At 67.0% G+C, this 55,764-nt stretch carries 55 protein-coding genes, 1 tRNA gene and 1 pseudogene (1 of these 57 only partly in view); 27 read left to right on the top strand and 30 right to left on the bottom strand.

Annotated features, from left to right (window positions below; genetic code table 11):
• A pseudogene (locus EAH84_RS15970) lies at positions 1 to 353 on the top strand (TadE/TadG family type IV pilus assembly protein); the annotation flags it as partial.
• 24 nt (positions 354 to 377) lie between these two features.
• Here the strand turns inward: EAH84_RS15970 and EAH84_RS08735 are convergent.
• Both EAH84_RS08735 and pdhA read right to left on the bottom strand, forming a co-directional pair.
• Positions 378 to 1,790 (bottom strand): pyruvate dehydrogenase complex E1 component subunit beta, encoded by a 1,413-nt coding sequence (locus tag EAH84_RS08735; protein WP_140870758.1) that lies wholly within the window; start codon positions 1,788 to 1,790, stop codon positions 378 to 380.
• Positions 1,790 to 2,827 carry a pyruvate dehydrogenase (acetyl-transferring) E1 component subunit alpha gene (gene pdhA, locus EAH84_RS08740; RefSeq protein WP_140870761.1) on the bottom strand — a complete coding sequence of 346 codons (1,038 nt, stop codon included), beginning with the start codon at positions 2,825 to 2,827 and terminating at the stop codon, positions 1,790 to 1,792. Before pdhA ends, EAH84_RS08735 begins: the two co-directional genes overlap by 1 nt.
• Before the next feature lie 154 nt (positions 2,828 to 2,981).
• Here pdhA and EAH84_RS08745 point away from each other — a divergent pair, with 154 nt between their 5' ends.
• The 3 genes from EAH84_RS08745 to EAH84_RS08755 are packed head-to-tail and all read left to right on the top strand — an operon-like array spanning position 2,982 to position 6,513.
• Positions 2,982 to 4,262, top strand: coding sequence for an MFS transporter (locus EAH84_RS08745; protein ID WP_140870764.1), 1,281 nt, complete (start codon positions 2,982 to 2,984; stop codon positions 4,260 to 4,262).
• On the top strand, positions 4,259 to 5,179 hold the full coding sequence (gene cysK / locus EAH84_RS08750; RefSeq protein WP_140870765.1) for a cysteine synthase A: 921 nt from the start codon (positions 4,259 to 4,261) through the stop codon (positions 5,177 to 5,179). Before EAH84_RS08745 ends, cysK begins: the two co-directional genes overlap by 4 nt.
• Positions 5,179 to 6,513 carry a cell wall hydrolase gene (locus EAH84_RS08755; protein ID WP_140870768.1) on the top strand — a complete coding sequence of 445 codons (1,335 nt, stop codon included), beginning with the start codon at positions 5,179 to 5,181 and terminating at the stop codon, positions 6,511 to 6,513. Before cysK ends, EAH84_RS08755 begins: the two co-directional genes overlap by 1 nt.
• 150 nt (positions 6,514 to 6,663) lie before the next feature.
• On the opposite strand, the gene EAH84_RS08760 is transcribed toward EAH84_RS08755, so the two are convergent.
• Genes EAH84_RS08760 through EAH84_RS08780 form a run of 5 tightly spaced genes read right to left on the bottom strand, consistent with a single transcriptional unit; the run spans position 6,664 to position 10,075 of the window.
• Positions 6,664 to 8,466 (bottom strand): acyl-CoA dehydrogenase C-terminal domain-containing protein, encoded by a 1,803-nt coding sequence (locus EAH84_RS08760; RefSeq protein WP_140870771.1) that lies wholly within the window; start codon positions 8,464 to 8,466, stop codon positions 6,664 to 6,666.
• Positions 8,467 to 8,469: 3 nt separating this feature from the next.
• Positions 8,470 to 8,895 carry a MerR family transcriptional regulator gene (locus EAH84_RS08765; RefSeq protein WP_140870774.1) on the bottom strand — a complete coding sequence of 142 codons (426 nt, stop codon included), beginning with the start codon at positions 8,893 to 8,895 and terminating at the stop codon, positions 8,470 to 8,472.
• Between the two features lie 32 nt (positions 8,896 to 8,927).
• Positions 8,928 to 9,425: a hypothetical protein gene (locus tag EAH84_RS08770; RefSeq protein WP_140870777.1), complete on the bottom strand. Its 498-nt coding sequence runs from the start codon at positions 9,423 to 9,425 to the stop codon at positions 8,928 to 8,930.
• Positions 9,422 to 9,781 (bottom strand): phosphoribosyl-AMP cyclohydrolase, encoded by a 360-nt coding sequence (gene hisI, locus EAH84_RS08775; protein WP_140870780.1) that lies wholly within the window; start codon positions 9,779 to 9,781, stop codon positions 9,422 to 9,424. Before hisI ends, EAH84_RS08770 begins: the two co-directional genes overlap by 4 nt.
• 42 nt (positions 9,782 to 9,823) lie before the next feature.
• Entirely contained in the window at positions 9,824 to 10,075 is a 252-nt protein-coding gene (locus EAH84_RS08780) for a Rho termination factor N-terminal domain-containing protein (protein WP_140870783.1), read from the bottom strand.
• 131 nt (positions 10,076 to 10,206) lie between these two features.
• Between EAH84_RS08780 and purF the strand changes: the two genes are divergently transcribed.
• Together purF and EAH84_RS08790 are read left to right on the top strand one after the other, a co-directional pair.
• Positions 10,207 to 11,664 carry an amidophosphoribosyltransferase gene (gene purF / locus EAH84_RS08785; protein ID WP_140870785.1) on the top strand — a complete coding sequence of 486 codons (1,458 nt, stop codon included), beginning with the start codon at positions 10,207 to 10,209 and terminating at the stop codon, positions 11,662 to 11,664.
• 15 nt (positions 11,665 to 11,679) lie between these two features.
• On the top strand, positions 11,680 to 12,390 hold the full coding sequence (locus tag EAH84_RS08790; RefSeq protein ID WP_140870788.1) for an SDR family NAD(P)-dependent oxidoreductase: 711 nt from the start codon (positions 11,680 to 11,682) through the stop codon (positions 12,388 to 12,390).
• Positions 12,391 to 12,475: 85 nt separating this feature from the next.
• On the opposite strand, the gene EAH84_RS08795 is transcribed toward EAH84_RS08790, so the two are convergent.
• The 5 genes from EAH84_RS08795 to EAH84_RS08815 form a co-directional block, all read right to left on the bottom strand.
• Positions 12,476 to 13,663, bottom strand: coding sequence for an SAM-dependent methyltransferase (locus EAH84_RS08795; RefSeq protein WP_241656536.1), 1,188 nt, complete (start codon positions 13,661 to 13,663; stop codon positions 12,476 to 12,478).
• A gap of 100 nt (positions 13,664 to 13,763) precedes the next feature.
• A complete protein-coding gene (locus tag EAH84_RS08800; RefSeq protein WP_140870794.1) occupies positions 13,764 to 15,116 on the bottom strand; it encodes a cryptochrome/photolyase family protein in 1,353 nt (450 codons plus the stop codon).
• A 132-nt stretch (positions 15,117 to 15,248) separates the two neighbouring features.
• Positions 15,249 to 16,274, bottom strand: coding sequence for a 2-oxoacid:ferredoxin oxidoreductase subunit beta (locus tag EAH84_RS08805; protein WP_140870797.1), 1,026 nt, complete (start codon positions 16,272 to 16,274; stop codon positions 15,249 to 15,251).
• 77 nt (positions 16,275 to 16,351) lie between these two features.
• Positions 16,352 to 18,304, bottom strand: coding sequence for a 2-oxoacid:acceptor oxidoreductase subunit alpha (locus tag EAH84_RS08810; RefSeq protein ID WP_140870800.1), 1,953 nt, complete (start codon positions 18,302 to 18,304; stop codon positions 16,352 to 16,354).
• Between the two features lie 109 nt (positions 18,305 to 18,413).
• A complete protein-coding gene (locus EAH84_RS08815; protein ID WP_140870803.1) occupies positions 18,414 to 19,361 on the bottom strand; it encodes a histone deacetylase family protein in 948 nt (315 codons plus the stop codon).
• A gap of 56 nt (positions 19,362 to 19,417) precedes the next feature.
• On the opposite strand from EAH84_RS08815, the gene EAH84_RS08820 reads away from it, so the two are divergent.
• From EAH84_RS08820 to EAH84_RS08850, 7 genes are all read left to right on the top strand, one after another.
• Positions 19,418 to 20,437, top strand: a complete 1,020-nt coding sequence (locus tag EAH84_RS08820; RefSeq protein ID WP_140870806.1) for an alpha/beta hydrolase — start codon at positions 19,418 to 19,420, stop codon at positions 20,435 to 20,437.
• A 17-nt stretch (positions 20,438 to 20,454) separates the two neighbouring features.
• Positions 20,455 to 20,976, top strand: coding sequence for an RNA pyrophosphohydrolase (locus EAH84_RS08825; RefSeq protein ID WP_140870808.1), 522 nt, complete (start codon positions 20,455 to 20,457; stop codon positions 20,974 to 20,976).
• A gap of 9 nt (positions 20,977 to 20,985) precedes the next feature.
• Entirely contained in the window at positions 20,986 to 21,912 is a 927-nt protein-coding gene (locus tag EAH84_RS08830; RefSeq protein WP_140870811.1) for a DUF481 domain-containing protein, read from the top strand.
• A 45-nt stretch (positions 21,913 to 21,957) separates the two neighbouring features.
• Positions 21,958 to 23,166: a hydrolase gene (locus EAH84_RS08835; protein WP_140870814.1), complete on the top strand. Its 1,209-nt coding sequence runs from the start codon at positions 21,958 to 21,960 to the stop codon at positions 23,164 to 23,166.
• A complete protein-coding gene (locus EAH84_RS08840) occupies positions 23,163 to 24,179 on the top strand; it encodes an arginine N-succinyltransferase (protein ID WP_140870816.1) in 1,017 nt (338 codons plus the stop codon). The genes EAH84_RS08835 and EAH84_RS08840 overlap by 4 nt, the downstream gene beginning before the upstream one ends.
• Positions 24,176 to 25,432, top strand: a complete 1,257-nt coding sequence (locus tag EAH84_RS08845) for an N-succinylarginine dihydrolase (protein WP_140870820.1) — start codon at positions 24,176 to 24,178, stop codon at positions 25,430 to 25,432. Before EAH84_RS08840 ends, EAH84_RS08845 begins: the two co-directional genes overlap by 4 nt.
• A 65-nt stretch (positions 25,433 to 25,497) precedes the next feature.
• The gene (locus EAH84_RS08850) at positions 25,498 to 25,716 is read left to right on the top strand and encodes a hypothetical protein (protein WP_140870823.1); all 219 of its coding nucleotides are present in this window, start codon (positions 25,498 to 25,500) and stop codon (positions 25,714 to 25,716) included.
• Between the two features lie 60 nt (positions 25,717 to 25,776).
• Here the strand turns inward: EAH84_RS08850 and EAH84_RS08855 are convergent, their stop codons facing one another.
• Complete coding sequence (locus tag EAH84_RS08855) at positions 25,777 to 26,283, bottom strand: MarR family winged helix-turn-helix transcriptional regulator (protein ID WP_140870826.1); 507 nt, start codon at positions 26,281 to 26,283, stop codon at positions 25,777 to 25,779.
• Positions 26,284 to 26,357: 74 nt separating this feature from the next.
• Here EAH84_RS08855 and EAH84_RS08860 point away from each other — a divergent pair, with 74 nt between their 5' ends.
• The 4 genes from EAH84_RS08860 (at position 26,358) to EAH84_RS08875 (ending at position 29,909) form a co-directional block, all read left to right on the top strand.
• Complete coding sequence (locus tag EAH84_RS08860) at positions 26,358 to 27,461, top strand: branched-chain amino acid aminotransferase (protein ID WP_140870829.1); 1,104 nt, start codon at positions 26,358 to 26,360, stop codon at positions 27,459 to 27,461.
• A gap of 58 nt (positions 27,462 to 27,519) precedes the next feature.
• Positions 27,520 to 27,594, top strand: a tRNA-Gln gene (locus EAH84_RS08865).
• Between the two features lie 162 nt (positions 27,595 to 27,756).
• Positions 27,757 to 28,884, top strand: a complete 1,128-nt coding sequence (locus EAH84_RS08870) for a DUF47 family protein (protein WP_241656538.1) — start codon at positions 27,757 to 27,759, stop codon at positions 28,882 to 28,884.
• Between the two features lie 11 nt (positions 28,885 to 28,895).
• The gene (locus tag EAH84_RS08875; RefSeq protein ID WP_140870831.1) at positions 28,896 to 29,909 is read left to right on the top strand and encodes an inorganic phosphate transporter; all 1,014 of its coding nucleotides are present in this window, start codon (positions 28,896 to 28,898) and stop codon (positions 29,907 to 29,909) included.
• 73 nt (positions 29,910 to 29,982) lie between these two features.
• Here the strand turns inward: EAH84_RS08875 and EAH84_RS08880 are convergent, their stop codons facing one another.
• On the bottom strand, positions 29,983 to 30,948 hold the full coding sequence (locus EAH84_RS08880; RefSeq protein ID WP_140870834.1) for an NAD(P)H-dependent flavin oxidoreductase: 966 nt from the start codon (positions 30,946 to 30,948) through the stop codon (positions 29,983 to 29,985).
• 129 nt (positions 30,949 to 31,077) lie between these two features.
• Between EAH84_RS08880 and EAH84_RS08885 the strand changes: the two genes are divergently transcribed.
• The gene (locus EAH84_RS08885; RefSeq protein WP_140870837.1) at positions 31,078 to 33,660 is read left to right on the top strand and encodes a M1 family metallopeptidase; all 2,583 of its coding nucleotides are present in this window, start codon (positions 31,078 to 31,080) and stop codon (positions 33,658 to 33,660) included.
• Positions 33,661 to 33,702: 42 nt separating this feature from the next.
• Here the strand turns inward: EAH84_RS08885 and EAH84_RS16370 are convergent, their stop codons facing one another.
• Positions 33,703 to 34,227 carry a gamma carbonic anhydrase family protein gene (locus tag EAH84_RS16370; protein WP_140870840.1) on the bottom strand — a complete coding sequence of 175 codons (525 nt, stop codon included), beginning with the start codon at positions 34,225 to 34,227 and terminating at the stop codon, positions 33,703 to 33,705.
• Positions 34,228 to 34,334: 107 nt separating this feature from the next.
• Between EAH84_RS16370 and EAH84_RS08895 the strand changes: the two genes are divergently transcribed.
• Positions 34,335 to 35,327 (top strand): bile acid:sodium symporter family protein, encoded by a 993-nt coding sequence (locus EAH84_RS08895; RefSeq protein WP_140870843.1) that lies wholly within the window; start codon positions 34,335 to 34,337, stop codon positions 35,325 to 35,327.
• A gap of 67 nt (positions 35,328 to 35,394) precedes the next feature.
• On the opposite strand, the gene proC is transcribed toward EAH84_RS08895, so the two are convergent.
• From proC to EAH84_RS08920, 5 genes are all read right to left on the bottom strand, one after another.
• On the bottom strand, positions 35,395 to 36,204 hold the full coding sequence (gene proC / locus EAH84_RS08900) for a pyrroline-5-carboxylate reductase (RefSeq protein WP_140870845.1): 810 nt from the start codon (positions 36,202 to 36,204) through the stop codon (positions 35,395 to 35,397).
• Entirely contained in the window at positions 36,201 to 36,719 is a 519-nt protein-coding gene (locus EAH84_RS08905) for a YbjN domain-containing protein (protein ID WP_170209853.1), read from the bottom strand. The genes proC and EAH84_RS08905 overlap by 4 nt, the downstream gene beginning before the upstream one ends.
• 101 nt (positions 36,720 to 36,820) lie before the next feature.
• Positions 36,821 to 37,084: an accessory factor UbiK family protein gene (locus tag EAH84_RS08910; RefSeq protein ID WP_140870851.1), complete on the bottom strand. Its 264-nt coding sequence runs from the start codon at positions 37,082 to 37,084 to the stop codon at positions 36,821 to 36,823.
• 28 nt (positions 37,085 to 37,112) lie between these two features.
• Positions 37,113 to 37,631 carry a TspO/MBR family protein gene (locus EAH84_RS08915; protein WP_140870854.1) on the bottom strand — a complete coding sequence of 173 codons (519 nt, stop codon included), beginning with the start codon at positions 37,629 to 37,631 and terminating at the stop codon, positions 37,113 to 37,115.
• A 310-nt stretch (positions 37,632 to 37,941) separates the two neighbouring features.
• A complete protein-coding gene (locus EAH84_RS08920; RefSeq protein ID WP_194150377.1) occupies positions 37,942 to 38,691 on the bottom strand; it encodes a TlyA family RNA methyltransferase in 750 nt (249 codons plus the stop codon).
• A gap of 216 nt (positions 38,692 to 38,907) precedes the next feature.
• Between EAH84_RS08920 and EAH84_RS08925 the strand changes: the two genes are divergently transcribed.
• A complete protein-coding gene (locus EAH84_RS08925) occupies positions 38,908 to 39,678 on the top strand; it encodes a class I SAM-dependent methyltransferase (RefSeq protein ID WP_140870856.1) in 771 nt (256 codons plus the stop codon).
• Here EAH84_RS08925 and dxs read toward each other — a convergent pair.
• From dxs to EAH84_RS08940, 3 genes are all read right to left on the bottom strand, one after another.
• A complete protein-coding gene (gene dxs, locus EAH84_RS08930) occupies positions 39,675 to 41,615 on the bottom strand; it encodes a 1-deoxy-D-xylulose-5-phosphate synthase (RefSeq protein WP_140870859.1) in 1,941 nt (646 codons plus the stop codon). The genes EAH84_RS08925 and dxs overlap by 4 nt on opposite strands.
• Positions 41,616 to 41,692: 77 nt before the next feature.
• Positions 41,693 to 42,157 (bottom strand): Fur family transcriptional regulator, encoded by a 465-nt coding sequence (locus EAH84_RS08935; protein WP_140870862.1) that lies wholly within the window; start codon positions 42,155 to 42,157, stop codon positions 41,693 to 41,695.
• 52 nt (positions 42,158 to 42,209) lie between these two features.
• Positions 42,210 to 42,590 (bottom strand): MerC domain-containing protein, encoded by a 381-nt coding sequence (locus EAH84_RS08940; protein ID WP_140870865.1) that lies wholly within the window; start codon positions 42,588 to 42,590, stop codon positions 42,210 to 42,212.
• A 107-nt stretch (positions 42,591 to 42,697) separates the two neighbouring features.
• Between EAH84_RS08940 and EAH84_RS08945 the strand changes: the two genes are divergently transcribed.
• From EAH84_RS08945 to rpsI, 3 genes are all read left to right on the top strand, one after another.
• A complete protein-coding gene (locus tag EAH84_RS08945; protein WP_140870868.1) occupies positions 42,698 to 43,771 on the top strand; it encodes a COX15/CtaA family protein in 1,074 nt (357 codons plus the stop codon).
• Positions 43,772 to 43,856: 85 nt separating this feature from the next.
• Positions 43,857 to 44,336, top strand: a complete 480-nt coding sequence (gene rplM / locus EAH84_RS08950; protein ID WP_140870871.1) for a 50S ribosomal protein L13 — start codon at positions 43,857 to 43,859, stop codon at positions 44,334 to 44,336.
• Complete coding sequence (rpsI, locus tag EAH84_RS08955; RefSeq protein WP_140870874.1) at positions 44,336 to 44,887, top strand: 30S ribosomal protein S9; 552 nt, start codon at positions 44,336 to 44,338, stop codon at positions 44,885 to 44,887. The genes rplM and rpsI overlap by 1 nt, the downstream gene beginning before the upstream one ends.
• 274 nt (positions 44,888 to 45,161) lie before the next feature.
• Here the strand turns inward: rpsI and EAH84_RS08960 are convergent, their stop codons facing one another.
• From EAH84_RS08960 to modA, 4 genes are all read right to left on the bottom strand, one after another.
• Positions 45,162 to 46,661 carry a M28 family peptidase gene (locus EAH84_RS08960; RefSeq protein ID WP_140870877.1) on the bottom strand — a complete coding sequence of 500 codons (1,500 nt, stop codon included), beginning with the start codon at positions 46,659 to 46,661 and terminating at the stop codon, positions 45,162 to 45,164.
• 103 nt (positions 46,662 to 46,764) lie between these two features.
• Entirely contained in the window at positions 46,765 to 47,367 is a 603-nt protein-coding gene (locus tag EAH84_RS08965; protein WP_140870880.1) for an ATP-binding cassette domain-containing protein, read from the bottom strand.
• Complete coding sequence (gene modB, locus EAH84_RS08970; protein ID WP_140870883.1) at positions 47,357 to 48,046, bottom strand: molybdate ABC transporter permease subunit; 690 nt, start codon at positions 48,044 to 48,046, stop codon at positions 47,357 to 47,359. Before modB ends, EAH84_RS08965 begins: the two co-directional genes overlap by 11 nt.
• Positions 48,047 to 48,832 (bottom strand): molybdate ABC transporter substrate-binding protein, encoded by a 786-nt coding sequence (gene modA / locus EAH84_RS08975; RefSeq protein WP_170209854.1) that lies wholly within the window; start codon positions 48,830 to 48,832, stop codon positions 48,047 to 48,049.
• Between the two features lie 62 nt (positions 48,833 to 48,894).
• Between modA and EAH84_RS08980 the strand changes: the two genes are divergently transcribed.
• The gene (locus EAH84_RS08980; protein ID WP_140870886.1) at positions 48,895 to 50,211 is read left to right on the top strand and encodes an alginate export family protein; all 1,317 of its coding nucleotides are present in this window, start codon (positions 48,895 to 48,897) and stop codon (positions 50,209 to 50,211) included.
• A gap of 20 nt (positions 50,212 to 50,231) precedes the next feature.
• On the opposite strand, the gene EAH84_RS08985 is transcribed toward EAH84_RS08980, so the two are convergent.
• A complete protein-coding gene (locus EAH84_RS08985) occupies positions 50,232 to 51,566 on the bottom strand; it encodes an AmpG family muropeptide MFS transporter (RefSeq protein ID WP_140870888.1) in 1,335 nt (444 codons plus the stop codon).
• Between the two features lie 62 nt (positions 51,567 to 51,628).
• On the opposite strand from EAH84_RS08985, the gene EAH84_RS08990 reads away from it, so the two are divergent.
• Positions 51,629 to 52,765 carry an aromatic ring-hydroxylating oxygenase subunit alpha gene (locus EAH84_RS08990; protein ID WP_140870890.1) on the top strand — a complete coding sequence of 379 codons (1,137 nt, stop codon included), beginning with the start codon at positions 51,629 to 51,631 and terminating at the stop codon, positions 52,763 to 52,765.
• A gap of 12 nt (positions 52,766 to 52,777) precedes the next feature.
• Here EAH84_RS08990 and EAH84_RS08995 read toward each other — a convergent pair whose 3' ends face one another.
• On the bottom strand, positions 52,778 to 53,176 hold the full coding sequence (locus tag EAH84_RS08995; protein WP_338326033.1) for a response regulator: 399 nt from the start codon (positions 53,174 to 53,176) through the stop codon (positions 52,778 to 52,780).
• Between the two features lie 132 nt (positions 53,177 to 53,308).
• Here EAH84_RS08995 and EAH84_RS09000 point away from each other — a divergent pair, with 132 nt between their 5' ends.
• Both EAH84_RS09000 and rsmD read left to right on the top strand, forming a co-directional pair.
• A complete protein-coding gene (locus EAH84_RS09000; protein ID WP_140870896.1) occupies positions 53,309 to 54,490 on the top strand; it encodes a pseudouridine synthase in 1,182 nt (393 codons plus the stop codon).
• Complete coding sequence (gene rsmD / locus EAH84_RS09005; protein WP_140870898.1) at positions 54,490 to 55,044, top strand: 16S rRNA (guanine(966)-N(2))-methyltransferase RsmD; 555 nt, start codon at positions 54,490 to 54,492, stop codon at positions 55,042 to 55,044. Before EAH84_RS09000 ends, rsmD begins: the two co-directional genes overlap by 1 nt.
• A 153-nt stretch (positions 55,045 to 55,197) precedes the next feature.
• Here the strand turns inward: rsmD and EAH84_RS09010 are convergent, their stop codons facing one another.
• Positions 55,198 to 55,764, bottom strand: the 3' end of a protein-coding gene (locus EAH84_RS09010; protein WP_140870901.1) for an inorganic phosphate transporter. 1,071 nt of this gene lie beyond the right edge of the window; only the last 567 of its 1,638 coding nucleotides appear in the window; the start codon falls outside the window, past its right edge — the gene reads right to left on this strand; its stop codon occupies positions 55,198 to 55,200.

Here is a 55,764-nt window from a genome sequence, read left to right on the forward strand (position 1 = left end):
GTGGGCGCGTGATTATCTCCGATCTGGAGCCGGTCGCGAATCCCAACACGACCAACAAATACAAGATCGTCTGGCAGCGCTGCTACGGCAGCAAGACCGCCCACGCCTCCACTTATGGCACCGCGGGTCAAACCAACCTCGACGGCATCGGCCCGGCGGGCCAGCTGGCGGTAGCGCAGCCCGACAATGCGACGATGTTCGTCGAAGTGTATTATGAGTACAAACCGCTGATCGGACTCGGCTCGCGCGCGCCCAGCACGACGATCACCGAGATCGCGTCGATGGCGGTGCGCGATCGACGCGATCTGTCGCGAATTTACAACAACGAGAACGTCGCACTCTCGGCATGCTGATCGACCCACTGCACACGCAGCCGATCAGCTTCGATACGTCACCTTCTTTACCGCCGCGACGATCTTGTCGCTGCTGATCAGCGCCTGTTTCTCGAGGTTTGCGGCATAGGGCATCGGCACGTCCTCGTTGGCGACGCGGATCACCGGGGCGTCGAGATCGTCGAACCCCTCTTCCATGCAGATCGCGACGATTTCGGACGCGATCGAACACGTCGGCCAGCCTTCCTCGGCGACGACCATCCGGTTGGTCTTGGCGAGGCTCTTGAGCACCGTCGCCTTGTCGAGCGGGCGTAGCGTGCGCAGGTCGACGACCTCGACATCGATGCCCTCTTCGGCCAGCTTGGCGGCGGCTTCGAGCGCGAGCCCGACGCCGATCGAATAGCTGACGATGGTGACGTCGCTGCCCTCGCGCATCACCCGTGCCTTGCCGATCGGGAGCACCCAGTCGTCGAGTTTCGGAACCTCGAACGTCCGCCCGTAGAGCAGTTCGTTTTCGAGGAACACGACCGGATCCTGGCTGCGGATCGCGGCCTTGAGCAGGCCCTTGGCATCGGCGGCGTCATAGGGCGCGATCACGATCAGCCCGGGGACGCTGGCATACCACGGCGCATAATTCTGCGAATGCTGCGCGCCGACCCGGCTCGCGGCGCCATTGGGACCGCGGAAGACGATCGGGCAGCGCATCTGGCCACCCGACATGTAGTTGGTCTTCGCGGCGGAGTTCACGATGTGGTCGATCGCCTGCATCGCGAAGTTGAAGGTCATGAATTCGACGATCGGCCTCAGCCCCCCCATCGCCGCGCCAGTGCCGACGCCGGCAAAGCCATATTCGGTGATCGGGGTGTCGATGACGCGCTTGTCGCCGAATTCGTCGAGCAGGCCCTGCGTGACCTTGTACGCGCCCTGATATTGCGCGACCTCCTCGCCCATCACGAACACGCGCTCGTCGGCGCGCATTTCCTCGGCCATCGCATCGCGCAGCGCTTCGCGCAGCGTGATCTTGACCATCTCGGTGCCCGCGGGGACGTCCGGATCGGTGACCTCGGCGTCATGCTTGGCGGCCTCGAATATCTGGCGCGCGCCGGTTTCGACCTTGTGGGGGACCGGCTCCGCGGCTTTTTCGACCAGCGTGTCGTCCTTGCCGGCCTGTGCGGCGGGTTCCGGTTGTCGCTCGATCGAGGCGGTGGCGTCGTCGCCCTCGCCCGCGAGCGTCATGATCACGGTGCCGACCTTCACATTGTCGGTGCCCTCGGCAACGAGGATCTTGCCGACGATACCTTCGTCGACCGCCTCGAATTCCATCGTCGCCTTGTCGGTCTCGATCTCGGCCATGATGTCGCCGGACTTGACCTCGTCGCCTTCCTTGATGAGCCATTTGGCGAGCGTGCCCTCCTCCATCGTCGGGGAGAGCGCGGGCATCTTGATCTCGATTCCCATCAGTAGGACTCCACCAGCACGTCGGTATAAAGCTCGGTCTCATCGGGCTCGGGGGTCTGTTCGGCGAAATCGGCGGCTTCGTTCACGGTCTTGCGGATCTCCTGATCGAACGATTTGAGTTCGTCGTCCGTCATCCCCGCCTCCTGCAGCATCTTCTTGACGTGCTCGATGGGATCGGACTTGTCGCGTACCGCCTGGACCTCGTCGCGGCTGCGGTATTTGGCGGGGTCGGACATCGAATGGCCGCGATAGCGATAGGTCTTCATCTCGAGGATGATCGGCCCCTTCCCCGCGCGGACCCAGGCGAGCGCTTCTTCGGCGGCCCCGCGGCAGGCGAGCACGTCCATGCCGTCGACCTGGATACCAGGGATGCGGAAGCTTTCTCCGCGGCGGTAGAGCTGGTCCTCGGCGCTGCTGCGGTTGACGCTGGTGCCCATCGCGTACTGGTTGTTTTCGATGACGTAGATGATTGGGAGCTTCCACAGCTCAGCCATGTTGAAGCTCTCGTAGACCTGCCCTTGGTTCGACGCACCGTCGCCGAAATAGGCGAGGCAGACGCCGCCGTCCTCGGCATATTTGTGGCTGAACGCGAGTCCCGTGCCCAGCGACACCTGCGCGCCGACGATGCCGTGGCCGCCGTAGAATTTATGCTCGACGCTGAACATGTGCATCGAGCCACCCTTGCCCTTCGAGATGCCCGCCTGACGCCCAGTCAATTCGGCCATCACGTCCTGCGGCGGAATTCCGCACAGCAGCATGTGGCCGTGATCACGGTAGCCGGTGATCACGCTATCCTTGTCCGACAGCGCCGATTGCAACCCGACCGCGACCGCTTCCTGACCGATATAGAGGTGGCAGAAGCCGCCGATCAGCCCGAGGCCGTAGAGCTGCCCCGCCTTTTCCTCGAACCGGCGGATGAGCAGCATGTCCTTGTAGAATCGGACGAGTTCATCCTGCGTCGCCGCGTACGCGCTGGGCTCGGCGGGGCGTTCGCGGTTGGGCTTGGGGGGTTCGACGGTACGGGGGGCTTTGGCCACAAATAACCTCGGGGTCCTGGGGAGAGGAGATACGCCTATAGGCTCGGACCTTCGCGAACATCAATTCCCCACGCCGCGTCCGCGTTCCGGCTTGGGCAGCGCCAAGTACAGCCATGTTGCCCTTTCGCCGGACACCAGCCAAAGCGCACCCACGATGGCAAAGCCCATACATCCATTCCGCATCCCCGATTTCCGCGCCTATTGGCTGTCGCGCTTCACCGGCACGATCGCGGTGAGCGCGATGTCGATCGTCATCGGGTGGCAGGTCTATACCATCGCGCGGCTGACGATGGGCATCAAGGAAGCCGCATTCCTGCTCGGGATGATCGGTTTTTCGCAGTTCGTGCCGCTGTTCCTGCTGACCCCGATCACCGGGTTGGTCGCGGACAGCGTCGACCGGCGGTGGATCGTGCGGCTGACGACGATGCTGCTGCTCGTGACCGCGGCGACGCTGGGCTATCTGACCTGGGCAGACCGGCTGTCGCTGATCGCGCTGTTCGGCGCAGCGGTGGCGTTCGGCGTGTCGCGGGCGTTCGCTGGGCCAGCCTATTCGGCGCTCGCCCCCAATCTGGTCCCGCGCGACAGCCTGCCGACCGCGATCGCGGTAAGTTCGATCGCGTGGCAGGTGGGAACGATCGCGGGGCCGAGCGTGGGCGGCATTCTCTACGCGATCCATCCCGATGTCGCCTATGCGACCGCGACCGTCCTGTTCGGGATCGCACTGGCGATGATCTTCCTGATCGGACCGGTGCCGCAGCCGCCGGTGCAGAAGGATCACCGCCCGCTCGCGCGGATCGTCGAAGGCTTTTCCTATGTTCGCCGCAACCGGCTGGTGCTGGCGACGATCACGCTCGATCTGTTCGCGGTCTTGCTGGCGGGCGCGACCGCGCTGCTCCCGGTCTATGCGCGCGACATTTTGCATGTCGGCAGCCAGGGGCTCGGCATCCTGGCCGCGGGGATGGGGATCGGTGCGGCGACGACCGCGATCTGGTTCTCGGTTCGCCCGATGACGACCAATGTCGGGGTCAAGATGCTGTGGGCGGTCGTAATCTTCGGCCTTGCGATCCTGACCTTTGGGGTGTCGCGCTATTTCTGGCTGAGCCTGGTCGCGCTGATCGTCGCAGGCGGCGCGGACATGGTTTCGGTCTATGTCCGCCAGTCGCTAATTCAGCTTCACACCCCCGATGCGATGCGCGGGCGGGTAAGCGCGGTGTCGCAGCTCACCATTTCGGCATCGAACGAACTCGGCGAATTCGAGAGCGGGCTGCTCGCCAGCCTGCTCGGCCCGGTCGGCGCGGTGGTGGTCGGCGGGGTCGGCGCGATCACGGTCACGCTGATCTGGGCCAGGCTGTTTCCGGAACTCAAGGCTGCCAAGAGCTTTGACCAGCCAGAGAACCTAGCAATCCCCCCCCAACACGGAGTCGCTGTGCCATGAAGGCCAACACCATCCTGGAAACGATCGGCAACACGCCGCACATCCGCGTCGCCAAGCTGTTCCCCGATGCCGAGGTGTGGATCAAGTCCGAACGCGCCAACCCCGGCGGGTCGATTAAGGACCGGATCGCGCTCGCGATGATCGAAGCGGCCGAAGCTTCGGGCGAGTTGAAGCCTGGCGGCACGATCATCGAACCGACCAGCGGCAACACCGGGGTCGGGCTGGCGATGGTCGCAGCGGTCAAGGGCTACAAGCTGGTGTTGGTGATGCCCGAAAGCATGAGCCTGGAGCGGCGTCGCCTGATGCTGGCCTATGGCGCGAGCTTCGACCTGACGCCCAAGGAAAAGGGCATGAAGGGCGCGATCGAGCGCGCGATCGAGTTAATCGACCAGACGCCGAATTCATGGATGCCGCAGCAGTTCGAGAATCCCGCCAATATCGACGTCCACGTGAAGACGACCGCGCAGGAAATCCTGCACGACTTCGCGGACGATCCGATCGACGTGCTGATCACCGGGGTCGGCACCGGGGGCCATATCACCGGCGTTGCCGAAGCGCTGAAGAAGGTCTGGCCCAAGCTTCAGGTCTTCGCGGTCGAGCCCGCCGCGTCCCCGGTTATCGCGGGCGGCCAGCCGGGGCCGCATCCGATCCAGGGGATCGGCGCGGGGTTCATCCCCAAGAATCTGCATACCCAGTCGATCGACGGGGTGATCGAGGTCGACGCCGCGGTCGCCAAGGACATGGCGCGCCGCGCCGCGGCGGAGGAAGGGATGCTGGTCGGGATCAGTTCGGGCGCAACGCTCGCGGCGATCCTGCAGAAGCTGCCCGACCTGCCCGACGGCGCACGGGTTCTCGGGTTTAATTACGACACCGGCGAACGCTATCTGTCAGTCCCGGATTTCCTTCCGGAGGCGTGATGGCAGACTCTCCGTCGCGCGGCATCGGGCTGCGCGCGACCCTGTGCGCGATTGCGACCGGCGCGATCGCGTTGCCGCTGTGGGTGGTTGCCGACCCTCCGGCGATCCCGCCGCCGCCCAAGCTTGTCGTCGTGCCGCAGCGCGTCGTGCCGAAGGCGGAAGTCCCCGTCGTCGAACCGATGGCGCTCGTCGATCTGCCGCCCGAGGACGCGCGGGCGTTCAACGACACCATCCCGTTTTCGACCGCGCCCAATCCCGCTGCCCGGCCCTTCCATTTCAAGGGCGATGCCGCCAACCTGGCGCGCGCGACCGACTGCCTGACGGCCGCGGTGCTGTACGAGGCGGGCGACGACGCGGTGGGCGAACAGGCGGTGGCGCAGGTCGTGCTCAACCGGTTGCGGCATCCCGCGTTTCCCAAGACGTTGTGCGGGGTGGTGTTTGAAGGATCGGAACGCAGCACGGGGTGTCAGTTCACCTTCACCTGCGACGGCGCGCTGGCGCGCAAGCCATCCGAAACCGGATGGAAACGCGCGGCTGGGATTGCGGCGGCGGCGCTCGACGGCTCGGTCTACAAGTCGGTAGGCCAGTCGACGCATTATCATACCGACTGGGTGGTTCCCTATTGGCAGTCGAGCCTCGACAAAGTCGCCGCGGTCCATACCCATTTGTTCTTCCGTTGGACCGGCTGGTGGGGCACGCCTGCGGCGTTCAACCGGACCCCGTCGAGTGACGAGCCCGTCGAACGCCAGCTGGCGGCGTGGTCCGACGCGCATAAAATGGGGCTGGCGCTGGACCAGGCGGCGGGTGCGCTCGACGATGCCGCGACGCTGCTCGAACCGACCCCGCCCGCGGCGATGTCGAGCGACGCCAGCAGTTTCCTCGTCACGCTACCGCATGGCGCGGTGCCCGAAACCTTTCCCGCGCTCGCCGCGCGCGCGTGCGGCGAGCGGCTCTACTGCAAATATTCGGCCTGGGCGGATGCGGGCAAGACCCCGAACGCGCTGCCGCTGTCGGCGAGCGAGATCGCGACGATGACCTTCAGCTATCTGCGCGACCGATCCGCAGCCTACGAAAAGGCGCTGTGGAACTGCCAGCAGGTCAAGCGGCCGGACAAGACGCAGTGCATGAAAGTCCAGGTGTATCTAACCGCGCAGCCGGTCGAGACGACGCTGCCCCGGCCCGACACCAGCAAGTTGCCCAGGCCGACGTTGGAGCTGGAAGGCGTGCGGCGGATGGGGAAATTGCTGGTGCCTAAGTCCGAACTCATCCGGCCGGACGCGAGCACGCCGACGGCGCAACGCCCGGCCAAGCCCGCGCCACCGCCCGCCAAGTAACGGCGGTTAGCACCTCGAGTTTGCAGGAGGCGCGATGCTTCGCCAGAGCCCCGGTCGTGCTGAGCTTGTCGAAGCGCGTGAGATTCAAGCCCTTCGACAAGCTCAGGGCGAACGGGTCAGGGTCTTGATCGATGTAACGTCAATCGCGCGCTACGCCGCCGCGAACATCTCCGGCGGCAGCGCCATGAGTGAATCGGCACCGCCCTCGATCTCGCGGCGCAGCGCGCCCGCGCGCGGCATCACCCGTTCGGCGAAGAAGCGCGCGGTGACGAGCTTGGCGTCGAGGAAAGCGGTATCGCCCTCCCCTGCGGCCTTCAGCGATGCCGCGGCGGTCGCCATCCGCAGCCACATCACCCCGACCGCGACGATCCCCATTAGGTGCATATACGCATAAGCGCCCGCGCCGACATTATCGGGGTTCTTCATCCCGTTCGCCATGAACCACATCGTCGCGGCCTGGAGCTCGCCATTCGCCTTTTCGAGCGCGGTGGCGAGGCCTGCAACCGCCTCGTTGCCCTGCGCCGCGGCGACGTCGTCGGCGACGACCTTGAAGAACGCCTGGACCGCGCGGCCGCCATTCTGCGCGAGCTTGCGCCCGACCAAGTCCATCGCCTGGACGCCGTTCGTGCCCTCGTAGATCATCGCGATCCGGGCATCGCGGACATATTGCTCCATCCCCCATTCCTGGATGTAGCCATGGCCACCATAGACCTGTTGCGCGGTGGTCGCGATCTCATAGCCCTTGTCGGTGCCGACGCCCTTGATGACGGGGGTGAGGAGGCCGATCAGGTCGGCGGCCAGCTGACGATCGTCGTCCGATGCCGCGACATGTTCGAGATCGACCTGAAGCGCACCCCACAGGCACAGCGCGCGCAGCCCTTCGGTCCACGCCTTGCCCTCCATCAGCATCCGGCGGATGTCGGGATGGACGAACAGCGTGTCGGCCTTTTCCTGCGGGTCCTTCGGCCCGGTCAGCGCGCGGCCCTGGCGCCGATCGTGCGCATAATGGACCGCGTTCTGGTACGCGACCTCGGCGATCCCGAGCCCCTGGAGCCCGACCCCGAGCCGCGCGGCATTCATCATGATGAACATCGCCGCGAGCCCCTTCATCTCGTCGCCGACCAGCCAGCCCGTAGCGCCGTCATAGTTCATGACGCAGGTCGAATTGGCGTGGATCCCCATTTTATGCTCGATCGACCCGCAGCTGACCGCGTTGCGCGCGCTCAGGGTACCGTCGGCGTTGACCATGAATTTGGGCACGACGAACAGCGAAATGCCTTTCGACGAATCGGGCGCGCCGGGGGTCTTGGCGAGGACCAGGTGGATGATGTTGTCGGTGAGGTCGTGCTCGCCGCTCGAAATGAAGATTTTCGTTCCGGTGATCGCATAGCTGCCATCGGCCTGCGGCTCCGCCTTGGTGCGGATCAGGCCGAGGTCGGTCCCGCATTGCGGCTCGGTGAGGTTCATCGTGCCGCCCCATTCGCCCGACACCATCTTGGGGACGTACATCGCCTGCTGTTCGGGGCTGCCCTTAGCGATCAGTGCCGCGATCGCGCCGTGCGTGAGCCCCGGATACATGGCGAACGCCATGTTGGCGGAGATCATATATTCCTGGAACGCGGTCGAGACGACGTGGGGCATCCCCTGCCCGCCATATTCGGGCTGGTTGCCGAGCGTCGCCCAGCCGCTGTCGACGAACTGTCGATACGCCTCCTTGAACCCGTCGGGGGTCGTCACGCTGCCGTCGTCGTGGCGGGTGCACCCCTGCTGGTCGCCCGACTGGTTGAGCGGGAATAGCACTTCGGCGACGAACTTGCCGCCTTCCTCCAGCACCGCATCGACGACGTCGGGGCTCGCGGCTTCGAAGCCCGGGAGGTTAGCGTAGCGATCGAGCCCGACGACGTGGTCAAGCACGAAGCGCGTGTCGCGAACGGGGGGCGTGTACTCAGGCATCGATTATCCTTCATGGTCCTGGGCGCGCCCGGCTTCGAGCACGCCGACGAATTCGGTGAGTTCGAGAATCGCGGCGTCGAGATCGTGTTTCTGGCGTTCGAGCAGCGCGATCCGCGCGCGGCTGTGGTCGATCGCGACCTGGCGCTGGGTCCGCCGCCCGTCGCCGACGTCGTAGAGGTCGATCATCTCGCGAATCTCGCCCAGACTGAAGCCAACCCGCTTGCCGCGCAGGATCCACGCCAGCCGCGCGCGATCGCGATGCGAATAGTGGCGCTGGGTGCCGCGGCGTTCGGGCGCGATCAGCCCCTCGTCCTCGTAGAAGCGCAGCGTGCGCGCGGTGACGTCGAATTCCGTGCAGAGATCGGAGATCGAGAAACGGTCGCAGTCCGGTCGCGGGGCGACGACGGCATAGGCAGGTGCATTCGCCATGCCCCGCCTGTTAGGTCAGCTTTACGTTAACGTCAACCAGGGCAGAGTGGGGTGCGATCGGGCGCGCGCAGCGTCACCGCCTCCGACCGCGACGCGCTGAGATGCTCGACCGTCAGCGCGGCGAGCGAGGCGCGCCCGGTGCACAATCCGTGGCAGGCGTGAGGCATGGTGGCGGGGAACACCATCCGGTCGCCGACCAGTTGCGCGCGAAACCGGCAATCGCCGAAACGGATATCGACACGGTCGCCCTGGCGTTCGGCGGTGCCGCTGGCGGCGCAGCCCTGCGCCGGGCCGTAATCGACGAGCGCGCCGATGCGGTAAGATGACGGCCCGGCGGGAACAACGCAGACCCGATCGGTGTCGCGCGCCCAGGCCCCGACGAGATTGACGCGGGTCGGATCGACGATCAGCCCCGTGCGGGTGGCGGCGGCTTCGAGCGCTGCGCCGGCGCTATTGCTCGCCGTGCGGTCCGGGGCCGGACCGCATGCCGCCACTGCCAGCAATATCGTCAACGCGGACGCCCGCGTCATGGCAATCGGACGAGCGACCCGCCCTCGACGCGGCGGTAGAAGCAACTCGGCTCACCGGTATGGCACGCGGGGCCGGCGGGATCGGCGATCACCCACAGCGCATCCTGATCGCAGTCGATCCGCAACTCGACGACGCGCAGGACGTTGCCCGACGTCTCGCCCTTCTTCCACAGCCGCTGGCGGCTGCGCGAGAAGAAATGCGCCTCGCCGCTCGCCTGGGTCGCGGCCAACGCCTCGGCGTTCATGTGCGCCACCATCAGCAGCGCGCCCGCGCCATCGGTCACCACCGCAGTGATCAGCCCGGCGGCGTCGTATTTCGGGTCCAGCACCAATTCGGTTTCGCGGAGATCGGTCATCCGCGATCCCTAACCCGCGCAGCGCCGGTGCGGAAGCTCCCGCTAGCCTTGGTCGCGGATCGCCTTGACCAGTTCGGTCTTGTCCATCGTGGAACGGCCCTCGATCCCGATCTCCTGTGCCTCGTCCATCAAATCGTCCTTGGTGCGGTCCTCGAGATTGGTGCCGCGGTGATCGAGCGTCCCCGCGGCCTTCGCATTGGCGATCCGGGCAGCTTTCTCCTTCGAATTGCCCTGCTTGCGGAGGTCTTCGTAGAGCGTGTCGTCCTTGATCTGGTTGCCGTGGTCCTGCGCCATCCTATGTCTCCGTGTCGATCGAGCGAAAACCCGCGACGCGACGGAACGCTCCCGATCGTCATGACAAAGGGCGACAATGCGCGCACCTGCCCCTATAGGCAGCGGCGCTACCTGAGCGAGCGACCGCAACGATGCTGACCACGAACCCCTATGACGACGACAAACTCCGTGAAGAGTGCGGGGTGTTCGGCGTGTCCGGCAGCGACAGTGCCGCGGCGCTCGTCGCGCTGGGGCTCCACGCGCTCCAGCATCGCGGGCAGGAAGCCGCGGGAATCACCAGCTTCGACGGCGCGCATTTCCACACCCATCGCGCGATGGGGCATGTCGCGGGCAATTTCGATCGTGACGAGATCATCCGCGCGCTGCCCGGCGATGTCGCGTGCGGCCACGTCCGCTATTCGACGACCGGCGAGACCGCGCTGCGCAACGTCCAGCCGCTCTATGCCGACCTGTCGACCGGCGGCTTCGCGATCGCGCACAACGGCAATATCTCGAACGCGATGAAGCTGCGCCGCGACCTCGTCCGGCGCGGATCGATCTTCCAGTCGACCAGCGATACCGAAACGATCATCCACCTGGTCGCAACGAGCAGCTATCGCACGCTGATGGACCGGTTCATCGACGCGCTGAAGCAGGTCGAGGGCGCCTATTCGCTCGTCGTCATGACCCCCGAAGGGATGATCGCGTGCCGCGACCCGCTGGGCATCCGGCCGCTGGTGATGGGCAAGCTGGACGGCGCGGTGATCTTCGCCTCCGAGACGGTGGCGCTCGACGTCGTCGGCGCGACCTTCGAACGTTCGGTCGAGCCGGGCGAGTTGATCATCGTCCAGGGTACGGAAATCCGCTCGATCAAGCCGTTCGCGCCGCTCGCGCCGCGCCCCTGCATCTTCGAATGGGTGTATTTCTCGCGCCCCGATTCGATCGCGGGGGACCAGTCGGTCTATACCGTCCGCAAGGCGATCGGCGCGCAGCTCGCGATCGAATCGCCGGTCGACGCTGATCTCGTCATTCCGGTGCCCGATTCGGGCGTCCCCGCCGCGATCGGCTATGCGCAGGAATCGGGGATCCCGTTCGAACTCGGCATCATCCGCTCGCACTATGTCGGGCGGACCTTCATCCAGCCTGGCGACAAGGTCCGTCACCTGGGCGTCAAACTGAAGCACAACGCCAACCGCGCGCTGATCAAGGGCAAGCGGGTGATCCTGGTCGACGATTCGATCGTCCGCGGCACCACCAGTCTCAAGATCGTGCAGATGATGCGCGATGCCGGGGCGGCCGAGGTGCATATGCGGATCGCGAGCCCGCCAACGCGGCATTCGTGCTTCTATGGCGTCGATACCCCCGAGAGCTCGAAGCTGCTCGCATATAAGCTCGACGTTGCGGGGATGACCGATTTCATCCACGCCGACAGCCTGTCGTTCGTGTCAATCGACGGTCTCTACAAGGCGCTCGGCGAGGCGCACCGCGCCGACATCCGCCCCAAATATTGCGACGCCTGCTTTACGGGCGATTATCCGACCACGTTGACCGACCATGACGATACCGTCACCGTCGACCAGTTCGCGTTGCTCGCCGAACGCGTCATCTAGACCCACGGAGTTACCATGACCGACCAGCCTCTCGCCGGGCAGCTTGCGCTCGTCACCGGTGCCAGCCGCGGGATCGGCGCCGCGACCGCCACCGCGCTCGCCGCCGCGGGCGCGCATGTCGTGCTGACCGCGCGCACCGCCAAGGCGCTGGAGGGAATTGAACAGGCGATCTTCGACGCGGGCGGCTCAGCGACGATCGCGCCGCTCGACCTGACCCAGACCGACAGTATCGCCAAGTTGGCGACCGCGATTTCGGGCCGCTGGCAGGCTCTCGACGTGATGGTGCTGAATGCGGGGATGCTGGGCAGTCTGTCGGCGGTACCCGCGATCGATCCTAAGGAATTCGCGCAACTGCTGACACTCAACGTCAGCGCGCAGGTCGCATTGATCGCGGCATTCGACCCGATGCTGCGCAAGGCGGCGGCGGGCAAGGTCATCGGGGTGACCTCCAGCGTCGGGCTCAAGCCACGCGCGTATTGGGGGGCGTACGGCGCATCGAAGGCGGCGTTCGAGACATTGCTCGGCGCCTATGGCGACGAGACGTGCGACATCTCCAAGATCCGGACCGCGATCGTCGATCCGGGGGCGACGCGGACCGCGATGCGCGCGCGAGCCTATCCGGGGGAGGATCCCGATTCAGTGAAGCCGCCCGAAACGGTGGCGGCGCGGATCGTGGCGCTGGCGATGGACGGATTCGCGGCGGGGCATCGCGAGCGGGTGGATTGAGACGACCGCACCCAGCTTCCGTTCGCCCTGAGCTTGTCGAAGGGCGTGGCCACCAAGTGCTTCGACAGGCTCAGCACGAACTTTATTAGGGGGACTTCACCAACGTCACCTGCGCTACATCGATGCCGCCACCACGGAAGCCGCCTTCGCAATACATCAGGTAATAGCGCCACAGCGCCTTGAACCGGGCGTCGAGCCGCGCGGGTAGCCGCCCGTCGCGGTCGGCGGCGTCGAAGCGGTCGCGCCACTGGCGGAGCGTTTCGGCATAATCCTGGCCGAGCGGGACGCGGTCGGTCCAGGCGAGACCGCGCGCCTCGGCAAGCGCGCGAAAACGGCTTTCGCTGAGCAGCATGCCGCCGGGGAAGATATAGCGCTGGATGAAATCAACACTCGCGGCATAGGCATCGAACACGTCGTCGGCGATCGCGATATACTGGATCGCGGCATGACCGCCGGGTTTGAGTACGCGCGCGATCGTGTCGAGATAGGCGGGCCAGAACCGCTGCCCGACCGCCTCGACCATCTCGATGCTCGCCACTGCATCATAGGTGCCGATGACGTCGCGATAATCGATCAGCGAGACGGTGACGCCATCGAGGCCATCCCCAGCAATCCGCGCGAGCACCGCGTCGCGCTGTTCGGTCGACAGCGTCAAGCCGTGGACGCGGCGTCCCTGCTGCGCGGCGCATTCGGCGAACGATCCCCAGCCGCAGCCGATTTCGAGGATCGTGTCGCCCGGCGCGGTCGCGGTGCGATCGAGGATCGCGGCGAGCTTGCGCGCCTGCGCCGCCTCGATCGTATCGCCGGGCGCGAACATGGCGCTCGAATAGGTCAGCCCGGCGTCGAGCCACGCGCGGTAGAAATCATTGCCGAGGTCGTAATGGTCGGCGATGTTCCGCCGTGCACCAGTGCGGCTGTTGCGGCGGAGCGCGTGCCAGCCGCGCAATGCCAGCCGTTGCCATCCCCCTGCCCGCGCCGACCGTCCCAGCGACACGCGGTTGCGCATGAACAGATCGAACAGCGGGACGGCATCGGGGCTCGACCAGTCGCCCGCGGCCCAACCCTCATACCAGCCAACCGACCCCGCAGTGGCGAGCCGGACGAGCGCGCGCCAGCGATGGATCGTGACCACCGGCAGCGGGCCCGGCTGGCGCCCGCCGAGCAGGCGATGGGTTCCGTCGGGCAGATGCGCGTCGATCCCACCCTCGGCGAGCCCGGCGTCGATCCGGTCGAGAAAATGGTGGAACACGGGCGCGAGCGCGCGCGCGATCATGGTGCCGCGGTTGTTTTCCTGATCGATCGAGCCCCCGGCATTCATCGCGCCGTCCATGGCGCAGCAGGGCGGTGTAGGAAAGCCCGGAAGGGTGGACCGGTCAGACGTTCTTCACCGCGGCCAGTGCGCGTTCGCGCGCTTCGCGGTGGCCGATGATCTTGGCCGGATAGGCGTTGGGCTTGCAGCCTGCTTCCTCGGGATCGTGGATCGCGGCGTCGGGCACGTCGCGCAGTTCGGGGACGAATGCGCGGATATAGCCCGCCGCATCGAACCTTTCCGACTGGCTGAGCGGCGCCATGATCCGGCTGAACATGTTCGAATCGACCCCGGTCCCCGCGACCCATTGCCAGTTGACGCTATTGTTGCCGTAATCGGCATCGACGAGGCAATCCCAGAACCACTTCTCGCCCTCGCGCCAGTCGATCAGCAAGTGCTTCACGAGGAAGCTTGCGACGATCATCCGGACGCGGTTGTGGATCCAGCCGGTGGTCCAGAGCTGGCGCATCCCCGCATCGACGATCGGGTAGCCGGTGCGGCCCTGCTGCCACGCCGTCAGGTCCGATTTCGACGACCGCCAGCGTAGTTGGTCGAACCTGGGGCGGCCGTTCGCATCGGCATAGTCGGGCAGTTCGACGATCACGCCCGCGGTGAAATCACGCCACGCGAGTTCCTTGCGGAAAGTCTGCACGCCCTGCCCGCGCCCGTCGATCGTGCGCCAGATGTCGCGCGGGCTGATCTCGCCGAAATGGAGATGCGGCGAGAGCCGCGCGGTACCCTCGATCGAGGGGAGATTGCGGTCCCCGTCGTAATCGTCGGCGATCCGCGCGAAGCGATCGACCGCGCGGTGGGCGGCGTCCTCGCCCGCGTCCCAGATGTCGAAACCAGTCGACCAATCGGGTTGGGTCGGAAGCAGCTTCCAGTCGGCGAGGGTATCCGAGGCCGGCCATTGCTCGGGCGCGGGAATCGTGTGCGGCACGGGGAGCGGATCGCCGGGCGGCATCTGCTCGGCCAGCGCCTTCCAGAACGACGAATAGACCTTGTACTGGGTGCCCGCGCCGGTGGTGATGTCCTCGACCGGCGCAAGGTAATTGCCGTCGTGGAGGCAGAGCGCGTCGCCGAGTGCCTCCTCCGCCTTGCGCCACCAGGGTTCGTAGTGGCGGATCGCGTGGATGCGGGTCGCGCCGGTGTCCTTCATCAGCGCCTTCAGCACCGTGACGCCGTCACCCTGCCGCAGGATCAGGCGGCTGCCCTTGTCCTTGAGCGACGCGGCGAACGCGTCGAGCGCTTGGTGGAGATACCAACGCTGCGCGGCGCCGATCCGCCAGGTGCCGGGCGCGTCGTCGTCGAGGATATAGACCGGGATGACGGAGGCTTCATGCGCGGCGGCGACGAGCGCGGGCTGGTCGCGGAGGCGGAGATCCTGACGGACCCAGAGAATGACGGGGGTGGGCATCAATTCCTCCCCGGCACGGGGAGGGGGACCGCTCGCCAGAGCGGTGGAGGGGGACTTCCGCAATCGGTATCGTGCGTGGGCCCCCCCCTCCACCAGCCTGCGGCTGGTCCCCCTCCCCGTGCCGGGGAGGCTTTAAATAACATGCGGCTGTTTCTCGACCTGCCAGGTCTGACCCTGACTCAGGAGCTTCTGGAGGTCGGGCTTCTTGCCCGCGCTGGCCTGTGCATTCTGCGCGATGACCGCGCTGTCGAAGGTCGGGGCGGGATCGTCGTAGATCACCCCCAGCGCCATCGGAAACTCGCCGAACGGCATGTCGACCAGCATGTGCGCCAGGCTGCGGTTGGTCTGATCGTGGGTCATCACCGCCGACGTGTCGCCATCGACGATGTCGACGACGGTGAGCGCGAGCGCGGCGGCATCGAACGCCAGCCCCTTGGTGCCGCCCGCGAACACCAGCGGCGCGCCGTGTTCGACCCATAGCTGCGAGGTCGCGGCGTTGGGCTTGGCGGCGAAGGGCGCGAACACGTCGTCGTTATAGACGATGCAGTTCTGGAAGATCTCGCAGAACGCGGTGCCCTGGTGCGCATAGGCGGCCTTGAGCACGCTGACGAGATTCTTGTGGATGTCGATCCCGCGCGCGACGAACCGTGCGCCGCTGCCGAGCGCGAAGGCGCAGGGGTTGGCGGGGGTGTCGATCGAGCCGAGCGGGGTCGAGGGTGAGCGGGTGCCGACCCGGCTGGTCGGAGAATATTGGCCCTTGGTCAGCCCGTAGATCTCGTTGTTGAACAGCAGCACCTGGCAATTCAGGTTGCGGCGCAGCAGGTGCATCGTGTGGTTGCCGCCGATGCTGAGCGCGTCACCGTCGCCGGTAATGATCCACACGTCGAGCTCGGGATTGGCGAGCTTGATCCCGGTCGCCACTGCAGGGGCGCGGCCGTGGATGGTATGGAAGCCATAGGTTTCCATATAATAGGGGAAGCGCGACGAGCAGCCGATGCCGCTGACGAACACGGTGTTTTCAGGCCGCGCGCCGATTTCGGGCATGGTCCGCTGGACCGCCTTGAGGATCGCATAGTCGCCGCAGCCGGGGCACCAGCGCACCTCCTGATCGGTTTCCCAATCCTTGGGTTTTGTTGCGATTGGGGTCATGTCGTTCATGATGAATTCCGGGGCAAAGGTAACGAAGGTAACGCGACGTCAGTGCGGAAAATGCGACGAACTGTTCATGAGACCGTTCATGGCGTGACCGCCTCGATGCTGGGCAGTTGGTCGCTATTCACCGCCACCTCGCCCCCAGGATGACCCGCGAGCGCGGCATCGATCGCGGCTTCGATCTCGGCGATCTGGAACGGCTGGCCCGACACCTTGTTGAGCGGCTTCGCATCGACCAGGAACTGGTCGCGCAGGACCGTCTTGAGCTGGCCGGTGTTCATTTCGGGCACCAGGATATGCGCGAAGCCCCGCAGTAGGACAGCCATATTCTTGGGCATCGGCCAAATGTGGCGGATGTGGATGTGGCTGACGTCGAGCCCACGCTGGCGCGCGCGGCGGACCGCCTGGTGGATCGGGCCGAAGGTCGAACCCCAGCCGACGATCGCAAGCGTGCCGCTGGTTTCGCCGAGTTCGACCTGCTGGTCGGGGATCGCGATATTGTCGACCTTCGCCTTGCGGATGTCGGTCATCGCCTGATGGTTTTCGGGGCCGTATTCGATGTTGCCGGTGCCCTGCTGCTTTTCGATCCCGCCGATGCGGTGGAGCAGCCCGGGGGTGCCGGGGATCGCCCAGGGACGCGCGAGCTTGGCATCGCGCGCGTAGGGCTGGAACCCGCCCTCAGGCACGTGATCCAGGAATTGCACCGGGAAGGGTTCGTAGTCGGCGACGTCGGGCACCTTCCACGGTTCGGCGGCATTGGCGATATAACCGTCGGTCAGCAGCATGACCGGGGTCATGTACTGCGTCGCGATCCGCACCGCCTCGATCGCGCAATCGAAGCAATCCGCGGCCGATCGTGCGGCGATGACGGGCATCGGCGCGTCACCATTTCTACCGTATACTGCTTGATATAGGTCGGATTGTTCCGTCTTGGTAGGAAGTCCGGTCGATGGCCCGCCGCGCTGCGAATTGACGATCACGAGCGGCAATTCGGTCATAATCGCGAGGCCCATCGCCTCGCCCTTCAGCGCGATGCCGGGTCCCGACGATGAGGTGACGCCGAGCTGGCCCGCGTAGCTCGCACCGATCGCCGATGCGATCGCGGCGATCTCGTCTTCCGCCTGGAAGGTGGTGACGCCGAATTCCTTAAGCCGCGACAGGCTGTGGAGGATCGCCGAGGCGGGGGTGATCGGATAGCCGCCGAAGAACATCTTCACGTTGGCGAGTTGCGCACCCGCGACAAGGCCGAGGCTGATCGAATCCGCGCCGGTGACGGTGCGCCAAAGCCCTTCCTCCGCCGGGGCGACCGCGATGTGATGCTGCTGCAGCCGCTTGTCCCCAAGCCCACCCCCGGAAATCTCGGCGGTCTCGCCATAGGCGTGGCCCGCGTTAAGCGCGGCGATATTGGCTTCGGCGAGCGTCGGTGCCTTCGCGAATTTCTTGGTCAGCCAGTCGACGATCGGCGCACGATCACGATCGAACATCCAGAGCGCGAGCCCCAGCGTCCACATGTTCTTGCAGCGCAGCGCTTCCTTGTTGCCGAGCCCGAACGGCTTGACCGCTTCGAGCGTCAGCTGGCTGATATTGAACGCCATCAGCTGCCATTTGGCGAGGCTGCCGTCGGTCAGCGGGTTGGCGTCGTACTTCGCCTTGGCGAGGTTGCGGTCGCCGAATTCGCCCTCGTCGGCGATGATCAGCCCGCCGATCTTGAGCGACTGGACGTTGGTCTTGAGCGCGGCGGGGTTCATCGCGACGAGTACGTCGGGGGCGTCCCCGGCGGTTTCGATCGCGGTCGAGCCGAAGTTGATCTGGAACGCCGAGACGCCGAACAGCGTACCCTGCGGCGCGCGGATTTCGGCGGGGAAATCGGGGAAGGTCGCCAGGTCGTTGCCCGCGAGTGCGGTCGAGAGCGTGAACTGACCCCCGGTCAACTGCATCCCGTCACCCGAATCGCCCGCAAAGCGGACGACGATCGATTCGGCTAGGGGATGCGCGGATGCTTCCGCGGGCGTGACGTCGTGGGCGGCTGTCGCCATTTTCGTTCCTCGGGCAGTCATGCGGTCGCGCCCTCTCTATGGGTGGCGCGCGGTTCGACCAACGTAGAATGATATGGGCGCTGCGCAAACTGCCTTTGTCGTCGTGCCGTTATGGCGCCCCCGTCATCGCCGCGCCGAGCGTCAGGATCGCGGCGACGTGGCGCTGCGCGATCGCGAGCGCATCGTTGCCATAGCCGCCGCCGACGGTGCTCGCGACCGGAATACCCCGCGACGTCATGAGCCGCGCGATCAGCCGGTCGCGGCGGATCAGTCCGTCGAGCGTCAGCGACAACCGCCCGAGCCGGTCGCCCGCGAACGGATCGACCCCCGCCTGATACAGGACGAGATCGGGCTTCACCGCGTCGAGCAGCGGCGCGAGCGTGCGTTCGAGCGTGGCGCAATAGGCGTCGTCGCCGGTGCCGTCGGCGAGGGGGACGTCGAGCGTCGAGCGTGCTTTGCGCGCGGGGAAATTCTTGTCGGCGTGGATCGAATAGGTCGCGATGTCGATACGCCCCGCGAGCAGACTGGCGGTGCCGTCGCCCTGGTGGACGTCGCAATCGACGATCAGGACGGTCGCGACCGTCGCTTCCTCGATCAGCCGGACCGCGGCGATCGCGAGATCGTTGAACACACAATAGCCCGCGCCGGTGTCATGGAGCGCATGGTGGCTGCCGCCCGCGGTGTTCGCGGCGAAACCGTGTTTCAAGGCGAGGTGCGCGGCGAGCCAGGTGCCGCCGGGGACGATCGCGGCGCGGCGCGCGACCGCGGGGGTAATCGGAAAGCCGATCCGGCGCGTCTTGGCGGGCGGCACGCGCGCCTCGAGGACCTCGGCGACATAGTCGGGATCGTGGACCGCTTCGAGCGCCGCCAGCGGCATCGGGTCGGGCCGGTGCCACGCGATCCGATCGCCCTCGGCGCGCAGCAGATCGCGGATCAGCCCGTTCTTGTTCCACTGGTAGGTGGATCGCGCTGGCGCGGGGTTGCCCCGCAACGGATTACTTTGCGGGGCCCCCGGCGCATCGGCGACATAATCGGGGTGATGGACGACATGGATCACGCGGCATAGGTAGGGATGAAAGCGGCGCACCAGAAGCACCGGGTTGAGGAGATAGCATGACCGACACGACCATCGAGGCACCCGCCGCCGATTCCGCAGCGGCACCGGCGCCCTATGTCCGCCCCGACGTGCGCGGCTTCCTCGATTTCCTCAACAATCTGCCCGGCCCCAAGATGCACGAACTCGACGCGCCGACCGCGCGACAGGTATATATCGCGATGAAGGAGGTCGCGGATCTGCCGCTGGGCGAGTTGGCGACGGTGCAGGACCTGACGATCCCCGGCCCCGCGGGCGACATTCCGGCGCGGCTGTTCGATGCGCGCGCCACCCGCGAGCCGGGGCCTGCGGTGGTGTTCTTCCATGGCGGCGGGTTCGTGATCGGCAATATCGACAGCCACGCGACCTTCTGCGCGGAGATGGCGAGAGTGCTCGACGTGCCGGTGGTGTCGGTCGACTATCGGCTGGCGCCGGAACACGCCTGGCCCGCCGCGCCCGACGATTGCGAGGCGGCGGCGCGCTGGGTCGCCGACAGTCCCGCGGCACTCGGGCGGAGCGTGACCAGCCTGATCCTGTGCGGCGACAGCGCGGGCGGCACGCTGACGATCGTCGCCGCGATGGACCTGCGCGACAACCCCGCCAAGGTGCCGGTGATCGTCCAGGCGCCGATCTATCCCGCCGCGGACACGGCGAAACTGTATCCGTCGTATGAGGAGTTCGCCGAAGGCTTCCTGCTGACGCGCGCGTCGATGGACTGGTTCAACGACGCGTATCGCGCCGACGTCACGCACATGCGCGGATCGCCGATGGCGGGGGGGCTGGAGGGGCTGCCCCCCGCGGTGATCATCACCGCCAGCCTCGACCCGATCCGCGACCAGGGTCGCGCCTATGCGGGGGCGCTGATCGCGCAGGGGATTCCGGTGGTGTTCCGCGAGGCGGTGGGAAATATCCACGGCTTCATCAACCTGCCAAAGGCGGTGCCGTCGAGCGTCGGCGACATCGCGGGGTATCTCGCAGCGGTGAAGATGATGGTCGCGGAGGCCGAGGGCGCACGGGTCATGCGCCAGGCGGCGGGGTGACGACAGCGGGAAGCGCCATGACCGACCCCACCACCCTGCCCTATCGCCCGTGCGCGGGGATCATGCTCGTCAATCGCGACGGCAGGATCTTCGTCGGGCAGCGAATCGATACGACGCTGGAGGCATGGCAAATGCCGCAGGGCGGGATCGATCCGGGCGAAGACGCGCTCGACGCCGCGATCCGCGAGCTGGGCGAGGAGACGGGGATCGTGCCCGCGCATGTCGAACTGATCGCCGCAGCCCCCGACGAGCTGTATTACGACCTGCCGCCCGAGATGATCGGCAAGGTGTGGAAGGGTAAATGGCGCGGGCAGCGGCAGCGCTGGTTCCTGTTTCGCTTTCTGGGTAGCGACCGCGACATCGACATCGCGACCGCGCATGAGGAATTCCGCGCCTGGCGGTGGAGCGATCCGGCCGACCTTCCCCGCCTGATCGTGCCGTTCAAACGCGCGCTGTACGACAAGGTGCTCGCCGCATTCGCGCCCCATCTGGCCGCAGACCGGGCGGCGCGGCTTCCCGTCGCGAATCGAGCCGACTAGAGCGACCGCATGATCGCGTTCGTTGTTGCCGCCGCCCTCGCCCTGTCACCCGCATTGCTCGATGCCCCTCTGCCCAGCGCGACGCCGGGTGACAGCGACGTGCCGATCCCCGCCGCGATCAAGGCGATGCTGGATGCGGCGATCGAATCGGGCAACGAGGGCGATGTCGCGACGATCGTCAAATATGCGCGGGTCGCCGATCCCGCGACCGCGGACACCGTGCTGCACATCGCCGGCACCTGGCGCGCCGATCGCGCCGCTGCGCGCAACGAGACGATCCGCGCGGCGGGGATGTTCGACCTGTGGAGGGGGCGCGCCGAACTCGGCGGGTATCGCACCTCGGGCAATTCGGACACGCTGGGGCTGACCGCGGTGCTCGATGCGACCCGCGAGGGGCTGAACTGGCGGCACAAATTCCATGCCCAGACGGACTATACCGAGAACGCGGGCGTCACGACCCGCGAACATTATCTCGCCAGCTACGAACCCAATTACAAGATCGACGAGCGGCTCTACATCTATGGCGCGGCACAATATGAATCGGACCGGTTCCTCGGCTATTACGACCGCGCGTCGACCTCGGTCGGGGCGGGGTACAGCGCGATCAAGTCGCCCTCGATCAAGCTTGATGTCGAACTCGGCCCCGCGTTCCGCCACACCTATCTCACCGACGGCACCACGCAGGACAGCCCCGCCGCACGTGGGACGGTGGATTTCCAGTGGAAGCTGCTGGCGGGACTGACGCTGTCGCAGACCGGATCGGCCTATGCGCAGCGCTATAATTCGACGGTCAGCGGGACGACCGCGGTCAACGCCAAGCTGATCGGGCCGTTGTCAGCGCAGCTATCCTATTACGTCCAGTACGAGAGCGAACCCCCGGTCGGGTCGGTATCGACCGATACCACCAGCCGCGCGGCGCTGGTCTATAGCTTCTAGGGTACCCCGGTGGTTTGGCGCGCGATTGTTCGCTAGTGACCGGGGATGACTTCACTATCCGATGACGAACGCGCGGCGGTGGCGGGCATCGACCAGGCTGCGATGCTGGCGCAGGTCGAACGCTGGGCGGCGATCAACAGCGGGACGCGCAACCTTGCCGGGGTCGCGGCGATGGCGGGCGAGCTGGCCGACGCGTTCGCGGTGCTGCCCGGCGACGTCGCGATGGTCGACGCGGTGCCGGTCGAAAGCGTGGGCGCGGACGGCGCGGTGTCGGTGCTCGATCATGGTCGCCACCTGCATCTCACGGTACGTCCCGACGCGCCGGTCCAGATGCTGCTGACCGGGCATATGGACACGGTGTATCCGGTCGATCACGCGTTCCAGACGCTGACGCATCGCGACGACGGGACGATCAACGGCCCCGGCACCGCCGACATGAAGGGCGGGCTGGCGACGATGCTCGCGGCGTTGATGGCGGTCGAGACGACGCCGCTCGCGGCGCGGCTGGGCTATGAAGTCGTGATCAATTCGGACGAGGAAACGGGCAGCTTTTCCTCCGCTACGCTGCTGGCATCTGCGGCGCGGGGCAAGATCGCGGCGCTGACCTACGAACCCGCGCTCGCCGACGGGACGCTCGCGGGCGCACGCGGCGGCACCGGCAATTTCTCGATCGTGGTGCGGGGCCTCAGCGCGCACGCCGGGCGCAACCCCGACGACGGACGCAACGCGGTGCTCGCCGCCGCCGACATTGCGCTGCGGCTCGCCGAGGCGCGCGGGCCGCGCCTCTCGGTGAACCCTGCGCGGATCGACGGCGGCGGGCCGAACAACGTCGTCCCCGATCTCGCGGTGCTGCGGGTCAACTTCCGTCCCGCGACCAGCGACGAGATCGCACGCGCGCAGGCGCATATCGACGCCGCGGTCGCGATGGTCGCGGCCAAGCATGACGTCAGGATCGAGGTCCATGGCGGCTTCAACCGACCGCCCAAGCCGATCGACGCGCAGGCGGAAAAGCTGTTTGGGCTGGTCAAGGCGGCGGGCGGCGACCTGGGGCTCGCCATCGCGTGGCGCGCGACCGGGGGGGTGTGCGACGGCAACAACATCGCCGCGGCGGGCGTCCCCGTCGTCGACACGATGGGGGTGCGCGGCGGCGCGATCCATTCACCGGACGAATTCATGATCGTCGACAGCCTCGCCGAGCGCGCCGCGCTGTCGGCGGTGACGATGCTGCGGCTCGCGACACAAGGACGGTTATGACCTTCATCATTCGACCCGCGCGGCTGGGCGACCTGCAGCATCTCTACGAAATGGCCAAGCTGACCGGGGGCGGCTTCACCAACCTGCCCCCCGACCGCGCATCGCTGACCGCGAAGCTCGAACGCAGCGAAGCGGCGTTCGCGCGCGACGGCGACGCGCTCGAGGACGAACTGTTCGTGCTGGTGCTCGAAAACCTCAAGACCCACGAGGTGCGGGGGACGTGCCAGCTGTTCACCCGGGTGGGGCAAACGAACCCCTTCTACAGCTATCGCATCGGCACGCTGACCCAGCACAGCCGCGAACTCGACCGGACGTTTCGTGCCGAAATGCTGGCGTTGACGACCGATCTTGAGGGTTCGTGCGAAGTCGGTGGACTGTTCCTCCATCCCGGCGAACGCGCAGGCGGACTCGGCCTGCTGCTCGCGCGGAGCCGGTATCTGTTCATCAAGACGCACCGCGCCCGGTTCGCCGACCGCATCCTCGCCGAATTGCGCGGGATCATCGACGAGGCGGGGGGATCGCCGTTCTGGGACGGTCTGGCGGGGCGGTTCTTCGGGATGAATTTCCAGGACGCCGACCAGTTCAACGCGAGCCACGGCCACCAGTTCATCGCCGACCTGATGCCCAAACACCCGATCTACACCGCGATGCTGTCCGAGACCGCGCGCTCGACGATCGGGCTGCCGCACCCGTCGGGGCGGGCGGCGATGCGGATGCTGGAGAACGAAGGCTTCGCCTATGCGAATTACGTCGATATCTTCGACGGCGGGCCGACAATGACCGCGCTGACCGACAAGGTGAAATCGATCGCGGCGGCGAAGGAAAGCCGGATTCTGACCTGCGACCAGGATGGCGGCCAGGAATCGCTGATCGCGACCGGGCGGCTGACGGATTTCCGCTGCGCCTATGGGCTGGTGCGCGAGGTCGGCGACGCGATCGTGTTGTCGCGCGACTGCGCGCAGGCGCTGCGCGTCGGCGAGGACGACCATGTGCTCCACGTCGGCCGACTATGAGCGTCGTCGAGATCAATTTCGACGGGATCGTCGGGCCGAGCCACAATTATGCGGGGCTGTCGCCGGGCAACCTCGCGGCGACCGGCAATGCGGGCGCAGCGTCGCATCCCCGCGCCGCGGCGTTGCAGGGGATCGCGAAGATGCGCGCCAATCTGGCGCTCGGGCTGGTGCAGGGGATATTCGTGCCGCCGCCGCGCCCCGATCATCGCTGGCTTGCGACGCTGGCGACCGATTACGCCGCCGCGCCCGCGCATCTTGCCGCGCAGGCGATGTCGGCATCGGCGATGTGGGCGGCGAACGCCGCGACCGTCTCGCCCGCCGCGGACACGCGCGACGGCACCTGCCACCTGACCGTCGCGAACCTGGTGACGATGCCGCATCGCAGCCACGAATGGCGCGACACGCTCGCGCAATTGCGTGTCGCGTTCGCGGACCCCGCCTTCAGCGTCCATGCGCCCATCCCCGCGCCGTTCGGCGACGAGGGTGCGGCGAACCACATGCGGCTGTGCGCGCGGCATGGCGAACCCGGCATCGAGATCTTCGTCTACGGCGTCAGTGGCGGCCCCTTTCCGGCGCGCCAGCACCGCGAGGCGAGCGCGGCGGTCGCACGCGCGCACGGGCTCGATCCCGATCGCGTCCTGTTCGTCGCGCAGTCGGAAGCGGCGATCGCGGCGGGGGCGTTCCACAATGACGTCGTCGCGGTAGCGAACGAGCGCGTACTGTTTGCGCACGAACAGGCGTTTGCGGACAGCACGGCGTTCTACGCCGACCTGCGCCGGCTGATGCCCGAGGTCGAGATCGTCGAGGTGCCCGCGGGCGCGGTGAGCCTGGCCGATGCGATCGCCTCCTATCTGTTCAACGCGCAGCTCGTGACCCCGCCCGACGGCGCGCCGACGCTGATCGTGCCAAGCGAGGCGCGCGAGACCGCAACGGTATCGGCATGGCTCGACGCGCATGTCGCGGGCAATGGCGCGATCCGCCGGATCGAGACCGTCGACGTGCGCGAATCGATGGCCAATGGCGGTGGCCCGGCATGCTTGCGGCTGCGCGTGGTCGCGGACCCGGCGACGGTCGACCCGCGGTTCCTGGTCGATTCTGCACGACTCGACCGGATCGCAGGCGTGATCGAGGCAACCTGGCCCGATCGGATCGATCCCGCGCGGATCGGCGACGCCGCGCTCGTCGTCGCGGTCGAGGCGGCGCACGCCGCGCTGCTCGACGCGCTCGATCTTGTCGGGTTATTTGACAGTTAACCCTGGTCGGTAACGCGGATCGACGCGTTTCCGGGATTGGCGCGGGGTTTGCTTAACATCCGGGCATGTGGACCCGAATCAAACGCCTGTTCGTCATCAAGACCAAGTTCGAGGCGTTCCTGGTGATCTATGGCCTGGGACTTGGCGCGACCGAGCGCGGGGTCCATTATCTCCAGCAATATCCGGGCTACGGCGGTTGGCTGTTATTCGCGTGCTGCCCGATCGCGGTCTTCATGGCGGGAACGCGAATCCTCGATTCGCTCGAGCGCGAACACGCCGATTAGGGTTGATGACGCCCGATCGAGCGACCCGTCGGGCATGATCGCTTCATCGCAGATCTGACGTCAGCCACGCAGGCTGTCGACCGCGGCGCGCTCATCGTCGGGGATCATCCCTTCCAGCACCGCCCAATAGCCGGTGACCGCAGCCTGCCCCGCCTTGGCATAGGCCGCGGACATCCTGACCCGAACCGCTTCGAACAAATCGCTTTCTAGCGCGCGGCCCTCGGCCGTCAGCTTCAGCAGTCGCTGGCGCCGATCGCGCTCGCCCGGGCGGATCGCGATGAGGCCGCGGTCGGTGAGTTGGTTAAGCACGCGTCCCAGCGATTGTTTGGTGATCGCGAGCAGCCCGAGCAGCTCGCTGACGGTCAGGTCGGGCTTGCGCGCGACGAAATACAGCGCACGATGGTGCGCGCGGCCAAGCCCTTGACGCGCCAGCGCTTCATCGACCGCGCGGGTAAGATGGCCGTGGCCGAAATAGAGCAATTCCATGCCGCGGCGGAGCTCGGCTTCGCGCAGGAACAGCGCCGAAGCGGACGACGATGCGGGTGAAGAGGTGAGCGGGGCAGCCATATTGACCCGTTTAGCCATCGGTCCTAGGCGTCCGCAACCCCTTCAATCCAAGAGAAATCCCGAGAAAGAGATCGATGCCCCCCATCGTGACCGACCTGCCCGCCTTTCGCCTGGAGCCGACCGCGGCGCCAGTCGCCGCCAACGAGCGCACCGAGCGGCTGGCCGACCCCGGATTTGGGCGCGTGTTCACCGATCATATGGCGACGATCCGCTACAGCCAGGCGCTCGGCTGGCACGATGCGCGGATCAGCGCGCGCGCGCCGTTGACGCTCGATCCCTCGACCGCGGTGCTCCATTATGCGCAGGAGATTTTCGAGGGGCTGAAGGCGTATCGCCTCGCCGACGGATCGACCGCGTTGTTCCGGCCGCAGGCGAATGCGCGCCGGTTCCAGAATTCGGCGCGGCGGATGGCGATGGCCGAATTGCCCGAAGCACTGTTCCTCGAATCGATCCGCTTGCTGGTGAAGACCGATCGCGACTGGATCCCCGACGGCCCCGACGGCGCGCTGTACCTGCGCCCGTTCATGATCGCGAGCGAGGTGTTCCTCGGCGTCAAGCCGTCGGCGGAGTATCTCTACATGGTCATCGCCTCGTCGGTCGGCGCGTACTGGAAGGGCGGCGCGCGCCCGGTGTCGATCTGGGTCAGCCAGGATTACAGCCGCGCCGCGCCCGGCGGCACCGGCGACGCCAAATGCGGCGGCAATTACGCCGCGAGCCTCGCCGCGCAGTCCGAGGCGATCCGCCAGGGGTGCGACCAGGTCGTGTTCCTCGACGCCGCCGAACGGCGCTGGGTCGAGGAACTCGGGGGCATGAACATCTTTTTCGTATTCGACGACGGCATCCTGTCGACCCCGCCGCTGACCGGCACGATCCTGCCTGGAATCACGCGCGATTCGATTATGACGATCGCGCGCGACGCGGGGCTGACCGTGCGCGAGGAACCCTATGCGATCGACCAGTGGCGCGCCGATGCCGCGAGCGGGCGGCTGAGCGAGGCGTTCGCGTGCGGCACCGCGGCGGTCGTCACACCGATCGGCAGCGTGAAGGCGAACGACGGCGGGTTTGCCATCGGCGGCGGCGGAACCGGGCAAACGACGCAGCGGATGCTCGACACGCTGACCGCGATCCAGCGCGGCCGCGCACCTGACCCGCATGGCTGGCTCCAGCCGGTGGCGTGAACCCGTCCCAGCGGGGCTTTCCATGATCGATCCGGCGGCTATAAGGCCGCCTCCCGGATGGGGCGTAGCCAAGTGGTAAGGCAGCGGCTTTTGATGCCGCGTACCGCAGGTTCGAATCCTGCCGCCCCAGCCAATCCCGGTACCTGCTTAACGTACTGACCGAAGCCAATCGGCCCAGCCGGGCGACGGCAACGTCGCTCGCGCGCTGCCCAACAGCGGTTGATGCGTGGCGCGCACGTGGTAGGCGCGCTTGGCGCAGTCTGTGAAACCCTGCCTGATAAACGAAGGATCGAACATTCGACAGATCGCCGCCTTGCCCTATCGACTGGATGGGGGTCTCGACGATGTTGGGGTGCAGATCATGCTCGTCACGTCGCGCGGGACGGGTCGCTGGGTCATCCCCAAGGGTAATATCGATGCCGGGCTGAGCCCGCATAGCGCCGCCGCGATCGAGGCGCAGGAAGAGGCGGGGGTGCTGGGCGCCCTGTGTCCTAGTCCGCTCGGCTCGTATCGCTACCGCAAGCTGCGGCGCAGCGGCGCATCGTTGATGGTCGATGTCGATGTTTTTCCGCTGGCGGTGAACGATGTGCTTCCCGCCTGGAAGGAACAGGGGCAAAGGGATCGGCGCTGGTTTGCACTGGCCGATGCGGCGGATGCGGTCGACGAACCGGACCTGCGGGACCTGATGCGGTCCTTCGCACCGTCCGAGTTTCGTGCGGCGGTCAGCCGTGGGGGGATGCTGGGTACAGTCGCGCAACGATCGGGGTTAGGTTCAATGTTCGGATGGTTTCAGCGGCTGTTGCCGCGCACAGGCAATTTCTTCGAGTTGTTCGAAGCGCACGCCGCGACGGTGCTCGCGGGCGCGGAAGCGACCGCCCGGCTGCTCGGCGAGACCGGCGATGGCGCCAAGGAGCATATTCGCGAGATCATCGAGCGCGAGCATGACGCCGACGACATCACCCGCCAGGTGCTCCAGTCGGTGCGCAAGACCTTCCTGACGCCGTTCGACCGCGGCGCGATCACCGCGCTGATCGGGTCGCTCGACGATACGATCGACGAGATGCAGGCCGCCGCGGCCGCGATCGACTTGTATGAGATTACCGACTTCGCGCCCGAGATGCGCGACATGGCCGCGATCATCGTCGATGCCGCGCGGCTCGCGGCGGAGGCAATGCCGTTGCTGCGCGATATTGGTCGCAACGGCGAGCGGCTCCACGAATTGACCGAGCGGCTGATCCGGATCGAAGGCCATGCCGACGAGATCCATGCGGCCGGATTGAAGCGATCGCTCCAGCTATATGGGCGCACCGATACGCTGCGGTTCGTGACCGAGCGCGAAATCTACAAGCATCTCGAACGGATCGTCGATGCGTTCGAGGATGTCGCCGACCAGGTCGACGGCATCGTCATCGATCACGCCTGACGCGCCGCACGATGCACCACCTTGCCCTTCCGCTGCTCGTCGCGCTGATCGCGGTCGCGCTGGCGTTCGATTATCTCAACGGCCTCCACGATGCGGCGAATTCAATCGCGACGGTGGTGTCGACGCGGCTGCTGACGCCGGTTCGCGCGGTCGGTTTTGCCGCCTTCTTCAACTTTGCGGCGTATTTTCTCACCCTCGCTTTCCCGAGCCTGCATGCGGTCGCAGCGACCATCGGCAAGGGTCTGGTCGACGAGAATGTCATCACCCCCGCGGTGATCTTCGGCGCACTGGGCGGCGCGATGGCGTGGAACGTCATCACCTGGATGCGCGGGATTCCCTCATCATCGAGCCATGCGCTGATCGGGGGATTGATCGGCGCCGGGGTCGCGCATGTCGGGCTCAGCGGCATCAAATGGGTGGGTCTCAACAAGACGCTGATTGCGATCGTGCTGTCGCCGATGCTCGGGATGTTCCTGGCGATGCTGGTGATGCTGGCGTCGAGCTGGGCGTTTCGCCGCGCGACCGCCTATCAGGCCGAACGCACGTTCCGATCGCTCCACCTGGTGTCGTCTGCGGCCTATTCGCTCAGCCACGGGCTGAACGATGCGCAGAAGACGATGGGGATCATCACCGTCCTCCTCTATTCGACGGGGCGCCTCACTGGCCCGTTCGCGGTGCCCCATTGGGTGGCAATCAGTTGCTATATCGCGATCGCGCTCGGCACGATGACCGGGGGATGGAAGATCATCGAGACGATGGGATCGCGGATCACCAAGCTGTCGCAGCACCAGGGTTTCAGCTCGTCCCTGGCGGGGTCGGTCGTGCTGTTCGGTGCCTCATTGCTCGGCATCCCGGTGTCGACCACGCATACGATCACCGGCGCGATCATCGGCGCGGGTACCGCGCGCCGCGCGTCGGCGGTCCGTTGGGGGGTCGCGCGCGGCGTCGTGATCGCGTGGCTCATCACGATCCCGGCGTCCGCGCTCATCGGTGCCGCCTGCTACGCGCTGACGCTGCTGTTCTGATCGTCTGTAAGAACGCTGCTCGGGGATCATATCCCCGGGCTGCGCGGGATCATCTAGCGCGCGGCGGCGCGTCTTAGGAGCGCCCCAACCCCAGCCGCGCCCGCGCGGCGTCATATTCGCGCTCGAGCCGGTCGACCCGCGCCGCGACGCTTTCGATTCTGTCGACCGCGCCGATTCCCTGCCCCGATCCCCAGATTTCCTTCCACGCCTTGGGCTTGGCGCTGTTGCCGCCGCCGAAGTCCATCGTCTTCAGGTCGCCTTCGGGCAGATTGTCGGGATCCATCCCTGCCGCCGCGATCGACGCGCGCAGGTAATTGCCATGGACCCCGGTGAACAGGTTCGAATAGACGATGTCGCTGGCGCGACCGTCGACGATCCCCTGTTTATAGCCGGGTTCGGCATTAGCCTCTTCGGTCGCGATGAAGGGCGATCCGATATAGCCGAAATCCGCCCCCATCGCCTGTGCCGCCAGCACCGCATCGCCGGTCGCGATCGATCCCGACAGCGCGAGCGGGCCGTCGAACCATTGGCGGATTTCCTGGATCAGCGCGAACGGCGATAGCCGCCCCGCATGTCCGCCCGCGCCCGCCGCCACCGCGATCAGCCCGTCGGCGCCCTTTTCGATCGCCTTGCGCGCGAACCGGTCGTCGATGACGTCGTGGAGCGTAATTCCGCCCCAGCCATGGACCGCGGTGTTGAGCTCCACCCGCGCACCCAGCGAGGTGATGACGATCGGAACCTGCCACTTGGCGCAGGTAGCCAAGTCCGCCTCGAGCCGGTCGTTCGATTTGTGGACGATCTGGTTGACCGCGAACGGCGCCGCGGGGCGGTCGGGGTGGTCGCGATTATGCGCCGCCAACTCCTCGGTGATGCGATGGAGCCATTCGTCGAGCATCGCCTGCGGGCGAGCGTTGAGCGCAGGAAACGAGCCGACGATCCCCGCCTTGCACTGTGCGATCACCAGTTCGGGGCCGGAGATGATGAACAAGGGTGAGCCGATGACGGGCAGGCGAAGGCGATCGAAAATTGCTGGAATCATGAAGTCGGCATCCTCTTTGATGCGTTTTGTAGCGCAACCGACCTCGCTGTCCAGCAACCCGATTGGCCTCGGCGCGCCATCTCGCTAAGCGCCCGGCAACGAAACGAAAAAATTGGAGCCGATGCCGACATGAAATCCGCCGTGATCATTGCTCTGTCGCTGACCGTGTCCGCGCCCGCGCTCGCCGCCAACCGGCTGCCGACTGACGTCGCCCCGATTCTGTACGACATCAATGTCACGCCAGACGCCGCGACAATGACCTTTTCGGGGGCCGAAACCGTCGCGATCACGGTCAAGAAACCGGTCCGGACGATCACGCTCAACGCCGCCAATCTCGTCGTCAAGAGCGCAGCGCTCGACGGCAAGCCGGTGAAGTTCAAGCTCAACGAGGCCGACCAACAACTCGTCCTGACGCTTCCCGCCGCCGCCAAGGTCGGGCGGCACAGCGTCAGCCTGCAATGGACCGGCACGATCAACCAGTCCGCTGCGGGACTGTTCGCGATCGATTACACCAATGCCGACGGATCGAAGGCGCGGATGCTCGCGACCCAGTTCGAGGCACCCGACGCGCGCCGCTTCGCACCGATGTGGGACGAGCCCGCGTTCAAGGCGCGGTTCCGGCTAAAGGCGACCGCGCCCAAGGGCCAGCTTGCGTTCTCGAACATGCCCTCCGCCGGGATCACGACCAAGGCCGACGGCAGCCAGCTCTACAGCTTCGCCGAAACCCCGGTGATGTCGAGCTACCTGCTCTACCTCGGCATGGGCGATCTCGAACGCAAGACGGTAATGTCGGGCAAGACCGAGATCAGCGTCATCACCCGCCGCGGCGTTGTCGACCAGGGCGATTACGCGCTGGCGGAGGCGAAGCGGCTGCTGCCCTATTACAACGATTATTTCGGCCAGCCCTATCCGCTGCCCAAGCTCGACATGATCGCGGGGCCGGGCTCGTCGCAATTCTTCGGCGCGATGGAGAATTGGGGCGCGATCTTCTATTTCGAGAACGAGCTGCTGTTCGACAAGAAGCGCACCACCGAAAGCGGGCGCCAGCGGATCTACACCGTCGTCGCGCACGAAATGGCGCACCAATGGTTCGGCGATCTCGTCACCATGGCGTGGTGGGACGATCTGTGGCTCAACGAGGGCTTCGCGTCGTGGATGGAGAATAAATCCTCGATCGACCTCAACCCGGCGTGGAAGCCCGAAGCGGTCGCGATCGCGGGCGAACGCGAAGGCGCGATGGGGATCGACGCGACCGCCGCGACCCACCCGATCGTCCGCCATGTCGAAACGGTCGACCAGATCGGCGAGGCGTTCGACGGGATCACCTATGCCAAGGGACAGGCGGTGATCGGGATGCTCGAATCGACGCTGGGCGCCGACGTCTTCCGCGATGGCATCCGCCGCTACATGGCGAAGCACAAATACGGCAACACCGTCACCAGCCAGCTCTGGACCGAACTGTCCGCCGCCTCGGGCACCGATGTCGCCGCGATCGCCGACGATTTCACGCGCCAGGGCGGCGTCCCGCTGGTCACGCTGACCGGCGCGCGCTGCGTCGGCGGCACGACCACCGCGACGTTGGCACAGGGCCGGTTCGGGCTCGATGCGCCCTCCAAACTGCCGCAGACGTGGCACGTCCCGCTCGTTGCCGCGACGCTTGGTGGCGGCGAAACCCGCACGGTCGTGACCGGTCCGTCGACCACCGTCTCGGTCAAGGGGTGCGGTACGCTGGTGCTCAACCAGGGCAAGGGCAGCTACACCCGCGTGATGTACGACGACGCCGGCCACGCCGCGATCGTCAAGGATTACGCGCGGATGCAGCTGACCGACCGGCTCGGGACGCTCGGCGACGATTATGCGCTGGCGGGCGGCGGTTATCAGGATCTGTCACGCTATTTCGCGCTTGAATCGCAGGTCGACGCGCAGTCCGATCCAATCGAATGGGCGACGATCGCGGACGACCTGGCGGGGCTCACCGGTCTTTATGGCGACACCCCGCTCGAAGCGCCGATGCGCGCACGGGTCAGCACGATCCTCGCCCCCGAATTCAAGCGCGTGGGGTTCGAGGCGAAGCCGGGCGAGCCCGTCACCGTCACCAATTTGCGCGAATCACTGGTCGGCATCCTCGGCGCCAACGGCGATACCGCGGTCGCGGCCAAGGCCCGGACGTATGTCGCTGCGCTCGCGACCGACCCGACCGCGATTCCCACCGCGATTCGCACCCCGATCCTCGGCACCTACGCGCGCAACGCCACCCCGGCCGAATGGGACCAGCTGCTCGCGCTGACCAAGGCGGAAACTAACCCGGTCACCAAGAACCGCTACGTCAACCTGCTCGGCGCCGCGCAGGACGACGCGACCGCCGTAAAAGCGCTCGACCTGCTCAAGGCCGACACCTTCAGCAATCCGCAAAAGGCCGGGCTGCTCCGCGCGATCGCGGGGCGGCACCCCGACATGGCGTTCGACTGGGCGGTCGCGAACCGCGAACTCGTCAATTCGTTCATCGAGCAGAGTTCGGAGGCGGGCTATGTCGTCGGCCTCGGCGGCGGATCGAACGACCCCGCGATGCCGGGGAAAATCCAGGCCTATGCCGACAAATACCTCGCCGCCAGCTCACGCGGCGGTGCCAAGCGGACGATCGCGATCATCGCGGTGCGCAAGGCCAAGGCCGACCGGCTGCGCCCGGCGGTGACCACGTGGCTGGGGATGTAGGAAACCTAACTCCACCCCGGCGAACGCCGGGTGGTGGTAAGCTCAATCGACCCGCTTCAGCCCCGCCGCACACGCTTTTGCCTTGGCGACATAATGCTGTGCCGACACCCTGAGGAACGCGCGCGCGGCCTCGTCGAGTTGGCGCACCGCGCGCGCGGGCGACCCGACGATCAGGCTGCCAGCGGGAAATTCCTTGCCCTCGGTCACCAGCGCGCCCGCGCCGACGATACACTCCGCGCCGATCACCGCGCGGTTCAGCACGATCGCGCCCATCCCGATCAGCGTCGCGGCGCCGACGGTACAGCCGTGGAGCACCGCGTGATGCCCGATCGTACAATCTTCGCCGATCGTCAGCGGCGCGCCCGGATCCGAATGGAGCATCGCGCCCTCCTGGACATTGGTCCGCGCGCCGATCGTGATCGGGGTGTTGTCGGCGCGGACCACCGCCCCGAACCACACGCTTGCCTCGTCGCCGAGCACGACCTCGGCGATCAGATCGGCGCTCGGCGCGACCCAAGCATCGGTGCCGATCGTCGGGCGTTTTCCGTCGAGTTCATATTGCGGCATGTCGGTCCCTCTCGTGTTTCCCCTGCGATGGCAAAGCGCCACCGCGATGGCAACGCGCCCGCCAACTAGCGCTGGCGCGGCGGGGGTGAGTCGCTACAGCCCGCGTCATGCTCCGCCGTCTCGCCGCCCTGTTCGAACCGTTCATCCTCATGCTGGTCGGCACGGTCGTCCTCGCCAGCCTGCTCCCCGCGCGCGGCGGGTGGACGAGCGTCGCGGGGGTCGCGGCGCAGATCGGGATCGTCGCGCTGTTCTTCCTCCACGGTGCCAAACTGTCGCGCCAGGCGATTATCGACGGCGTGCGGCACTGGCGGTTGCACCTGACCGTGCTCGGCGCGACCTTCGTCCTGTTCCCGGTGCTCGGTGTTGCGATGCGGTCGTTGCCGCTGGTCGATCCGATGCTCGCGACCGGGCTCTTGTTCCTCACGCTGCTGCCCTCGACCGTCCAGTCGTCGATCGCGTTCACCGCGATCGCGCGCGGTAACATCGCTGCGGCGGTGTGTAGCGCGTCCTTCTCCAACCTGCTCGGTATCGCCGCGACCCCCGCGCTGGCCGCGCTGATGATCGGGCCGATCGGCCAGGGGACTGCCGCGTCGCATGGTGGGGGCGGCTCGCTCGCCGCGGTCGAGCATATCATCCTGGAATTGCTGGTGCCGTTCGTCGCGGGGCATCTGCTGCGCCCGGTGATCGGCGGGTTCGTCGCGCGGCAAAAGCGGCTGGTGACGATCGTCGATCGCGGCTCGATCCTGCTCGTCGTCTATACCGCGTTCGGTGCCGCGGTGGTCGAGGGACTGTGGCACCGGGTGTCGGGCGGCGACCTCGCGATCGTGGTCGTGCTGAGCCTGATCCTCCTCGGCTTCGTCCTCGCCGCGACCTGGATGGCAGGCCGCGCGCTCGGATTCAGCCGCGAAGACCGGATTGTGCTGGTGTTCTGCGGGTCGAAGAAGAGCCTCGCGTCGGGGGTGCCGATGGCAGGCGTATTGTTCCCCGCCGCGACGGTGGGGGTGATCCTGTTGCCGGTGATGATCTTCCACCAGCTCCAGCTCATCGCCTGCGCGCTGATCGCGCGCTATTACGCCGATACCGCGCCGCCCGACGCCTAGAGCGCAATGCCATCGTGCGGCATCGGTCTCACGAAATCCGGGTCAAAACGACTGGTGTCAGCCCACGCTACTCCCGCGCCGCCGCCGCCATCTCGGTATTGCGACGCCGCGCGGCGTCGAGCGTGCGGGTCAGCAGCGTCACCAGCGCGCCGTCCGCGTCGAGCACGTCGAGCCCCTCGCGGGTCGATCCGCCCTTGCTCGCCACCCGATCGGCGAGCGTGGCGGGGTCGACGTCCGCCTCCACCGCCATCGCCGCCGACCCCGATACCGTCGCCAGCGCGAACCGTGCGGCCTGGTCCGCGGGGATGCCGAGCGCCTCGCCGGCGCGGGCGAGCGCATCGATGAAGCGAAACACGAACCCCGGCCCCGATCCCGCCAGCGCGGTCACCGCATCGAACAGCGATTCGTCGGCGATCCATTCGTGATGCCCGAGCGGTGCCGCCAGCGCCTCGACGGTGGCGCGCACCGCGGCGTCGTGCGATTCGCTGAACAGCGCGGTCACCCCCTGCCCGATCGCGACCGGCAGATTGGGCATCGCGCGCACCACCGCGCCCGCCGCAATCCGCTGCGCGAGTGTCGCGCTATCGACCCCGGCGAGGATCGACACCAGCAACGCGGGTTGAATTCCCTGCAGCGTCGGTGCGACATCGCCAAGCTGTTGCGGCTTCATCGCCAGCACGATCGTCTCGGGTTCGGCATCGAGCGGCAGCGCGGTGAGGTGCCGCACACCCGCAGGCACCGTCGCCGGTCCGCGCGTAATCACCGTGACCCGCGACGGTGCCATTCCCGCCGCGATCCAGCGCCGCAGCATCGCGCCGCCCATATGCCCGCAGCCGATCAGCCAGAGCGGCCCCGCCCCGACCGGGCGCGCGGTCATGCCTCGCCCTGCGTCTCGATCAGCGCGGCGGCGATCGCTTCGGTGGGGCTCTTGCCGCCCCACAGCACGAACTGGAACACCGGATAGAAGCGTTCGCATTCCTCGATCGCGGATTCGACCAGCAGCTCGGTCGCGGCGAGCGTCATCATGCCCTCGCCCTCCCCGTCGCTGCCGCCGTCGATCATCGCGGCGTGGCGGAACAGCACGATCCCCGATGACGACCACAGCTCGAAATGCCCGATCCACAGCTGTTCGTTGACCAGCCCCAGCGTCTCGTAGATCGCGGCGCGCCGATCGTCGGCAACCTTGATATCGGGAAACGCGAGGAACTGGAGGACGCTGTCGTCGTCGCGCCACAGCGCGCGCAGTTCGTATGTCGTCCAGCTACCCTTGACGGTCGCGACGATCTCGTCGTCGTGGCGCTCGCTCTCCCAGCCATGCGCGGCGTAATACGCCTCGAGCATGTCGATCGGGGCGGCGTCGTCGGATTCGTGGTCGGCTTGGGTCAGCATCATCGGTATCCGTTATCGCATGCCGAGCGTGCCGGGGCAAAACCGGCACCGCAACGTCCCACGGGCGATCGTGGATGATCCTGTGCAGAAACCTGTGGAAAACCTCAGGGCTTGGCCTTCTCGGCGGGCTTCGCGGCTTCCAGTGCGGCAAGCCGCGCGGTGAGCGCCTCGACCTCGTCGCGCGCCGCAGCGGCCATCGCCTTGACCGCCTCGAATTCGTCGCGGCTGACGAAATCGAGCCCGCCGATCCATTCGCGCGCGCGCGACCGCGCACCCTGTTCGGCCTCGCGCCCGACGCCCGCGAGCGTGCCCGCCGCGCCGTTCACCAGCTTCACCAAATCGTCGAACATCCGGTTTTCGGACTGCATGCGGAACCCTCGATCATGAAAACAGACGTCACAGCATTTGGGAGGTGTGCGATGCCCGCACAAGGGTGGCGGCATCGGGGTTGAGCTGCCCGATCCGCCACGTCAGCACGCCCGCGAAGCTGACCCAGACCAGGTACGGCACCATCAGCCACGCCGCCGCGATCCTGATCCGCGCGAAGACGACCGTGGTCGCGATCCCGATGAGCAGCATCGCGACGATGTCGAGCAACGCGGTGCCAATCTGGTGCGCGCCGAAGAACAACGGCGTCCAGGCCAGGTTGAGCAACAGTTGGAACACGAACAGCGCGATTGCCACGCCGCGCAGCCGCGCGCCGCGCGCGTTGAGGATCATCGCGAGCGCCACGCCGATCAATATGTACAAAGTCGTCCACGCGACCGGAAACAGCCACCCCGGCGGGGTCAGCGCGGGCTTCACGAGCGCGGCGTACCAGCCGTTCTCATCGCCCGCCGTCACCGATCGTCCCGCCAGGAAGCCGAGCAACAGCACCAGCGGCACGCTGACCACCGCCCAGCGCAGGAACGACATCCGCAATTGACCCTTAGACGCGATCCCGCCCACCCATGCTTCTCCCGGTGCTGGCGTAGCTCTGCCGCGTCGCACCCGCGGGGTAAAGTGCCGTGTCGGGCCGATCGTGCCGTGGTGCGTCATTCTCGGACGTTCGCTGACGGTGAGTCGCGTTTGACAAAGTATAGGCAAGCCAGACCCTCAACCGTTCGCCCTGAGCCTTCCGAGTTCCATGAAAGTATTACTTTCATGGGGCCGGGTCGAAGGGCGGTGAATGTCACCGAGCTTCGACAAGCTCAGCACGAACGGTTCCGTGCAACGTTAGCCCGTCCTACCCGACGGGAACCCGTCCACGGGTCGCCGCGATCAGAAATTCGACATTGCCCTCCGGCCCCGTGATCGGGCTTTCGACCAGCGCGTCGATCCGCCAGCCGACCCCGGTCAGCCACGCCGCCACCGCGTCGCACACCCGCGCGCGCACCGCTTCGTCGCGGACGACGCCGCCCTTCCCCACCTCGGCGCGTCCCGCCTCGAACTGCGGCTTGATCAGCGCGATCAACCGCGCACCCGGCGCGGTGAAGCTAAGCGGGCGTTCGAGCACCTTGGCGAGCCCGATGAAGCTCGCGTCGCACACCACCAAGTCGATCGGCTGGGGGATATGCGCCTCGGTCAGGATCCGCGCGCTGGTCTGTTCGAGCACCACGACGCGCGCGTCCTGCCGCAGCTTCCACGCCAATTGGTTGGTGCCGCTGTCGACTGCGTAAACCCGCGCCACCCCGCGCGACAGCAGGACGTCGGTAAACCCTCCGGTCGACGACCCGACGTCGATCGCCACCGCACCCGCGACGTCCCACCCGGTCGCATCGAGCCCGTGCGCCAGCTTGATCCCCCCGCGCGACACCCAGGGATGATCACGCCCCTTGACCTCGATGTCGGCATCGTCGGCGACCTGCTGCCCGGGCTTGTCGACCTTGCGCGTGCCGACGAACACGAGCCCGGCCATGATCAACGCCTGCGCCCGCGTCCGCGATTCGACCAGCCCTCGATCGACGAGCAATTGGTCGATCCGCTGCTTAGGCAAAGGGGTTCACGATCCGACGTTGGACCTCGATCGTGTCGCGCACGGAGCACGCCCGCGTCATGCCTCTGGCGCCTGCATCATCATGGCTTTGATATACAATATCCCAACGATTTTCACGCCCCCAAAACGACCGCGGCGGTTGGGCAGCGATCGGATCGTTGCGAGCAATCGGGGCCTGGTCCACGGTGTCAGCGCCATCATCCACGAGGTGCGCCGATGACGACCTATCAAAGTATTTCCCCCACCTACGACACCATCGGCTGCGGATACGCCACGCGCCGCCGCCCCGATCCGCGCATCGCCGCGCTCATCGACACAGCGCTCGATGGCTGCGCAACGATCGTCAACATCGGCGCAGGAACCGGATCGTACGAGATCGCGGGACGCACGACGCTCGCGGTCGAACCCTCGGCGGTGATGATCGCACAGCGCGCGCCGGACGCCGCGCCATGCCGCCAGGGCGTCGCGGAGGACCTGCCCGTCGACACCCAGTCGTTCGACGCTGCGACCGCCTATCTGACGCTGCATCACTGGTCTGATGTCGACCGCGGGCTGGCCGAACTCGCGCGGGTCGCGCGGCGGATCGTGATCCTGACCTGGGTGCCCGACAGCCCGGGATTCTGGCTGACGGATGACTATTTTCCCGCCATCCGCGCGCTCGACGACGGCGTGTTTCCCACCAGCGCCGCGCTCGTCGCGCAATGCCGCGCAGTCGCCGCGGACGTCCGCCTGCTGCCCGTTCCGATCCCGCACGATTGCATCGACGGCTTCCTCGCCGCCTATTGGGCGCGGCCCGAAGCGTATCTCGACGCCGATGTGCGCCGGTCGATCTCGCGCTTCGCGATCATCGATCCCACCGAAGGCCTCGCCCGGCTGCGCGACGATCTGGCGGATGGCGCGTGGGACGACCGCTATCGTGCCTTGCGCGCCGAGCGATCCCGCGATCTGGGCTATCGACTCGTCGTCTGCGATCTCGCGCCCGGCTAAGCCCGCACGCCCGCTTCCACGCCGGTGCTGTTGTGGCGCAGCGCGGTCAGCACCGTGTCGACGATCGCGGCGGCATCGAGCCCCGCGGCGGCATATTGGAGTTCGGGCTTGTCCTGGTCCTGGAAGATGTCGGGCAGCCGCATCGTCCTGAGCTTCAGCCCGCCGTCGATCAGGCCCCCGTCCAACAGACCGGCGTCGCTCGCCAGCGTCAGGACGTGTGCGCCAAGCCCGCCGACCGCATTTTCCTCGATCGTCACCGCGACCTCGTGCGTCGTCAGCAGGCGGCGGATCAGCGCCTCGTCGAGCGGCTTGGCGAAGCGCAGGTCGGCGACGCTGGTGCTCAACCCCTTCGCCTCGAGCGCATCGGCAGCGTGGAGCGCCTCCGCGAGCCGCGTCCCGAGCGACAGGATCGCGACCTTCTTGCCCTCGCGCATCATCCGGCCCTTGCCGATCGCGAGTCGTTCGGGGGTTTCGGGCAGCACCACCCCGGTGCCGTTGCCGCGCGGATAGCGCACCGCGATCGGGCTACTGTCGTGGAGCGCCATCGTGTGGACCATGTGGACGAGTTCGGCCTCGTCCGCCGCCGCCATCACGACGAAATTGGGCAGCGTCGCGAGATAGGTGACGTCGAACGACCCGGCATGGGTCGCGCCATCGGCGCCGACCAGCCCGGCGCGGTCGATCGCGAAACGGACTGGCAGGTTCTGGATCGCGACATCGTGGACGACCTGGTCATAGGCGCGCTGGAGGAAGGTCGAATAGATCGCGCAGAACGGCCGCATCCCCTGCGCGGCGAGCCCCGCCGCGAACGTCACCGCATGTTGTTCGGCGATGCCGACGTCGAACGCGCGATCGGGGAACGCCTTGGCGAAGCGATCGACCCCGGTGCCCCCCGGCATCGCCGCGGTAATCGCGACGATGGTGGGATCTCGCTTGGCCTCTTCGACCAGCGCGTCGCCGAACACGTTCTGATACGCGGGCGGCCCCGGCGGCGCCTTCGCCTGCGTGCCGGTGATGACGTCGAACTTCTGGACGCCGTGGTATTTGTCCGCGCTTTCCTCGGCGGGGGCATAGCCCTTGCCTTTCTTGGTCACGACATGGACCAGGATCGGGCCTTCCTCGGCATCGCGGACGTTTTCGAGCACCGGGATCAGATGGTCGAGATTATGCCCGTCGATCGGCCCGACATAATAGAAGCCCAGTTCCTCGAACAGCGTGCCGCCCATCGTCAGCCCGCGCGCGAATTCGTCGGTCTTGCGCGCGGCATTATGGATCGGCCGCGGCAATTTGCGCGCGAACTTGCGCAGGATATCGCGCAATCCCAGGAATTCGCGGCTCGACACGATTCGGCTGAGATAGGCCGACAGCCCCCCCACCGGCGGCGCGATCGACATGTCGTTGTCGTTGAGGATCACGACGAGCCGGTTGCCCGCCTTCTCGGCGTTGTTCATCGCCTCGTACGCCATCCCCGCCGACATCGACCCATCGCCGATCACCGCGATCGCCTTGCCGGGCCGGTCGGTCAGCCGGTTCGCGGTCGCGAAGCCGATCGAGGCAGAAATCGAGGTCGACGAATGCGCCGCGCCGAACGGATCATATTCGCTCTCGCTGCGCTTGGTGAAACCGCTCAGCCCCCCGCCCTGGCGCAGCGTGCGAATCCGGTCGCGGCGCCCGGTCAGGATCTTGTGCGGATAGCATTGGTGGCCGACGTCCCACACCAGCCGGTCACGTGGAGTGTCGAACACATAATGGATCGCAGTCGTCAGTTCGACGACGCCCAGCCCCGATCCCAGATGCCCGCCGGTGGTGCCGACCGCCGAGATCACCTCGGCGCGCAATTCGTCAGCGAGTTGGCGCAGCTGATCGGGCTTCAGCGCGCGCAGGTCGGCGGGGACATGGATCGTATCGAGCAATGGCGTCGTGGGAAGTTCGGACATCCTACCCGCTTACTCCCGTCGGGCCGCGCTTGTCGATTGCCGCTGCGCCATCGGCCCGATTCGACCAATCGCGCGACTCAATCGCAATCGGCGCACTTCCCGCGCACCTCGATCACCGGGCGCTCGGGCGAGAAACCGGCGGCCACCGCAGCGCTTCTGACCCCGCGCGTGATGACATCGTCGTCAAGATGGGTCGTCTGCCCGCACGAATCGCACACCAGGAAGATACAGTCGTGGAGGCAATCGGGGTGCGCGTTGGTGATATAGGCGTTGGCGCTTTCGACCCGGCGGACCAGGTTCGCGCCGACGAACAGGTCGAGGATCCGATAGATGCTGTTCGCGGCGACCCGGCGACCTTCGCGCTTCGACACCGCCTCGGCGATGTCATAGGCGCTGGCCGGCTTATCGAACTGCGCAAGCGCGTCGAACACGCTGGCGCGCATGCTGGTCCATTGCTCGCCCGATTTCTCGAGCGTCGCCTGCGCTACCGTGGCCAGTTCCAGGCCCTGCGGTTCGTGATGATGATGCGCGTGTCCGGCCATGTCCGCAAATCTAGGGGGTCGCGGGGGGCGCGGCAAGCGCGGGCAAGTCAACTCAGTAGGTCGCGCGCCGATTGAGGTCATGCCCGAACGCGAGCAGCCCGACGCCGATCACCGTCCACAGCGTCTCCAGCCCGCTGCCGTCGTGGGGCAGGTGCATCGCCCCCCCCATCACGCCAAGGCCCAGCGATCCCATCATCGCGGGCATCGCATAGCCATGTTCCATCACCCCGCGGCCCAGCGCGATCGCGCCCAGGATGATCGCGAACGTCAGCCCTATTTCGTGGAAAATTGGGTTTAGCAGCACCCCGCCCGCCGCCGATAGCATCGCGAGTAACACCGCGCTGGCCAGGCAATGGACCACGCACAGCCCCGACAGCGCGATCGCGATCCGATCGAGTCCGGCGAGCAGTGGGGGTCGAATCGCGGTCGTCATGTCGACGTCGTAGGTAGGCCGGTTCACTCAAGGTGACAATATCTCATCGCAAGCTTTTTTTCGCGCCACGCTTGGCGACCCGGCGACGCGGGAGTAGGCGCGGCGCCATGCTTCAACCCAGCGCCGCCTTCCTTTCCCCCGCGCGTCCGCGCACGCTCGCGCGTTGGCTGTACGTCGTCGCCGCGATGATCGTCGGAATCGTCGTGGTCGGCGGGATCACGCGGCTGACCGAATCGGGGCTGTCGATCACCGAATGGAAGCCGTTGACCGGGATCGTCCCCCCGATCACCAACCCCCAATGGCAGGCGGAGTTCGCCAACTATCGCCGCATCCCGCAATATGCGGCGCTGAACAGCGGGATGACGCTCGCCGGGTTCAAGGCGATCTTTTTCTGGGAATATCTCCACCGATTCCTCGGCCGCTTCATCGGCCTCGCCTATCTGGTGCCGCTGATCTGGTTCGCGGTGCGACGGCGAATCCCCACTGGCTATACCGGGCGGCTGATCGCGCTGTTCGCGCTGATCCTCCTGCAGGGAACGTTCGGCTGGCTGATGGTCAAATCGGGACTGACCGACCGGACCGAGGTCGCGCCCGGCTGGCTGGCGCTCCATCTCGTCACCGCGCTGTTCACGCTGGCCGGGATGGTTTGGACCGCGCTCGATCTGCGCGCGCTCGATGGCGCGCCGTACCGCGGACCTGCCCGGTTGCCGCTGGTGGGGCTCGTCGCGTTGGTCGGCCTGTTCGTCCAGATCATGTTCGGCGCGTTCACCGCGGGGTTGCGCGCGGGCTATGCCTTCGCGAGTTGGCCGCTAATGGGCGACCGGCTGTTCCCCGCAGACGTGCCGATGCTCCACCCCACGTGGACCAACGCGATCGACAACCCGATCGTCGTCCAGTTCATCCACCGCTGGTGGGCGTTCGCCGCCGCCGCCGCGCTGGTCTGGCTCGCGGTCGCCGCGACCCGCGCAGGGTCGAAGGCGGGTTTCTGGGTCGTCGGGCTCGTCACGCTCCAGATATTCCTCGGCATCGCCACGCTGATGACCGGGGTGATGATCGACGTCGCGGTCGCGCACCAGGCCAATGCGGCACTCCTGCTGATCGCCACCGTCATCGCCGCTCACGCGGTTGCTACACGGCGCCAGGTATCCCGATACCCGTCAGCAAACCCCCGGTTTGCTTGACTTCCCTGACCACTTCGATCACTGACCCTGCATTCGCGTCGCCCTTAGGGTCGGCGCGTATTTCATTCTGGAAGGTCCAAGCCCCATGAAGGCGCTCATGAAGACCACCAAGTCGGTTAAGCCGCACGAGGTGGAGAAGAAATGGCATATCGTCGACGCCACCGACCTGGTGGTCGGTCGCGCCGCGGTGGTCATTGCCAACGTCCTGCGCGGCAAGCACAAGACGAGCTTTACCCCGCACGTCGATTGCGGCGACAATGTCGTCGTCATCAACGCCGACAAGATCCGCTTCACCGGCAACAAGGCTGCGAAGAAGATCTATTACAAGCACACCGGTTATGCCGGCGGCATCAAGGGTGTCACCGCAGCCAAGGTGCTCGAGGGCCGGTTCCCTGAGCGCGTGCTCGAAAAGGCGATCGAGCGGATGATCCCGCGCGGCCCTCTGGGGCGTGACCAGATGCGCAACCTGCGTATCTTCAAGGGCGCCGAGCATCCGCACGAGGCCCAAAGCCCCGAGCTTCTCGATATCGCTGGCATGAGCCGCAAGAACAAGGTGGGCCAGTAATGACCGACAACCGCCAATCGCTTTCCGATCTCGCCAGCCTGACCCAGACCCCCGCGACCGACGGCAGCGCCGCCGCGGCAGCGTCCGCGGGCACCGAGGGTGGCACCACCCCGGCCGCGCCCCCCGTCTCGACGATGCCGCTGCGTGAACAGATCATCGACAAGCAGGGCCGCGCCTATGCCACCGGTCGCCGCAAGGATGCGGTCGCCCGCGTCTGGCTGAAGCCGGGCAGCGGCAAGATCACGATCAACGGTCGCGATCAGGAAGTGTATTTCGCACGCCCCACGCTTCGCCTCGTCCTCAATCAGGTGTTCGGCGTGACCGAGCGTGAAGGCCAGTACGACGTCGTCTGCACCGTCAAGGGGGGTGGCCTGTCGGGCCAGGCCGGCGCGGTCAAGCACGGCATCAGCCAGGCGATTACCCGCTACGAACCGACGCTGCGCGCAGCGGTGAAGGCAGCAGGCTTCCTGACCCGCGACAGCCGCACCGTCGAGCGCAAGAAGTACGGCCGCGCCAAGGCCCGCAAGAGCTTCCAGTTCTCGAAGCGCTAATCGGGCACCCCGGGATTGCGCCAGCAATCCCGGGAGATGCCACGGCTGCCCCGTCGTCGTCACCCCAGCGAAGGCTGGGGTCTCCCTCGATCACGCGATGACGTTAGATTAATCAGGCCCTGAACCGTTCGCCCTGAGCTTGTCGAAGGGCGGTGAGTCTCACCGTGCTGCGACAGGCTCAGCACGAACGGGCATATAAAAGTTATCGCGCTTTAGCGACCAAGCATGAGATGCCAGCCTGCGCTGGCATGACGAGGAGGGGAGGAACGGGACCCTACTCCACCGCCGCCACCATCCGCGGCGTGGCGTCCTGCCCCGCCACCCGCGCGACCAGCGCATAGAAGAACCCGTTGAAATCCGCCGCCGCCTGCCAGTCGATCAGCTGGTCTAGGTCGTCCTGCGGTTTGTGATACCCGGTCTTGTACCATTGCCGATAGATCGCCTCGCTCTTCGTGCCAGGCTTGTAGCCGAACACGAACGCGGTCGCGGGGATGCCCGCCTGCAGGAACGGCCAGTGATCCGCGCGGCGCAGCAGGTTGCGTTCGGGCTCGGGATCGCGCTGCACCGCGATCCCCCTCGCCTCCGCCACCGCGCGGACATCGTCCCCCAGTGTCGTCGTATCGAGCGCGTGGACGGTCAGCAGCTTCAGCGGAAAGATCGGGCGGAGCTGGTCGAGGTTGATGTCGGCGGCGATCCGCGGCTTGGGGCTCGTCGGATGCGCGACAAACCAGCGCGCACCGAGCAGTCCCTTTTCCTCGCCGGTAAACGCCGCGAACAGGATCGGACGGCGCAGCCCCCTGCCTTGCAACCGCTGCGCCTCGCGGATCAGCAGCGCGACATAGGCCGCATCGTCGAGCGTGCCGTTGTAGAGGCCATCGCCATTGACGGGCTCGCCATGGCCGTAGCCGTCGAGATGTGCCGACAGCACGATCGCCTGACCGGCCAGCGCGGGGTCGGTGCCGGGCAGCATCCCGAGCACGTTGGCCGATTGGATCCGCCGCCGCGCCAGCGTGAAGGTCGCATGGAAGCGGTCGGCCAGATAGAAGTTCGGCAGCGGCCGCCCCGCGCTCCCCTTTGCGATCAACGCCGCGGCATCGCGGCGCGCAGGGCCAATCAGCGTGGCCAGCGAGGCGGCGTTGAGCGTCATACGCACGAACGGGTCGGTATCGAGTTTCGCATCGGCCAGCGTCACGCTACGGCTATACGCATAGGGCCAGCGCGGCGGTTCAACCGCAAAGCCCGGATCGGCGATCGTCAGCATCCCGACGCCCCCACCCTTGCGCACCGCCGCCTCGCGCGCGGCACCGCTAGGCAGCCCGTCGCGGTGCGTGCCGTGGCAAATCACCAGCTTGCCGCGCACGTCGCCGATCGCGTCGGCCCCGCAATAGCCGCGATAAACCAACCCCGCGTCGATCGTCGTCGGCATCGCCTCGCTCGGCGACAGCGCCAGATCGTAGAGCAGCCGCAGCGGACGATTCCCCACCGCGATCGTCGAACGCCGCACCGCGATCTCGTGCATCGGCACCTGCTGATACCAGCCGCCCTCGCCCGCGGGCTTCAACCCCGCCGCCGCGAACTTCGCCGCGACCAGCGCGGCGGCGCGGTCGTACCCCGGCGACCCGGTGTCGCGCCCCGCCATCGCATCGCCCGACAGCTCACCGGTGATCGCCCACCACGCGCGCGTATCGGCATCGGTCGGCGCATCCTTGCGCGCATCGGCGGCGGTGCCGAGCAACAGCGCGGCGGTGGCGGTAAGCGCGATCCGGAATTTCATGCACGATCCTTGCAAATCTTCACCACCCCGCCGAACGCCGGGGCCCATGTGGAAAGGTAGATGTAACGGAGCACAGCGTCCATCACGCCCGCCAAAAGCGCCTTCACCGCGCCATCGTCACGATCCGCGTCCCGATCCGCTCGGCTTCCTCGGGATCATGCGTCACCATCAGGATCGGCAGCGTCAGCACGTCGCGGATATGCTCGATTCCCCGCATCACCTCCTCGCGGCGCGCGCGGTCGAGCGAAGACAGCGGCTCGTCGAGCAACAGGAACGCCGGATCGCTCAACAACGCGCGCCCGATCGCGACCCGCCGCGCCTCGCCCCCCGACAGCGACCGCGGCCACCGATCGAGCAGATCGTCGATTCCAAGAAAACCCGTCACCGTGGTAACGTCGACGCCCGCCGCCGCACCATAGGTCAAATTCGCGCGCACGCACTGGTGCGGGAACAGCCGCGCCTCCTGAAAGACATAGCCCGCGCGCCGCCGCTCGATGGGGACGTCGACCCCCGTGCCGAACAGCATCTCGCCGCCGACGACGATCCGCCCACGATCGGGGCGCAGCAACCCCGCGACCATGTTGAGCACGCTCGTCTTGCCGACCCCCGACGGTCCGAACAACACCGTCGCCCCGTCGCCCGCGACCATTTCCAGCGCGACATCGATCTCGCCGAGCCGCTTGGCGACGGTAATCTCAAAGGACATGGAACCCCCGCCCCGCGCGCCGTGCGAGCAGTTCGGACGCGACCAGCGCGGCGAGGCTCAGCGTGACCGAGATCGCTGACAGCCTGAGCGCCATAGCATCGCCATTGGGCTGCTGGAGCATCGAATAGATCGCCAGCGGCAGCGTCCGCGTTTCACCCGGCACGTTGCTGACGAAGGTGATCGTCGCGCCGAATTCGCCGATCGAGCGCGCGAACCCCAACACCGCCCCCGCGAGAATGCCCGGCACGCTGAGCGGCAGCGTCAGCGTCCAGAACACCCGCCCTGGCCCCGCCCCCAGCGTCCGCGCAGCATTCTCAAGCCGCCGGTCGACCGCCTCGATCGACAGCCGCATCGCGCGCACCATCAGCGGCAACGCCATCACCCCCGCCGCGATCGCCGCGCCAGTCCAGCGGAACAGCACGCTGATCCCGAACCAGCGCTCGAGCGGCCCGCCGATCGGTCCCGCGGGGCCGAACGCGAGCAGCAACACCCACCCCGTCACCACCGGCGGCACCACCAGCGGCAGATACACGATCGCCTCGACCAGCAACCGCCCCGGAAATCGCACGCGCGCGAGCAGCCACGCCAGCGCGAACGCGATCGGCAGCGTGACCATCATCGCCACCCCGCCGACCTTCAGCGACAGCACGACGACGGTCCATTCCTCCGCGCTCGGCATCTACCGCGCGTTGAACCCGTAGCGCGCGAAAATCGCCTTGCCCGCGCGGCTGATCAGGAACCGCCTGAATCCTTCGGCCTCAGCATTGGTCGAGGTCTTGAGCCGCGCGACCGGATAAGTGATCGGCGGATGCGTATTCTCGGGGAACACGCCTGCGATTCTGACGCTGGGCGATGCCTTGGCGTCGGTGGCGTAAACGATCCCGAGCGGCGCCGCCGCGCGCTCGACCAGCGCCAGCGCGGCGCGGACATTCTCCGCACCGACGACCTTGGCCTCGACCTGCGCCCACACCCCCAGCGCCGTCAGCGCGGCCTTGCCGTATTTTCCCGCGGGCACCGAATTCGTGTCCGCCATCGCCAACGGCCCCGCGGTCAGCACCCGCGCCAGCGCGGCGGGTGGGCGCACCGGAATCCGCACCCTGCTCGCCTTGGGCGCCACGACGACGAGCCGGTTGGCGAGAAAGGTGACGCGGGTCGACGTCACGATCAGGTCGCGCTTGGCGAGGTCGTCCATCCAGTCTTCGTCGGCCGACACGAACAGGTCGGCCGCGCCGCCGCTCTCGACCTGCCGTGCCAGAGCCGATGACGCCGCAAACGACACCACCGGGCACGGATGCCCCCGCTTCGCCCACGCATCCGCCACCGCGGTCATCGATTCCTGCAGGCTTGCCGCCGCCAGCACCAGCGGCCCCTTGCGCTCTGCCGCGTGCGCCGCAATGGGAGCCGACACCATCCCGATCGCCGCAGCGGCGACGATGATTCGGCGTGTGATATGATCGTCCAGCATACCCCTTCTATAGATCGCTCGTCGCGGCACGCCAGCGGACCCCGCACCCAGGACACCGCACGATGACCCGATCGACCCTGCTCGTATCGCTCGCAGCCGCGCTCCTGCCCGCTACCGCGCACGCCGAAGACGGTAAGCTCGACATCAGCCTCGAGTTGCGCGCCCGGCTCGAACCGATCGGCGGACAGTTCCGCCCCTCCCCCGCGCCCCACAACGATCAGGCGCTGCTGCTCCGCACCGCGCTGTTCGCCGAATATGACGCGGGGCCGTTCCGCATCGGCGGCGAAGTGGTCGATGCGCGCGCCTATCTCGAAAAGCGCCGCTCGTCGGCGGGTACGACCGAGATCGACGCGCTCGAACCGATCCAGGCCTATGTCGCGACCGATCTCAGCGACGTCGCGATGGCCAAGGCAGGGCGGTTCGTCCTCAACCTCGGTTCGCGCCGCCTGATCGCGCGCAACAATTTCCGTAACACCATCAACGCCTTCACCGGCATCCAGGGCGTGTTCGGCGACGCGAGGCTCGGCGCCACCGCGTTCTGGACCGTCGCGCAGACCCGTTTGCCGACCCATGTCGATGGCCTGCGCGACAACAGGATCGAACTCGACCGCGAACGCGGCAGCCCGCATCTGTTCGGCGTTTTCACCCACGCCAAGACCGCGGTCGGCACGCTCGAAGCCTATGGCTATCGCCTCGCCGAAAACGACAGCCGCGACATCCTGACCCGCAACCGGCATCTGTGGACGGTCGGCGCGCGCCTGGTTCGCGCCCCTGCCGCGAATGCCTGGGACTATGAACTCGAAGCGGCGGGCCAAGGCGGCCATGCGCGCGCCTCCGCCCGCGCGACCGACGTCGCCGACCGCCCCGTCCACGCCGGATTCGTCCACGCGACGGTCGGGCGGACGCTGCCCGGTGCATGGAAGCCCCGCATCGCGCTGCTCGCCGATTATGCGACCGGCGAACGATCAGGGCGGAGCATCACCCGGTTCGACACGCTGTTCGGCGCGCGCGTGTTCGAATTCGGCCCGACCAGCCTGTTCGGCGCGGTCCAGCGCGCCAACCTCGTCAGCGTCGAGCTGCTCGGCGAGGTGAAGCCCGACGCGCGCAGCGACGCGCTCCTCGCAATCCGCCCCCTGTTCCTGGCCAGCGCCACCGACAGCTTCGCGACCACCAATGTCGCCGACCCTACGGGTAACGCGGGCACCCACGCCGGGACCCAGATCGAGGCGCGCTATCGCCGCTTCCTCGTCCCCGACACGCTGCGCGTCAGCGTCGGCGGCGCGTATCTCGCCAAGGGTCGCTTCCTGCGCGACGCGGCCAATGCTCCCACGACCGGCGACACCATCTACGGCTTCGTCGAGCTGACCGCGACGCTCTGAACCGTGCGCGGCAGCCACCGCTAGCCGCTCTCACCCGCCCGTGCGTCGCCCTCGCCCTCGATCCCCGCGCTGCCGATCGACCGATCGACCAGCCCGCTCGCGCTCATCCACCAGAACAGCAGCACGCCGGGGAATGCGATCAGCGTCGTGCCCCAATAGAAATCGACATAGCCGAACCGTTCGACCAGCCCGCCCGCCGTCGTCGCGGTCAGCAGTCGTCCGACGACGCTCGCCGCTGCGGAAATCAGCGCATATTGCGCCGCGGTAAAGCGCAGGTCGCACAGCGCGGAGAAATAAGCGACGACCGCGACGCTGCCGATCCCGCTGGTGAAATTCTCGAACCCGATCGTCCCCGCCAGCCCCCAGTTGCTGTGTCCCGCCATCGCCAGCAGAGCGAAGCTTGCGTTCGACACCGCCATCAGCAAGAGGCTGATCAGCACCGATTTCTTGAGCCCCAGCTTCGAATACAGCGCGCCGCCGACGAACACCCCAATCAGATACGCCCAGAACCCGACGCCGACGTCGTAGATCGCGATCTCGTCGTTGCTGAACCCCAGATCGTTGAGCATCAGCCGCAACACGATATTAGCCAACGTGTCGCCGATCTTGTGGATCAAGATGAACGTCAGGATGATCATCGCGCCCTCGCGGCGGAAGAATTCGGCGAACGGCCCCGCGACTGCGCTCACCATTTCGCCGATGCCGCGCCGCCTGACGGGCTCGCGATGCCGCTCGGGTTCGCCGATCACCAGCCCGGTCACGATCGCGGGCAGCACGAACGCCGCGCACGCCAGATAGCCGACCGCCCAGCCGAACCGCGCCGACAGCACCAGCGCCAGGCTCGCCGCCCCGACATTGCCGATCCGATAGCCATATTGCGACATCCCCGATCCGACGCCGAGTTGATACGGCTTGAGCTGCTCGATCCGATAGGCATCGATGACGATGTCGAACGTCGCACCCGCGAATCCCACCAGCACCGCGGCGATGATCGTCCCCGACAGATCGGTCGTCGGCCGCGCGAAGGCGAGGTTCGCGACCGCCGCCACCACCAGCGCGCCCGCGAACAGCAACCATGACACCCGCTGGCCGAGCCCCCCGATCAGCGGCAGTTTCACGCTGTCCACCGCCCACGCCCACAACGGTTTCAGGTTATAGACCAGGAACCCCAGCGTGAACGCGGTGATCGTCGATTTGGTCAGCCCGTCCTGCGCCAACCGGCTGGTCAGCGTCGCGCCGATCATCGCGATCGGAAAACCCGATGACAGCCCCAGCGTGAACGCGATCAGCGGCCCTTTTTCGACATAGGGTTTCAGCCCGTCGATCCAGCTCGTCGTCCCTGCCGCTGTCGTCATTCGCGTCTTGCCCCTCACCCGATAAACGCCGACACTAGCCGCAAAACAACGAGAGGACAGCCATGAACGTGGCCACCAGGATCGCGCCGACCGCAGGCCAGATGGCGCTCGCCGCAACGCTGGCGGGCGGCGGCACCCGCCGCGCCGATGCGATCACGCATGTCGACGCCGCGGTCTATACCGATCCCGCGCGCCACGCCGCCGAACAGCGCGCGATCTTTGCGTCCGCCCCGCTCGTCATCGCACCATCCGCGCTGTTGCCCGAACCTGGCATGGCGGTGCCGCACGACGGCTTCGGCAAGCCGCTGCTCGTCACCCGCGACAAGGCGGGCGTCGCGCACGTGTTCCTCAACGTCTGCCAGCATCGCGGCACCCGACTGGTCGAGGGCAGCGACGTCGTCTGCCAATCGCGGCTGGTGTGTCCCTATCACGCCTGGAGCTACACGCTCGACGGCCGCCTCACCGCACTGCCCCGCCCCGATGCGTTTCCGGGGCTCGACAAGACCGACTTAGGCCTGAAGCCGCTCCCGACCCACGAAGCGGGCGGCCTCATCTGGTTCTCGTTCGACGACGCCGCCGATTTTTCGCATCCGGAAGCGCTGGGGCATGATTTCGACGCGTTCGGCCTTGCCGGACAGTATCTCTTCCGCCGCCGCACCCACGACGTCGCCGCGAACTGGAAGCTGATCATGGACGCCTTCCTCGAAAGCTATCACGTCCAACGCCTCCACGCCGCGACGATCGGCCCGTTCTTCAAGGACGGCGTCTCGACCGGCGACAAGATCGGCCCGCATCAGCGCAGCGCGGTCGGGCGCGAGGTCGAACAGGCGGCGGTCGAGGCGGAGGACTGGCCGACGCTGCGCCGCGCGATCACCTATACCTATCAGATGTTCCCCGGCACCGTGCTCATCGTCAGCCCCGATTACGTCAACCTGATGATCCTGATGCCCCAGGCGCACGATCGCGTGCTGGTCGAGGATTTCATGCTGATCCCCGAAGCCCCCGCGTCCGACAAGGCGCTGGCACATTGGGAAAAGAGCTGGAACCTGCTCGACGGCGGGGTCTTCGCTGCGGAGGATTTCCGCGCCGCCGAACTCGGCCAGCAGGGGCTGTCGTCGGGCGCGATCGACCGGATCACGCTCGGCGCGCTCGAAACCGGGATCCGCCACTTCCACGACGAGGTCGACGCGCGGCTGTAGTCCTCCCCGCGCTCACGCCTTCTCGAACATCCGGAACCCCTGCGGCAACCGCTTCACCTTGCGTCCCGCGGCGTGCGCCTCGATCGCGTCGATCGCGCCGATCAGGTCGCGCTGGTCGTACGGCTTGATCAGGCAGCCGCGCGCAAACTCGCTGCCCTCGCCCGAAAAATGCCCGGTCACGAACATCACCGCGACGCCCCGCGCGAACGCCGCGCGCGCGACATCGACCCCCGATCCATCCGCCAGATTGACGTCGACCAGCACCAGGTCGATCGCGGTTCCCTCGTCGATCAGCGCAATCGCCTGCGCGACGCGATCGACCGTCCCCACCACGACGAAATCCTGTTCGGTCAGCAGATGCTCGGTATCGAACGCGACCAGCGGCTCGTCCTCGACGATCAGGAGTCGCACGATCGATCGCTTCTTCTTCCCGAACAACATCGCCGCCTGCCCTCGTTACGCTACCGTCCCCCTAACGCGCAGCAGGCCAATCGAGTCGCAAATATTTTCGCGTCGCGCGCCTATTCCATGTATGCGCGCGCCATGCCGCCCCCAACAGACGATAAACCGACTGGCGACACGCCAACCGACGCCAAGCCGACCGACGCCAAACCGACTGACGCCAAACCCGGCCACCGCATCGCCAAGCTGCTCGCGCGCGCGGGCGTAGCGTCGCGTCGCGAAATCGAACGGATGATCGCAGATGGCCGCGTCGCGCTCGACGGCGTCGTGCTCGATACCCCGGCGACGATCCTGCGCACGCTGGCGGGGGTCACCGTCGACGGCCAGCCCGTCGCCGCGGCGGAAGCAACGCGGCTGTTCCTCTACCACAAGCCCACCGGGCTGCTCGTCACCGAACATGATCCCGCGGGCCGCCCGACGATCTACGACCGGCTGCCGCAGGGGCTGCCCCGCCTCGTCCCCGTCGGTCGGCTCGATTTCAACACCGAAGGGCTGCTGCTCCTGACCACCGATGGCGGGCTGAAACGCCAGCTCGAACTCCCCTCGACCGGGGTCGAACGCGCGTATCGCGCGCGCACCTATGGCCGGGTGTCGCAGACCCAGCTCGAGGATCTGGCCGACGGGATCGAGATCGAGGGCATGCGCTACGGCTCGATCAACGCTAACATGGAACGCCGCACCGGCGCCAATGCGTGGATCGAGATGATCCTGACCGAAGGCAAGAACCGCGAAGTCCGCCGCGTCCTCGAACATCTCGAACTCGAGGTCAGCCGCCTGATCCGCACCCGCTATGGCCCGTTCCTGCTTGGCGACCTCGCACCCGGCGAGATCGGCGAGGTCAAGCAGAACGACCTCGTCAACTTCCGCAAATGGCTCGACAGCCCGAAGCGCGGCAACGCCGCCGACGAGCCCGTCGTCACCGTCGACGCGCGCAAACCGCCACCACGTCCCGCGACTCCGACCAGCGAACCGCAGGGCCGACTCCGCGTCGCCCGCGCGCCGCGCGCCGCGCCGGTCCGACCCCCGGCAACCCGCGATGCTCCGGCGGATCGCACGCCGCGCGACGACGCGCCGCCCAGCTTCCAGAAGCGTGGCTCGCCGCGGCCCCCGCTCGGCGCCAAACAGACCAGCCGCAGCGCCGCGGGGCGTCCCGGCGCCGCGCCGCGCCCCGAATCGTCCAACCCGCGGCCACCCACGCGGCCGACCCGCCCCACTAAAGGGCCAGCGGACGGTCGCGGTCGTCCGCCGCGGGGCAAGCGCTGATGCGCGTCATCGCGGGCGAATGGCGCGGGCGTCCGCTGGTCGCGCCCAAGGGCGACGCCACCCGCCCGACCGCGGACCGGATGCGCGAGGCGCTGTTCTCGATGCTCGCCAGCCGCCTCGGCAGCTTCGAGGATCTCGCCGTCGCCGATCTCTTCGCAGGGTCGGGCGCGCTCGGGATCGAGGCGCTGTCGCGCGGCGCGGCGTCGTGCCTGTTCGTCGAACACGACCGCGCCGCGCTCGATGCGCTGAAGGCCAATCTCGCCAAGCTTGGCGCCGCGCCGCCCGATCGCCGCGCCGACGTCCGCGCCACGTCGGTGATGGCGCTCGGCCACGCGCCCGCGCCACTCGACGTCATCATGATGGACCCGCCCTATGGCTCGGGCGCGGGCGTCGTCGCGCTCGACAAGCTCGCGCGGCTCGGCTGGATTGGCCCGGCGACCTGGGTCAGCATCGAAACCGCCAAGCCCGAAGAGGTGATCCTCCCTGGCTTCGCGATCGACGCCACCCGCGTCCACGGCAAGGCGCGCCTCACCCTGCTGCACCGCGCCGACTGACGCGCCCGCGCGCGCGCGGGCGCGATAAACGTCAGATCAATCATACCCTAAACCATTCGCCCTGAGCTTGTCGAAGGGCGGTGAGTCTCACCGTGCTTCGACAAGCTCAGCACGAACGAGTGAAGTGAGGTCGCCGCGCCCAATACGGCGGCGTCAAATCCCCGCGGCGCGAACCACGGCCAGCAGCACCCAGTACAACCCGCCCGACAACAGCATCGCGGCGGGAAGCGTCAGCAGCCACGCCAGCGCCATGTGGAACATGGTGCGGCGCTGGAGCCCCGCGCCGTTGGCGACCGCCGCGCCCGCGACGCCCGAGGTCAGGATCTGCGTGGTCGATACCGGCAAGCCCAGCCGTTCGGCGATCAGGATCATCGCCGCCGCGGTCAATTCGGCCGATGCGCCCATGCCATAGGTCAGGTGGGTCTTCCCGATCCGTTCACCGACGGTGACGACGATCCGCTTCCACCCCACCATCGTGCCGAGCCCCATCGCCAGCGCGACCGTGATCTTGACCCACAGCGGGATGAATCGCGTACCCTGTTGCAGCTGTCCGGAATACGCCTTCAACGCCGCGGTCTCGGGCGCGGTCAAGGTCGCCTTCGCGGTGTCGTTCGCCAGCATCAGCTTGGTCGTGTCGAGCACCAGATACATGTCGTTGCGCAGGTTGGGGGTCGCCGCCGCGGGCACCTTGCTCAGCGCGCCATAACCACCGATTCGCTG

It is taken from the genome of Sphingomonas oligophenolica, assembly GCF_006438955.1.
Taxonomy (GTDB): Bacteria; Pseudomonadota; Alphaproteobacteria; order Sphingomonadales; family Sphingomonadaceae; genus Sphingomonas; species Sphingomonas oligophenolica_A.

Coding starts and splice junctions, on each gene's coding strand:
- EAH84_RS08735 (WP_140870758.1), bottom strand. CDS start 1,790: ATGGGAATCGAGATCAAGATGCCCGCGCTCTCCCCGACGATGGAGGAG.
- EAH84_RS08745 (WP_140870764.1), top strand. CDS start 2,982: ATGGCAAAGCCCATACATCCATTCCGCATCCCCGATTTCCGCGCCTAT.
- cysK (WP_140870765.1), top strand. CDS start 4,259: ATGAAGGCCAACACCATCCTGGAAACGATCGGCAACACGCCGCACATC.
- EAH84_RS08755 (WP_140870768.1), top strand. CDS start 5,179: ATGGCAGACTCTCCGTCGCGCGGCATCGGGCTGCGCGCGACCCTGTGC.
- EAH84_RS08760 (WP_140870771.1), bottom strand. CDS start 8,466: ATGCCTGAGTACACGCCCCCCGTTCGCGACACGCGCTTCGTGCTTGAC.
- EAH84_RS08765 (WP_140870774.1), bottom strand. CDS start 8,895: ATGGCGAATGCACCTGCCTATGCCGTCGTCGCCCCGCGACCGGACTGC.
- EAH84_RS08770 (WP_140870777.1), bottom strand. CDS start 9,425: ATGACGCGGGCGTCCGCGTTGACGATATTGCTGGCAGTGGCGGCATGC.
- hisI (WP_140870780.1), bottom strand. CDS start 9,781: ATGACCGATCTCCGCGAAACCGAATTGGTGCTGGACCCGAAATACGAC.
- EAH84_RS08780 (WP_140870783.1), bottom strand. CDS start 10,075: ATGGCGCAGGACCACGGCAACCAGATCAAGGACGACACGCTCTACGAA.
- purF (WP_140870785.1), top strand. CDS start 10,207: ATGCTGACCACGAACCCCTATGACGACGACAAACTCCGTGAAGAGTGC.
- EAH84_RS08790 (WP_140870788.1), top strand. CDS start 11,680: ATGACCGACCAGCCTCTCGCCGGGCAGCTTGCGCTCGTCACCGGTGCC.
- EAH84_RS08795 (WP_241656536.1), bottom strand. CDS start 13,663: ATGATCGCGCGCGCGCTCGCGCCCGTGTTCCACCATTTTCTCGACCGG.
- EAH84_RS08800 (WP_140870794.1), bottom strand. CDS start 15,116: ATGCCCACCCCCGTCATTCTCTGGGTCCGTCAGGATCTCCGCCTCCGC.
- EAH84_RS08805 (WP_140870797.1), bottom strand. CDS start 16,274: ATGAACGACATGACCCCAATCGCAACAAAACCCAAGGATTGGGAAACC.
- EAH84_RS08810 (WP_140870800.1), bottom strand. CDS start 18,304: ATGGCGACAGCCGCCCACGACGTCACGCCCGCGGAAGCATCCGCGCAT.
- EAH84_RS08820 (WP_140870806.1), top strand. CDS start 19,418: ATGACCGACACGACCATCGAGGCACCCGCCGCCGATTCCGCAGCGGCA.
- EAH84_RS08825 (WP_140870808.1), top strand. CDS start 20,455: ATGACCGACCCCACCACCCTGCCCTATCGCCCGTGCGCGGGGATCATG.
- EAH84_RS08830 (WP_140870811.1), top strand. CDS start 20,986: ATGATCGCGTTCGTTGTTGCCGCCGCCCTCGCCCTGTCACCCGCATTG.
- EAH84_RS08835 (WP_140870814.1), top strand. CDS start 21,958: ATGACTTCACTATCCGATGACGAACGCGCGGCGGTGGCGGGCATCGAC.
- EAH84_RS08840 (WP_140870816.1), top strand. CDS start 23,163: ATGACCTTCATCATTCGACCCGCGCGGCTGGGCGACCTGCAGCATCTC.
- EAH84_RS08845 (WP_140870820.1), top strand. CDS start 24,176: ATGAGCGTCGTCGAGATCAATTTCGACGGGATCGTCGGGCCGAGCCAC.
- EAH84_RS08850 (WP_140870823.1), top strand. CDS start 25,498: ATGTGGACCCGAATCAAACGCCTGTTCGTCATCAAGACCAAGTTCGAG.
- EAH84_RS08855 (WP_140870826.1), bottom strand. CDS start 26,283: ATGGCTGCCCCGCTCACCTCTTCACCCGCATCGTCGTCCGCTTCGGCG.
- EAH84_RS08860 (WP_140870829.1), top strand. CDS start 26,358: ATGCCCCCCATCGTGACCGACCTGCCCGCCTTTCGCCTGGAGCCGACC.
- EAH84_RS08875 (WP_140870831.1), top strand. CDS start 28,896: ATGCACCACCTTGCCCTTCCGCTGCTCGTCGCGCTGATCGCGGTCGCG.
- EAH84_RS08880 (WP_140870834.1), bottom strand. CDS start 30,948: ATGATTCCAGCAATTTTCGATCGCCTTCGCCTGCCCGTCATCGGCTCA.
- EAH84_RS08885 (WP_140870837.1), top strand. CDS start 31,078: ATGAAATCCGCCGTGATCATTGCTCTGTCGCTGACCGTGTCCGCGCCC.
- EAH84_RS16370 (WP_140870840.1), bottom strand. CDS start 34,227: ATGCCGCAATATGAACTCGACGGAAAACGCCCGACGATCGGCACCGAT.
- EAH84_RS08895 (WP_140870843.1), top strand. CDS start 34,335: ATGCTCCGCCGTCTCGCCGCCCTGTTCGAACCGTTCATCCTCATGCTG.
- proC (WP_140870845.1), bottom strand. CDS start 36,204: ATGACCGCGCGCCCGGTCGGGGCGGGGCCGCTCTGGCTGATCGGCTGC.
- EAH84_RS08905 (WP_170209853.1), bottom strand. CDS start 36,719: ATGATGCTGACCCAAGCCGACCACGAATCCGACGACGCCGCCCCGATC.
- EAH84_RS08910 (WP_140870851.1), bottom strand. CDS start 37,084: ATGCAGTCCGAAAACCGGATGTTCGACGATTTGGTGAAGCTGGTGAAC.
- EAH84_RS08915 (WP_140870854.1), bottom strand. CDS start 37,631: ATGTCGTTCCTGCGCTGGGCGGTGGTCAGCGTGCCGCTGGTGCTGTTG.
- EAH84_RS08925 (WP_140870856.1), top strand. CDS start 38,908: ATGACGACCTATCAAAGTATTTCCCCCACCTACGACACCATCGGCTGC.
- dxs (WP_140870859.1), bottom strand. CDS start 41,615: ATGTCCGAACTTCCCACGACGCCATTGCTCGATACGATCCATGTCCCC.
- EAH84_RS08935 (WP_140870862.1), bottom strand. CDS start 42,157: ATGGCCGGACACGCGCATCATCATCACGAACCGCAGGGCCTGGAACTG.
- EAH84_RS08940 (WP_140870865.1), bottom strand. CDS start 42,590: ATGACGACCGCGATTCGACCCCCACTGCTCGCCGGACTCGATCGGATC.
- EAH84_RS08945 (WP_140870868.1), top strand. CDS start 42,698: ATGCTTCAACCCAGCGCCGCCTTCCTTTCCCCCGCGCGTCCGCGCACG.
- rplM (WP_140870871.1), top strand. CDS start 43,857: ATGAAGGCGCTCATGAAGACCACCAAGTCGGTTAAGCCGCACGAGGTG.
- rpsI (WP_140870874.1), top strand. CDS start 44,336: ATGACCGACAACCGCCAATCGCTTTCCGATCTCGCCAGCCTGACCCAG.
- EAH84_RS08960 (WP_140870877.1), bottom strand. CDS start 46,661: ATGAAATTCCGGATCGCGCTTACCGCCACCGCCGCGCTGTTGCTCGGC.
- EAH84_RS08965 (WP_140870880.1), bottom strand. CDS start 47,367: ATGTCCTTTGAGATTACCGTCGCCAAGCGGCTCGGCGAGATCGATGTC.
- modB (WP_140870883.1), bottom strand. CDS start 48,046: ATGCCGAGCGCGGAGGAATGGACCGTCGTCGTGCTGTCGCTGAAGGTC.
- modA (WP_170209854.1), bottom strand. CDS start 48,832: ATGCTGGACGATCATATCACACGCCGAATCATCGTCGCCGCTGCGGCG.
- EAH84_RS08980 (WP_140870886.1), top strand. CDS start 48,895: ATGACCCGATCGACCCTGCTCGTATCGCTCGCAGCCGCGCTCCTGCCC.
- EAH84_RS08985 (WP_140870888.1), bottom strand. CDS start 51,566: ATGACGACAGCGGCAGGGACGACGAGCTGGATCGACGGGCTGAAACCC.
- EAH84_RS08990 (WP_140870890.1), top strand. CDS start 51,629: ATGAACGTGGCCACCAGGATCGCGCCGACCGCAGGCCAGATGGCGCTC.
- EAH84_RS09000 (WP_140870896.1), top strand. CDS start 53,309: ATGCCGCCCCCAACAGACGATAAACCGACTGGCGACACGCCAACCGAC.
- rsmD (WP_140870898.1), top strand. CDS start 54,490: ATGCGCGTCATCGCGGGCGAATGGCGCGGGCGTCCGCTGGTCGCGCCC.